This window comes from Candidatus Nitrososphaera sp. 86-2 (assembly GCF_056726185.1).
The window spans coordinates 2432698-2488485 of sequence record NZ_JBWZON010000001.1; the positions used below are offsets into that span (position 1 = coordinate 2432698).

Below are 55788 nucleotides of genomic sequence, written 5' to 3' on the forward strand. Positions count from 1 at the left end.
CAAGCGAGACGGACATCAGCCCCGCTTTTGCGCGCTGGTTCCTGTGCAGCTGCCTCTTTGTAACCTCTTTTTCCAGCTTTTTCTTGAGCGCCTGGGCGCGGTTTTTTATGTCGAGCAGGTACGCGTCGGCCTCGTACTTGCCAAGTCCGTAAAACCCCGGCTGCTCGCCGGCCCTCGCAAGCCGCACCGCTTCCCTCGCACGGGTCATGTCGTAGCGCAATTGCGCCAGCTTTATCTGCGTCTTTGATTCCGTGGTGCTTGCCCTGCGCTCGAATATCTCCAGTATCAGGCGCTCTCTGTCGATGACTTCTTTTTTGCACACGCTTGCAAGGTTGTAGGTCTGGCTCGGCTTGAGTACCTCGTCAAACACTATCACTTCGGGCTGGATTTCTTCGGCAATCGCTTTCACTTCTTCCGCTTTTCCCCGGCCGATGCCATAGCGCGATTTCGTAATATGCTTTTGCGTCACGATTTTTTCAACCTTGTAGCCGGCGGCGTCTGCAAGCGATATGGCCTCACTTATGGCCTCGTCGTAAGGGTATGTTATCAGTATTGCAGTCCTGTACGCGGCGGCCACCAACACCTTTCACTTTTCTTCTTTATCTGCCGCCGAAGCGCTTGTGTATAATTTGATTCCAAGGTGGCGCTCCAATTTCTTTGCAAAGATCTCGTCCGGCTTGAGCGCACCCGTCTCGAACCTCCTGAGGAGGTTGGCCTTTTCGTTCATCTGCATTCCAAGCTGCTCGTGCGTGATGCCCTTTTTCATCCTAGCCTCCCTGATGAGTCTCGGAAACTCGGGGTCGAGCACGAGGTCGTCTGCCATGCCGATTTTTGCCTGCCTCGGGGCAGAAGTGGAAGCGGCCTTTTTCTTTTTCGCCGCTGATGGCACCTGCGCGGGTGTGTATGGCTTGCCGTGCTTTGAACACGACATGCAAACCTTGAAAACGGTACCGTCGACTATGACCATCTTCCTCTCAGCGGCGGGCCTGCCGCACAGCTCGCAGTAGGACATTACCACCCGGCTAGATGCAGGCGGGCGAAATTAACCTTTCCTGATGGTCTGCTGCACCGTCATATTGAGCACGATTTCCGCAATGTCGCTTGCGCACTCTGACACGCGCCGGACGTTCTCGGTGATGAGTCTTACCCTGTATATCTCGCTTGCGTCTTTTGGTTTTGAGATCGACTTTATTATCGCTCTTTCCATCTCGTCGACTCTGCGCGCCTTTTCAATCGCCCTGTCAGCGGCTTCGTAGTCGCGCTTGAACATCGACAGGCACGCGTCGTCGAGGACCTCCAGCGCAAAACTGCACATCTCGTCTATCTTCTCGATGACTTCCTTGTTTGCCGGCTGGCGCATATCTATGATGTCCTTGGCGATTATGGCCGCGTGGTCGGCGACGCGCTCGACCGACTTGGCAATCAGCCTGTAGCCAAGGCAGTTGCGCGGCTCTTCAAGGCCGATTTCCTTGAGAAGGTGCTCGTTCTTGATGGCTATCTTTAGCTGCCTGACTATGTAAAAGCTGAACCTGTCAACTTCATCGTCAGATTTTACAACCTCCTCTGCAAGCTCGGCGTTGTTTTCACGGAGCGCCATCATCACGTCGCGGTACATTGACTTGGCAATCAAGAGCATCCGCTTGAACGCGGCGTCCACTGACAGGTCAAGCAAGTTGATTAGCACTTGGAGCGTAATGCCCGCAGCCGAGTCTGCTATTATCTCGGTCCCCATGAGTATTCGCCGGGCGATGTTCTTGATGACATCGCGCTGCTCCACCTGCAGCCTGCCGTCCTTTGGGACTATGTGTATGACGTTATAGCCAAGAAAGTAAAGCGCGATGAGCTTTCTTGCGATAAAGTAGGGGTTGTTGTCCTTTGTGACTTCTATCGTGGCGTCCCTCTGCTCTTTTGTGACGCGCTTTGACGCCGGGGCAATCTGCAATGTAGAGTTGCCCTGTCTCAATATGGTAACGTGGTCGCCCTGTTTGAGGCCAAGCTCCTGTATCCACTTTTTAGGAAGCGAGACAATGTACGACGAGCCGCCGGTGTACTGCAGTTTCCTTGTTTCTTCTCCGTGGCCGGCCTTGCCATTGCCATTTTCTATAATGCTCTCCATCGATTGTTGGTTTTTACTTGATTCTATATATGCCTACCCATTTTCTATATAGAACGAACAAGCTACAGTCAAGTGGCACTGTATTTATGGGGGATTTCTGCAAACCCAGTGCTTGAACCCGCTACCGCTCGACGCACGGGAAAAGGTCTGCCTGCACGTTGATGCCGTCTTTGGTGCCGGCGTGTCAGAGGCCCTGCCGGCCAATGACAACATGCAGTTTGAATACTCGCGAAAAACGGGCAGGATAAAGAACTTTTCAATCGATGGCGCTCTTGTCGCTACCCTGCGCACCGACGGCGGGCTTGCGCTCACCGTGGAAGGAGCGCGGTTTTTTGCCAAAAACAGCCCCGCTTTCCGGGAAAACTGCGTGGTTCCAGCCGCCGACGCTGTGCCGTTTGTGAGCGAGGGACGGTCGCTTTTCTGCCGCCACGTACAGTGGTGCGGCTCTAACGTGAAGACGGGCTCTGATGTCGCCGTCCTTGATGGGGATAACAGCGTGATTGCAGTCGGGATAGCCGTGCTCGGCGCCGGCCTGATGGGCAGGTTTTCAAAGGGTGTAGCAGTCAAAGTGCGGGAAGGAATAAAAGGTCGGACGGCATAGCAACTGTGACATGATGCGCGGCAACCGCGAAATGAGGCGCATGTTGGACAAGATGGGCCTCGACATGAAGGAGATGCCAAACGTCGAGGAAGTTATAATCAAGACCGACACTAAGGAATTCTACCTGGTCAAGCCGCAGATCATCGAGATGAAGGGCAAGGACAGCACCATCTTCCAGGTGGTCGCCACCGACATCGAGGAAAAGCAGCGCGACGTGCCGACTTTCAAGGAGGACGACATACTGCTTGTCATGCAGCAGGCAGGCGTGTCGAGGGAAAAGGCAGTCCAGGCGCTGACCGAATCAAAGGGCGACATGGCACAGGCGATCCTGACGCTCACGACCTGACAGCAGAGCCCCTCATACTTTTAAATAGCCCTGCCACGGCAATTCTTTCGTCTTGGGACACGATAAGGCCGCTGCTACCGTTACCGCTACTTCGCATTCCGCCGTAGAGTCCATCGTCGGCGCGCTGGCCGAGCTAGAAAGCGACATTGACAGCATGAACGCACGCGTGGACGAAATGAAAAAGCGCCTGCTTGCGCACTCTAACGAGGAGGTGGACAAATTGAAGCAGCAGATAATATCGATGGCAAACGAGGAGGCCAAAAGGATAGTAGAAGCGGCAAGGGCGGAAGCCGAGTCCGAGTCCACGCAGATAATGAAGGAGGCCGAGACGAGTCTGGCCGCGATAAAAAAGAATATCGACGCCTCGTTTGACAAGGCAGTCGAGAGCATCGTAAAGACGGTCCTAGGCCAGGAATCGAAACCCGCCAAGGCCGGCAAGAAGTAAAGCTTAAAAGCGATTTCCAATACAAGCTAGCTGTCGATGATGAAGCGCCCCTGACAAAGGAGCTTTTTCAACAACAGTACAAGGTGGCAGTGGCGACTATCCGTGGCCGGCCGTATTATGAAATCACGCGCGCGCTAAAGCAGATGGAGGTTAGGTACGATTCCATATCGCCGGAAGAAGCGGCAGACTCTGACTGCAAGGTAGTAATTACCACGCGCGACGAGGCGGGCATAATTTCGGGAAGAAAGGCAGTGATGCTCGACACCGAGCTTGCGAGATACCCTGCGATAGCCAAGGCAAAGATACTCCGGAGCATAGTGGGCTCGCACGCAGACGACCAGCTGACAATCGGCATCGACCCGGGCAACAGGATAGGCATCTCAATCATGTACCTACACGAAGAGATAGCAAGCATCGTCGAGTCGTCACCTGCAAGCGCCGTAGAGCAGATTTCCGCGGTGCTTGGAGGCGTCAGCTCACACAGAAAGGTGGTCAAGATAGGCGACGGCAACATGAGAATGGCACTTTCGATGGCGTGGGCTGTAAAGAAAAAGTTCCACGATGACGTCGAGGTGGAGATAGTGGACGAGCACGGCACGTCCCGCCCGCAGAACAACGAGGTGAACAGGCGCGGCATCCGCGACAGAGTGTCTGCAAGGACGATTGCGTTCCGGCCCGGCAGGCCGTACCGCTTGGCGACAAGATAGCATGTTACACTATTGCAAAGACCTTCTCGTTTCGTACATGCGCGTGCTACATGATATTCTATGTTCCAGTCTCTACAACTTCAAAGTTTGCGGTACCTGTCTTCCCATGATAAGTCACCACCACGTTGTACTGACCCGGAGAAAACTCCTTCAATGTCGTAAAGAAGCTGCCATCCGACGAGACTCCTGCCACGGTGTTGTACACTACCTTGCCTGAAGAATCCAGAACATCTACCTGCGCCACCGTGCCCGCAGCTCCGTCGTTCACCTTGCCGCTAACTCCGGGTGTTTCATTAGGCCCAAACGTATCGCTATCGATTGTTACGGTAAATTGACTGCTGCCACCGCTAAAACCTGCGCCCGTGTCACCATTTCCTTCATCATTTGCCGTTCCTGCCGCTTGGCAAATGTTTTCAATAGACATCGCAGGTCCTGGATTCTCTAGACATGGCGTGATTGATTCTACTGTGCCAGTTAGTGGCTGTCCTGCAAAATGATGGCCTGCCTTTGTGTCATCAAGTGTGATGGTGATCGTCCCGCCGTTATCACGAAAAGTTATCACAACGGGTACATTCTGCCATGATACCTTGCCATTAGTTCCAATGTCAATCATGCCACTGGTAAAGAAGTTATTATTAGAATCCAAAACACCCACGGTCGTTGGCTGATAGTTCAGTAATTCATGAGAGTGGGACTTGCCAAGATTGGTGTCAGAAGGTGTGGCGGCCATGGCTGCGTCAAATTGTACAACTTCGCCATTTCTTACTTGGATATTCCAACTACCCTCTAAATTATAACTTAGGGATTCTGTAATGTCTGTTCTTGTATTGATTGTTCCCTGCGCGTCAAAGTCTCGCCCCTCCTCTCCATTTGTTGCCGAGTCTGTAGCAGAGGCTTCGTCGTCGCCATTACTGCTACTCCCGACGCTTCCTCCTACAGCGACGCTTGTGAATTGGCCGCTGGCTGACCCTGCAAATGCAAGCGGTGTTGTTATGGTGCCAAGTGACGCGACGAGGGCTCCTACTATCAATAAGTAAAGTTGCTTCACAGACACAGACATTATGTAACGTATAGCGTTAAGGTAGTTTTAAAGCCTTGAGTAAATGTAGCATATAATGTACTTATCGTGAAAATTCAAGTTATAAAAAAAGCATGATTTTGCAAATTTTTGCCACTTATCTAACCGAAATTGTATTTTGCAGTTATGCGTGATGCGGCTTGCCTTGAGCAAACTAAAAAATCCAGTACATTTTGTATATCTATATACCTATAGGATACGAAGATAATGCAATTACCCATATTTTTATAGATTAATTGCCATAGTATGCGTCGACATTATATTTTTTTATTGCTGTCAAGATATCATATCGAAATGTCTTTTGTTGTTGACAGAAAAGATGGTAAACCGAGAAGAAATAATGATGCAGCATTACTGACTATTTTGATAGTTGCTGCATTGAGCATAGCTTTGGCGCCCGCGTTCGGCGCTGGCCTGATAACCAGAACAGCAGCTGCCGAACCTTCTACAGTGCACATTCCAAATCGCAGCTTCATCGTCCCAGACAAGGTTGCAATCAGCGGCGGTACTGCTGGTGGCGGTACCAATGACGACAATGCCCCGGCAGACAACAGTGCCGACGGCATGAATGACATGAACACCGACAATTCTTGGTGCTATAACCAGGGTACCGATGCCGATGGCAAACAGCTGACCAGCTGCTGGAATTCCCAACAGGAATGCCAAGATATGCAGATGGTAGACCAAGAAGCCACGGGTGAATGTTTTCAAAATCCAAATGCACAGCCTGACGAATCTACGCATAATTCATGGTGCTACGGTGTAGCAGGAGACCCTGAAGACCAGAGTTGCTGGAATTCTCAACAAGAATGCGAGCAAGCCCGTATGGGTGATGAGCAAGCGACAGAGTGCACCAAAGTTACCGGCCCTATGTAACAAGGCTGGTCGATAAAAGAAGAAAGGAGATCCGTCTCCTCCTTTTTTCTTTCAACCTTTCCTTATTTCATATATGATGGGCAAACGAAATGACACTATAGTTATTTTTTAGTAAAGGCGGATGTACACGCTTGTAATTTGAAATGCCCCAGTCTCTACCCGTATAGCGGGAGCCAATAATATATATGCAATTTTTGAATTAAATGTACAAACGAGATAGACGTTCTGGTATAACTGCTATTGAAATTATAAGCTAAAGCAATTAGCAGAAATTATATCAAATAATTACTAGGGTAGAAGGTGACGCCAGACTTTTTACTTGCCTGAAGCTTATTATCATACTATGTCTTTTTTCAACAAAAAAAAGAAATCTGTAAGTAGCAACAGCAGAGGTACTATCAGCCCAAGAAATGCAGCCATGCTCATTTTGGTGGTTGCTGCGTTAGGCTTGGCAATAGCACCCGCGATTGGCGGCATGGCAAGGTCGGCAGCGGCGGCAGAACCTCTAAACCCGCAGCAAAGCATCATTGCGCAAGATGCGGTAGGTAATATTGGTGGTGGCAACGAGCCAGGAGGGGACCAGGGCAACGATAACGGCGGTGGCGGCTGTCCCCCTGGTGCTCAATGCCTTATTCAGGGTAACGTTGGTGCTACCAAGCAATTCACACTTGACATAAATGCTCCTGGAAAGGTAAGTGGTTCAAATGCAAACGCATTCGTACACATTGAAGGAGTAGTGGACATCGATAGCAAGAAGGGCACTATCATTCGGGTACAAGAAGGCTCTGTGTCTGGAAATGCAGAAATCAAAGACAACAAAGGCAACACCGCTGCAACATATGATCTTTCCAATATCTCTCTCAAGGCCAGCGGCGCAAAACTGACTGTAAATGCAGATTTTACAGATCAGGATGGTGATAAAGGCAAGCTCGCTGCATCTTTGTTCACCGAGAACAAGATAAATGCCAATAGCGCCACAATCACCTTCAATGGCAACAGCAATCATCTATCCCTAAAATATAACCCTCCTGTGACTCAACAGTTCGTTGCAACAGGTAAAAACGTAGAGGGTGAGCTTGCTCTCACATGAAATAATGCGTGAGGAGTACCGAATCGGAAGAACTAGTCGCTCATCTTGATAGACGACGACAACGACGATGATCGAGAGTGGATGCAGAAACTTGCATGTGCATCAGAAGATGGGAGGAGGAAGGAGGAAATTGCCGAGAAGAGAGATTCAATTTCTCTTCTCCTCCATATCTTTGCGATCACCTCTTCCTTCCTCTCTTTTTTCAGTCTGTATTCCGCTCCAATATTTCATTTCGTGCACAGTTTTCCAGCTCGGTCAAAAAAGCATAACCAAGCAGGCAAAGAGCAGACGGCCAAATGGCAGCCGCACTTTACGTACGCAAGAAATGCCCATGTACCTGCCAAGACAATGCCGCGCTACATAGCGACGCGATCCCTGCATCGAATAAAAGACTGGCTTAACTTTGTTCTTGGAAAAATATCATATTCTGTCCTTGCAAAAGTTTATCGCGTCCAATTGTTTCCCAAATGATTAAAACCTGTACTGCATCGATCGTACAATGTCAACAACAACTGTAACGGAAGACAAGAAAAAGATGTTGACGTTCGCCCTTTTGGCCGTGGGTGTCGCGATGGTAGCATCAGTGATGGCAGCGCCGACTGCTGCATTTGCTGATGGCGGCGACCACTACGACCACCACGATGACGGACATCATCATCACCATCATCACGACGGAGATCATGACCATCATCACCACAAGCACCACAACAAGGACCATGATCACAACGACGACTATGACTGGTGAGACAGACAACACAAAAAGCATGAAGAGTGATAACTGAATTACCACTCTCTCTCTACTCCTTTTTCAGTTCATGACTACCACGTTTTCGGTTCTTCTAGCAACATGAATTTTTCCTGTCTGATTGATGAATTGAAATTTTAATTAATTATCTATCTATCTAGCCTAAAGCGCGGCCTTTTCTCCGGAAGCTTTTGTGCCTATGTCGTACGCCTCGTGGATGTCTTTGACGAAAATCTTGCCGTCGCTTGCCTCGCCAGTGCTGAGCCTTGACAGGATGTCATCGACAACCGGCTTTTGCATAGAGTCGGGGATGACTACGACCACCATCGTCCTGCTGCCGAATTCCGGGACATACCTTTTTCCCGTCTTGTACGTCTCAACGTGGATCTCTACCTCCTTCCTTTCGGCCTTGCCGCGTCCGGTGATCTGGACAAAATACATCCCTCCTACTTTGTGCTTGTGCAGTATCTCGTTCAGCGCGCCCAACTGCTCATGAGGGATAATTATGTCAAGCTCCTTCATGAAAAAAATCTCCAACCGTGGCTAGATAAGATTTGAAATAGGATGACGTGATATATACCAGTATACACGCGCATGCCGCAAAAATGCCAAGTTACCTTTCTCAGTGGAGAAGAAGTGACTAGCGAAGAGGCCTGCAAAATATCCTCCCTTGTTGAATATGCAAACAGGGCGATAAGCGCATACTTTGGGATAGTCACTTCGTTTGACGTGCTGATATGCCGCGGAAGCTGGGAGATGGAGGTCCAAGTGGCATCCAGGAGAAGACAGTCCGAACCCTTTGTCAATGATGCAAGGCTTGTAGGCCTCACGGATTACCGCCTGAAAGAGATAATTATCAGGTCCGACGCGGCCAAGTTCGGCCACTACCTGCACGAGCTCTTGCACGGGATAATCTCAAAGAACCACCCGCATCAATTGCGGGAGGGGCTTGCCTGGTACTTTACGCTGAGGCTCACCGACAAATGCCGGTACGCAAGGCCAGCATATCCTTCTTGGGTTGGGAAAGAGTACATACGCCCCACCGCGCATCTTGCCGAAATCGTGGGCGACGATTTCATGAAGGATCTGGCGCTGGGCCAAGCATCCATAGAACACGAGCTGCTCCCTTCCGACGTACGGGAGCTTTTCGGGCCGGAGGAGGCGTTTTATTCGAAAAGAAGGAGGCGGAACCAATTACGATGATGCCGTCTGTAAAATATTATAGAGGCTCTTGACAAGCAAAAAAGACTGAAAATTGTTTCGTCTAAAATTTTCTAGAAGAAAAGTAGTATTTTATTAAGCAATTCATCATAATGATCCGCAATTATGATGAAACCTAGAAAGCATAAGTAGCCCAGCAGCGATATTATTGGAGAAGTGGAATTTGTCGATTCCAGTGTAATCGAACAAATCGAGATGAAGATGATCCGCCCGTCGCAGTTTGCGCTTCGGGACAAATTTCAGAAAACCGATTCTGACTTTAGTATGCTGGTCGGCAGCATACGGGAGCACGGTCTCATCCAGCCCATATTGATAAGGCCCCTTGGAAACGTCTTTGAAATCGTGGCGGGGCACAGGAGGTTCCAGGCTTGCCGGACCCTGCGCTGGAGGTTCGTCCCTGCAAGGATAAGGGAGCTGTCCAACAAGCAGGCGTTTGAAATGCAGCTCACAGAAAACATTCAAAGAAAGTCAATGGACCCGATAGAGGAGGCGGAAGCGTTCCGCAGGTACATCGTCGATTTTGGCTGGGGCGGCGTCAGCGAGCTTGCCCGGAAAATAGGCAAGAGCGAGGAATATGTTTCGCACCACGTGCAGCTGCTAAAACTGCCTACAGACATTATACAAAAAATTTCCAATAACACCCTCAACGTGAGTCAGGGCATGGAACTGGCCCGGATTCCCGCGCAAACGCAGTCCAAGATAGCAAGCGCCGTCATCAGCAACAACCTGACGGTCAGGCAGATCCGTGAGCTAAAGACGACGCTGAGAAACGAAGAGGGATTCAATGATAATAATAACGATGATGAAATTGCTGACGGCAGCATCGCTTCCCATTCCCGTCATTCAAGAGCAGTCGTCGTGGTCCGAAAGGCATCGCTGACCCTCAAGATCGCGCTCAACAGGACTGACGATCTCATTAACGAGGTGCACACCACTATCGAGCCGGACAAGAGGGGCGAGATAATCAACTACTTGATGAATATGCGGCTGCAAATCCATTCGCTGATCGATGAAAACATCCGGTTCAAAAACAGCCTGAAAGACTGACTAATAATAATAATTTCTTTCATCATCAGGGAAGAGACGGCGGGTTCCACTCGCCAAGGAATTTTCGGTATTCCTTTTCAGTGAACGCAAGGGCGTGGACAGACGGGTCCTTTAGCGGGACGCAGTCGTATTCCTCGTACACCTGTATGATGTCTCCGAACACGTTCTTGAACACGTCGCCTTCTTCGTCCGCCATCTCTTCGGATGGAAACGCCTGGACGGATATCCAGTCGTACCCTCCCCTTGTCTTGCTCGCAAACAACACGAACGGCGCGTCTGCGAGGTATTTTTTCAAGCCCTCTATCCTCGTCGGAAGGTGCTGCGAATTTTTGAACGTGCCAAGCGCCACCCTTATCACGCGCCTTCCAATCTTTTTAGGATCGACCGATACCGTGTATCCGGTTATCACTCCCTCATGCTCTAACTTTTTGATCCTGGATTCTATCTTTGACTCGCTTAGCTTGTGGCCGTGACTTTTCAAGCGGTCGGATATCTCTGCAGCGTCCTGCCTTGAATTCTTGCAGAGCTCTGAAAGGATAAGCCGGTCGATGCTATCCAACGACAACAGCATCTATTGGCTCGCTGTCCTTGAATAATTTTTACAGGGCTCCTCCCGGGCTGGCTTTTCCGTCTTCTTCTCCTTTGCGAAAATTGGGAGGGTGGCTGTGCGGCATTTTTTCCTTGATGACACCACCTCCTTCTTTGCTTTCTCTTCTTGCCTTTGTAACGTACGAATATCCAAACGAGGTGGCGATTATCCCGACTGCGAGCGCCGGACCAAGCCACTCTGGAATCATTTCCGTGCCTGCCAGAATCGAATACGATACCATCGCGGCAACCGACAGTGCCACGCCGCTCAGCGCGTACGACAGGTACCTGAAGCCCTTCGTGCTGAATATCCTAGAAAATGCGGATCGGAGTACAAAGCTGTCCAGCGTGTCGAGCGGGATCATCCCGACGGCAAACGCCCCTGCAAGCACCAGTGCCACCTGAATGCCAAGTGTCGCTGAAGCTACTGCCGACAGCGTGATTGCCGAGATTTGCGTCGCAGTGTCAAAACCGAGTCCAAAGACCATCCCTGTTATCAGCGCGGAGCCAAACGGCCCGAGCATCTCTGTCCTTGACAGAACCTTGCTTGCAAGGATGGCGGCGCCCGTCCTGCCCCACTTTTTCATCGCATAGATGTTGCTTGCGCCGATTGTTCCTATGCCTATTGCGCCGATTATCCCGCCCCAGAACGCAAGTGAGCTGGCGCCCGTGGCGCTTCCGATCACGTAGATTATGAAAATCATTTCCCCAAGCACAGAGATCATGTGGCCCGTGCTGAATCCGGTGCCCACCAGCCTTGCCCTCTTGCTGGCGTTGTGCAGCCGTACGAGGTTGTCTATTGCAGTGATGTGGTCAACTTCAAGCGCGTGCCTCATCCCGAGGACCACCATCGCTGGTATCGAGGTCAGGACAAACGTCCACCCGTCAGCCATCGGCGACGCTCCTTATTATTAGGGGTATTACGTAGACGTAAATCCGTAATACTCGTTTTCCCACGTGGTAGCAGTGGAATGCCATCTATAAAAGGTTGAAAATGCCATGCGCAAGCATATATTCTCGTACATTAGAAGCGCGATGCTGACATGCACAATATCTACAAAAGAGCAGGAATCGTTTTTGAGGAAGAACAATTTCTAATTAATAAATCGGCGTGGCTGACAAATTGTTAAACTGAACTTTCAGAAAGTTCCAGTGTAATGGCCATACCGACTTTTTCGACGGGCAACCCTGCTCTAGACTTTTTCTTTACCCTGTTCAACGGCATAGCCGAAGTTCCATTGTTCAGCTCTCCGATAACGGGCATACTCATCCTTGCAGGAGTGACGCTTGCATCGAGAAAAGCAGGCGGCATGATGGCGCTTTCCGGCATGATAGGCGCAGGCATCGCCATCCTTGCAGGCGCCGACTATGGCCTCGTGACGTTCGGACTGTTTGGCTACAACTCTATCCTCACGGGCATGGCGTTTTATTCCGGGCCCTTCGTCAAGGCAAACAAGTACACGTTCTTCATCTCTGTTTTTGGCGCGGCGATAACGGCGTTCACATGGATGGCCTTTGCGCACCTGATGGGAGACGTCTTCGTACAGGGCGGAAAAGGATACGCGATCCCCGGCTTTACCTCATCCTTTATCTTTACGACGTGGGCGCTGATGTATGCCACAAAGAGGTTCGGCCACGACATATGGCCTGCTCCTGCCCCTCCGCCCAAGGAAGATCTGATTTCTGGAAGCGGAAACGCGTTGGTACAAGAGTCTGCCTTCAAGTGGACGCCAAAGGAGTTCATCATCGCCACCTTGAAGGGCGTGTCCCAAGTCACGTTCGTGGAAAACTGGAAGACGGGGCTGTTCTGGGTCGTCGGCCTTACGCTTGCATTTGAGCTTGCCCCGTTTATCGCCGGCGTGCAGGATAGGCCCTGGTGGACGAACGCGTATACTACGCAGTGGGACCCGTTTTCGCCTCTGTACCTGGCCGGCCTGATGGCGCTGTTGGGGTCGGGGATAGGAGTTGCGATGGCCATACTCACGAAACTCCCGACTGCAGAGATCCGGCTGGGACTGCACGGGTTCAATCAGGTCCTTGTGATGATAGCCCTGACAAGCTTTGTGCCTCTCACGCCGGCGTCCTTTGCAATGGCGGTCTTTGCAACGATAGGCTGCTCGTTTCTGATGCCTGCACTGCAGAAGTTCTTTGGGGTGTGGGGGCTGCCTGCCCTGACCGGCCCGTTCGTGTTTACCGCGTGGGTGTTTCTGCTTGCCACGTCCGGCTTCCAGCACATTCCGGCAGGCATAGGGTGGTCAAGGCCGTAGCGGCATGATGGCCATTCCACCTATCTTGTCACGTCAGGTCGCATGTCCGGAGGATGAGCAGCAGAATTGACCCCGACCATGTTTCAAAAATTCCTTCAGGATTATACCGCAAGGATTCAGGACAAGTCTGATTCAGAGAAGGTCAGGCTGTACATCGACTGGTGCCACGAAAACAATGTCGAAGCAACTATCCTGAGATTAAGCTCCGAAAAAAAGGGCGGGTGGTCAAGGAACTATTCTCTCGACTTTACCACGAGCCGGGTCATCGTGACAAAAAAGAGCTTGGCCACAAATTTTGTGGACCTAGGATTCGTAGCCGGCCTCGCGCCTTATCCCTCTCTCCTGATTGCAGGCAAGGACCCAACGACAAAAATCAAGAAGCAGGCTTCTAGAACACCTGCCGAGATGGCAAACGATGAAAATGCATATTTCATCTGGTATTCTGACATCGACAGACTCGGTTTTCGAAAGGGGCTGGAAACAACGGTGACAAACATGTTCGGCCAGGCCATAGTTTCCAATTTCCTTTCGATATGGACCAAGGATGGAAACAGGCTTGACTTTACCCTGCCCGTAAGCAAGAACGGCATCTACCAGCAGATCCATTTCTGGCTGAGCGTGGCAGTTCCTCCAAACTGCCAGCCTGCCTGATCCTTCTCTCTCTTTTCACTAGCTTGCAGCGACAGAAATCAGTCTACGTAGACTAACATTAACTGAAAATGATCGCGCGTGACGAGGAAATCGACAAGAATTGTTATTGTAGTAGTTTATTTTTCTAAATTTAAAATAGTCAGATCAGCATTCAAGTCACGGAGGTATATCCTGCAGAAATGATGCTTGCACCGAGAGAAATGGAAAAGATGTGGATCTGGACGGCAGCGCAGATAGCCATGGGCCGCAAGGAGAGGGGGATAAAGCTGAACTATCCCGAGACGGTCGCCTTTATCGCAAACTATGTGGTGGAGGGCGCTAGAGAAGGAAAAAGCGTGGCCGACCTCATGCAGTCGGCAAGAACCGTGCTGAAAAAAGACGACGTCATGTCCGGCGTCCCGGAGCTCATACACACTGTCCAAGTGGAGGCAACGTTTCCAGACGGGACCAAGCTGGTCACCGTGCACGATCCAGTCCAATAATGATAGGTGAGATTAGAAAAATGGCCAAGAAAAAAGAAAAGGTTTTAAAAAAAAACAACAACAACAGCCCGCAAGGGGCGCTGAAAGAAGGAAGGAGGCCGGAAACAAGGCCATGATTCCCGGGGAATACATATTGTCGTCAGAGCCCGTGGTCTGCAACACCGACAGAAGGACCGTCAAATTGACCGTAAAGAACAAGGGGGACAGGCCGTGCCAGATAGGCTCGCACACGCACTTTTTCGAAGTTAACAGGGCGCTTGACTTTCCAAGGGAAAAGGCGTTTGGGTACAGGCTGAACATACCCGCCGGGACCTCTGTGAGGTTTGAGCCCGGAGACAGCAAGGACGTGGAACTGTGCGAGCTAGCCGGGGCGAGGATCTGCTACGGGTTCAACGGTCTGACCATGGGCAGCATGAATTCAAGCGTGGTAATGCGCAACGCGATAGAGAAAGCCAGGCAGCTTGGCTTTGGTGGAGCGTAGGTGATAAAAAAATATGGTTCTCAAACTAACCCGCAAGCAATACACCGACCTCTATGGTCCCACGACGGGCGACAAGGTCCGGCTAGGCGACACCGACTTGATGATAGAGGTTGAAAAGGACCTCATCTCGCACGGAGACGAGGTAGTCTTTGGTGGCGGCAAGACCATAAGGGACGGCCTTGCGCAGACGCCCGGAGTCACGAGCGCAAACGGCGCGCTTGACCTTGTCATTACAAACGCCGTCATTCTGGACCCTGTGCTTGGAATCGTGAAAGCGGACATTGGCATCAAGGACGGCAAGATTGCCGGTATAGGAAGCGCGGGAAACCCCTACACGATGGACAAAATCAGCCCGAACATGGTAGTCTCGGCGTGCACCGAAGCCACCGCAGGCGAGCACACCATCTGCACCGCTGGCCATTTTGACACCCACGTGCACAACATTGCGCCGCAGCAGTACATCGACGCCATAAGCGGCGGCGTCTGCAACATGATTGGAGGAGGGACGGGTCCCGCGGACGGGACCAACGCCACTACCTGCACTCCCGGCGTGTTCAACATGAGCAGGATGTTGGAGGCGATAGAGGACACCCCGATGAACTGGGGGTTCCTGGGCAAGGGAAACGACTCGCACCCGTCGCTTGCAACGCAGCTGGAACAGATAGATGCGGGAGCCTGTGGCCTGAAGGATCACGAGGATTGGGGAACTACTGCCGCAGTGCTGGACGCGTCCCTCAAGGCGTGCGACGCCACGGACACGCAGCTTGCCATACACACCGACTCTATCAACGAGTGCGCTTATGTCGAGGACACGATTAACGCCATAGACGGCCGGACGCTCCACACCTACCACACGGAAGGCGCCGGAGGCGGTCACGCGCCGGACATCATGAAGATAGCCGGAGAGCATTTTGCACTGCCGTCGTCTACCAACCCGACAAGGCCGTACACCAAGAACACCGTCGACGAGCACCTTGACATGCTCATGTTCTGCCACCACCTGAACCCTGCAGTCGCAGAGGACGTCGCGTTTGCAGAATCCAGGATACGCGCAGAGACCATCGCGGCCGAGGACGTCCTGCACGACGAAGGCGTGCTCAGCATGTATTCTTCGGACAGCCAGGCGATGGGAAGGATAGGCGAGGTGGTCATACGCGCGTGGCAGACTGCGGACAAGATGAAGAAGATGAAGGGCAGGCTTCCGCAGGAGACAGGCGACAACGACAACTTTAGGGCCAAGCGCTACATCGCCAAGACGACCATCAACCCGGCGATCACGCACGGCATATCAGAGTACCTGGGCTCCATCGAAGTGGGCAAGTATGCCGACATTGTAATGTACCCGATGGCATTCTTTCCCGCAAAGCCAAAGATGGTCTTGAAGGGAGGGTTCATCGCGTGGTCGATAATGGGCGACACGAACGCATCGCTTCCGACGCCAGAGCCAGTGTACTATCGGCCGATGTTTGGCGCCATGGGAAAAGCCGTCCACAAGACCAGCTACACATTCACTTCAAAGCGCGCGATTGAGCTAGGAGTCCCGCAAAAGCTGGGGCTTGAAAAAACCTGCCTGCCGGTAAAGAACTGCAGGCATATCAGCAAGAAGGACATGATGTGGAACGACGCCACGCCAAAAATCGACATAGACCCGGAAACGTACGAGGTAAAGCTGGACGGCAAGATAGCGACGGTGGACCCAGCGGCGGAGCTGAGCTTGGCGCAGAGGTACTTTATGGCCTGACAAAACCTGTGGCGCAGGACAATACTGCTATGGCCTGCCACAGAACAATATTCTTTTTTTATATTCCTGTCTCTGGTTGAAATATCTTTATCTTCGCCGGCATGATGCAATTAGTAGTACACAATATGTCGAACCCATTTTTTGGCGGAGTTTGGCGGCCGATGGCAGAGAACGTCGAATTCAACGCCCTCGAATCAAATTCTAACGCCGTGATGGCTGTCGCCGACACGGTCCGGACAACGCTTGGGCCCAAGGGGCTTGACAAGCTGCTGGTGGACCAGACTATGAACAGGCACGTCTCTAACGACGGGGTAACGATACTTCTCTCGCTAAAGGCCATCCATCCGGTGGCAAGGATGATAGTGGAAATAGCCGAGAGGCAGGAGCAGCTAGTGGGCGACGGGACGACGACTGCGGTGGTAATGTCTGCAGAGATGATAAAGGAGGGCAAGAGGCTGATAAAGGAGCTGGCCGTCCACCCAACCAAGGTCGTCGAGGGGATAGACAGCGGAGTAAGGCACGCGTGCAGCCTGCTGGAACAGGAGGCAAGGCAGATTGCAATTGACGACTCTGTCCTCGAACAGGTGGTGAGGACCTCCCTTGCGTCAAAGCTCGACGGCGAAAGGCTCGCCGGCCTTGTGCTATCCGCCCTGAGGGCGGTCGGGGAGAACGCAAGGTTCAACGGCGGCAAGTACGATTTCAACAAGTCGATAATGGTCATCCGCAAGACCAGCATGGAAGACCAAGTCATAAACGGAGTCGTTCTTGAAAGAGGGAGGATGGACCCGGAGCTTCCCCTGGAGGTAAGCAAGGCAAAGATAATGATAACCCGGCTCGACTTGAAGCCCGTAAAGGAGGCGTGGATGAAGGAGAACAACAAGTACCAGGAAATCCTCCTGATGGAAAACGACAGAATCAAAAAATCAAAGGAGGCGGTAGACGCCATGCTGTCCACAGGCGCAAACGTGATACTGATAGCGTCGCCGGAGGTTGACCCTGCCGTCGAAGACATGCTGGTCGCAAAGAGGGTCTTTGCTGCTAGAATTTCTAGCGAGGAAATCGAGCATCTGTGCCGGTACATCGGGGCAAAGCCGGTCCGCGTCATGGAAGACCTTGGCAGGCCGGACATACTCGGCTGCGCCGAGCGCGTCAGTGAAGACGAAGAAAATAATTTGATCCGCCTTGAAGGCGGGTCGGGGCGCAACATCGTCACGATGATAGTGTCAGGCACGACAAAAGAGACGTCCCTTGAGCGCTGGAGGGCCGCAATAGACGGCGTCAACGCGGCAGAGGCGGCGCTTAACACCGGGATCGTGCCAGGGGGAGGCGCGGCCGAACTGCACGTGATGGAGAAGGTAAAGGCGCTCCGGCTCAAGGGTCTGGAGCAGGTGGGCCTTGAAGTGGTGACAACTGCCCTTGAAAGTATAATGCGCCAGATACTCACCAACGCCGGCTTTAATGGGCTTGAAAAGGTGATGGCCGCAAAGGCGTCGCCCCCGGGGTACGGAATCGACATCAATTCCGGGGAGCCGGCCGACATGTGGAAGATGGGCGTGGTGGACCCGCTGATGGTAAAGACGACGGCGCTCCAGTCGGCAGGCGAGATCGCCAAATCCGTCCTCAGGATTGACAGGAACCTGGCAGCCGAAGACCTGAGCCAGCAGGCGTTCTCTGAATCAAAGAGGTAGTAGCCGGTTCAATGATAAGGCACTGCGTCGAAGAAAGCAATGTCGATGAAGAGATGCACGTGGTGGACTGCTCCAGGATAAGGCACGTGACTTTGAAAGCAGGCAGGATAGAGTCGATGTCAGGTTTGGTAGACCCTGCCTCCCACCTGAACCTCGACTATCCTGACCACAGGGCCACCACCTGCATCATAGCCGAGAAATTTGAAAATGGCGCGAAAGTCCGGATGGACGACGACGGGCTCTTGTTCGCATTCGTCCCAAGATCCGCCTTTGCGCACCTGGGCCATGTCGACTATACCCAGAGGCTCACAGACTTGATAAAGGCGGTAAAGCATAACCAAGAGACAGGCGGGCAAAAGAAGGACAGGGCGCAATGACATTGCTCACAATAGATTCGGTCGTGGGGAACATCTACCGTGACAAGGAATTGAGAAAAAGACACGAAGAAATGTCGTCGCGGTTGCTGTGCGAATCCATAAAGATACACAGGATGGAGTCTCAGCGCGTGAGGATGAGAAAGGCGACGGACAAGGGCACAGACATCGCCCTGACGCTTCCCTCCGGCACAAAGCTTCGGCACGGCGACGTCCTTTTGCTCACCGACGAAAAGATGGTCGTCCTTGAACTAGAGCCGGAGAACGTCATCTCTCTGGAGGTAAGGGATAACCTCCACAAGGACGATGTCGTGGAAATCCCTGCCCGGGTCGGGCACGCCATAGGGAACCTGCACAGGCCGCTGAAGCTGGAAGACCGCAAGATCTATTTTCCGATACAGTCGGAATCCGAGATCGAAATGTTTACGAAAATGTTTTCTCCACTCCGGGATCACTTGGAGATAAAGAGCATGAAGATGGTCTTTGAGCCAAACGAGGGGCTGGACGTGCATGAGCACTGACAATACTTCTTCAGACATGATAACTGATCTGAGTATGCTGCAGCTTGCGGACTCTTTCTTTCCCACCGGCATGTACACGATGTCCAGCGGGCTGGAAGCGATTTTTTACGGCGGCAGAAAAAACAACAAGATGAACGCGGCGGAACTTCGAGACCTGATAAAGGTTTTCCTCGAGCAGCAGATAGGTCCCGCCGACTGCACCGCGCTCGGCAATGCCTACGAACACGCGTCTGCGTCCAACCTTTCCCTTCTGCTTGAGGTAGACAACACAATAGTCGCGATGCGGCTCGTGCAGGAGATCCGCAGTGCCTCGATAAGGTCCGGCACGCAGCTGGTAAAATGCGTCCATTCGTTTATACAGGACAATAAAATGCTGGCAGACTATGCAGATGCGATAAAGGACGGCCGCGCGTCAGGGCCCTATCCCGTGGCCCTTGGAGTTGCCGCAAGCGCGCTTTCTATCCCAAAGCGCAAAGCAGGGATGATGATGCTCTACTCATTCTCTGTCAGCATAATTGCAGCCGCGCTCAGGCTTGGCATGCTGCAGCACCTCGACGGCCAGAGGATATTGGACGAATTAAAGCCGACCATTTCTAAAACTGTAGAGTCGTTCATCGACAGGCCGCTGGACGGCATATGGCAGTTTGCTCCGCAGATAGACATCATCCAGATCGAGCACGAAAGGATGAGCAGTAAAATGTTTATTACTTGAGTGCAAATTATTTACATGAGCGAAGGCAAATTGAGCAGATCAAGGATCCCTCGAATCGGAGTAGGGGGGCCCGTAGGCTCTGGCAAGACCATGCTGATAGAGAAGGTCGTGCCCATTTTGGCGGCCCGGGGCTACAAGGTTGGGATAATCTCAAATGACGTCGTTTCCAAAGAGGACGCGGACAGGATGCGCAGGAACCTGGCCCGGGACCAGCAGCTGATGGCAGAGGACTTGGTGATAGGTCTTGCAACGGGAGGGTGCCCGCACACCGCGGTGAGGGAGGACCCGTCGATGAACCTCTCTGTCGTCGAAGAGATGGAATCAAAACACAGCAGCTACCTGGATCTCATCATGATAGAAAGCGGGGGCGACAACATCACCACGACTTTCAGCCCCGCCCTTGCAGATTATTTCATCTACATCATAGACGTGTCGGGAGGAGATAAGTATCCCAGAAAGCGCGGCCTTGGGATAGAGACCTGCGACCTGCTAGTGATAAACAAGATAGACCTGGCTCCGCTCGTCGGCGCAGACCTGTCGATAATGGACAGAGACGCAAAGCTGGTCCGCGGTGACAAGCCCCACGCCTTTGTCAACTGCAAGACGAACGAAGGGGTAGCCAAGGTCGCAGAGCACATCATCAGAGATGTTTTGTTTGAATCCGCACCAAAAGCCATCGCTAGACGTTGAAAAGAAGCAACAGCCGGTAAAAGAAGACAAACAAGACGTCAACAAGCTGGAATACTACCTTCCGCCAAGCATCCCGCCGGAAGTAGCAGCGTACGAATCCAAAATCGAACAGCTTGGAGTCGGCAAGGCCGGCAAACTTGGAGCCCTTGTCCTAGGCCTTGAGGCAGACAGGCACACTGGCAGGACTTCGGTAAAAACGCAGTACTCCAAGGTTCCCTTGTACACGCAGCGGGCGCTGTACCTGGAAGAAGCCCTTCCCGGCATGGCGTACATGTACATCATCTCGCCTTCCGGAGGAATACTGCAGGGAGACAGGTACAGGATGGACATTACGCTTGAAAACAAGGCGCTTGCGCACCTGACAACCCAGGGCGCAACCCGGCTGTACAGGATGGAGAAAAATTTTGCGACGCAGGTCGTGAACATCAATGTCGGTGAGGGCTGCTACCTCGAATACGTCCCGGACCAGATAATCCCGTACAAGGATTCGCGCTTTTACCAGATGGCAAACCTGCGCGTCCACGAGACTGGAACTCTGGTGTATTCGGAAGCAGTCACCCCCGGCAGGGTCGCGCGGGGAGAAAAGTTCGACTATGACATCTGCTACTTAAAGGCAGTCGGGCGCGACCAGACCACGGACAAACTGCGCTTTTTCGATGTGGCCATCTTGGAGCCAAAGAAGCGGAGCATGAAGCCGTTTGGCATGTTGGAAAACTATGACACCTTTGGGACCGTCTACATCCTGACGGAGAAGAAACACGTCGCCGAGCTCTGCGAAAAAATCAATGACAGCCTGAAGGGCGTACCTGGAGTCCTTGGAGGGGCCACGATTCTCTCAAACAACAGCGGCGTCATGGTGAGGCTGCTTGGAAACACGTTTGGCGAAGTCAAGGTGGCGATTTTTGAGGTCGTGCGAACCGTCCGGAGCATCGTGCTACATGCTCCTTTTTCCGGCATCAGAAAAGGGTGATTATGTTGCTACCGCTGCCCTAATCTTTTGATGTCGCTTCTCTGCTACCATCTACCTGTTACCCAGAATTCTGTTGTTCTGACGGCGTGCCCTTGCTGGTCCCTGTGCATGTCCGCCTCCAGCTTTGTGTCAAAGACGCCGTCGCAATCCTCGCACCAGGCAGCAAGTCTCTTTGCGTGCTTGTCAAACGCGTTCATTCTACACCTGTTTCAAAGACTACTTTATCGATGATAAACGTTTGGCGCGACGGACCTCGGTACGTGGATGGCAAAAAAATTTTATGCAAACATTTTTTTTCAGTGGAGATAGGACTCACCGCTTTTCATTATCTGCCTTGCCTCTGCAAGCGAAATCATCTCTTTTGCTATCATTACCTGCAAAAGCGTGCTGACGACGTTTTCCATGTTGTGCGGCAGCCGCGGGTCCGTGAACGAGGAAACTGCCGGAAGCCCCTGCTCCGCGCCGGGCTGGGGAGCTTGTTGTCTTTCCTTGGCTTTAGCTGCCATGTGTCTTGTCATGTCTGCAAGATCTATATAAACAGGGCTTCTTTTTCAGTAAATTACTAAACAAGAAAAATGTAATCCAGAAATATCAAGTGTAGATTACGGATTTACACCAATTTGCACAATATTTTCTCTCTACGCCTGCTCGGGAGTAGGAAAAAGCGCATCTGAAAGAACACTTGGAGATAAATATATGGCAGACGGCAACCAATCCAAATATGTCAGATTTTGGCAGGTCCGTCATGATCTGGAAGGTAGAGTAGTTTCCCATGGTGGCAAAAAGGATGTGGTGCCTGACGATCAGGATAAAAAAGAACGACGAGCTGAAAGGCAAAAGGCTCTACAACGCAATTTTGGATTACATGATGGAGGCAGGCATTTCGGGAGCCACCGTTGTCAATGCCGTCGATGGCTTTGGAAGGAGGGGCAAGTCCACCCTGCGCATCGAAGGCATCTCCATCAACTACCCGCTTGTGATAGAAGTCGTGGAGGAGCCAGACAAGCTGCTCCCGCTGCTTCCAGACATCAAGCGCATGGTAGACGACAACGGCATAATGACGTACCAAGAAGTATCGATGTTGTGAACAAAGGAGCTCCTTGAACGAACTTGGCACTTTGACACGACAAATTAGATGAACAAGGCCGCCGCTTTTGACGCAAAAAGCCAGCTAAATTATAATATATTCATCAGTGCCAATCGAAAACGATGAAGATTAATTCTGAGGATTTTGTTGTAGCAGCTGGGAAAAAAGTAAAACTGAAGAACTGGCCGACTAATGTAAAGCCCCTATACGGATCAACCGCGGAGTACAAAAAGATACTTGATGATCACATCGAAAAACTGAGTTCGCAACAAAATCTGCTTTTTGCGTCGAACCGTAACTCTTTGTTAATGATCTTTCAGGGAATGGATGCGGCAGGCAAAGACAGTGCCATCAAGCACGTGATGTCCGGCGTTAATCCTCTAGGCTGCCAGGTGTTTAGCTTCAAGCATCCTACGTCAACAGAACTCAAACATGACTTTCTGTGGAGAAGCTGCCTCTCCCTGCCTGAACGGGGACGGATTGGCATCTTTAACCGTTCTTATTATGAAGAGGTGCTTGCCGCTCGTATCCACCCGGAAATCCTTCGCAGCGAAGGGCTGGAGAAAGAAGAGTTAGCTGATGGAAAAAAGTTCTGGAAACAAAGGTACAATTCTATTGTGAATCTGGAGAAGCATTTGCATTATAATGGGACAAGAATAATCAAATTCTTTCTCCACCTTTCAAAGGAGGAACAGCGAAAGCGTTTCCTCCAGCGTATTGACGATCCAAAGAAGAACTGGAAATTCAGCCAGGCAGATGTTGAGGAGAGAAAGTTTTGGCGTGGCTACATGAAGGCTTATGAGGACTGTCTCCATGCAACAAGCACCGCCCACGCCCCCTGGTATGTTGTTCCTGCCGATGACAAGGAAAACACCCGGCTTATCATTTCCCAGATAGTTCTGGATACCCTGAAGGGACTTGACATGAGCTACCCGAAACTAGATTCCAAACATCTTGCTGAATTGCAATCCGCCCGCAAACTGCTTGCCAAAAAATGAAAACAAAAAAGGACATCCATTTCTGAATCATAGGTGTGACACTGCTAGATCGCCCTCCCGCCGGTCAAGGCATGAAAAATGCGGTCACCGGGATTCGAACCCGGGTATCGGGCTTGGGAAGCCCGAGTCATAACCACTAGACCATGACCGCTCCGTTGTAAACAACCGCGTTAGCTTCGATATTAAAATCTTTGATTATTATGAGCAAAGGACTTGCCAAGCTCGGGATTGCAGGTTCAAATCTACACTTTGCGCAATCAAATTTCGGCCCTTGCTATTTGGTTGCCGAGATCTTGCTGCGAATGGTGGTCAGTGTATCTCGTCTATAGGGAGACAAATTGGGTCTCGTGACTCATTAATAGATGGTGTCGAAGATTGTCCCCTGTGGTTATCGGTAGAAAAACTTGTGAACGAAATAAAACCAGATACTCGCTGAGGCAAGAAGGAAGTGGACACCTTCTGCAGAAACTCTTGCATCACTTTACATTAAAAGAGTTGAGGATACATTGCCTGAAACTGCATTTTAAATGCTAAAAAAACTAAATAATAGTTTTACTGTATATATTTAATGTCACATACGTACGAAATTAGACAGCACTTGTACCGTAAAAACGCGATACCTTCTTACTGTCATCTGTGCTCAAAGCCAGCGACCAAGGAGGTACTGTTTGAAACACCGGAATTCACAATTATGCAGAGATACTGTGATGAATGTGTACCAAAGGCGGAATTTGATACGCATCTAAAGAATAGCGATTATTTCCAAGAAGAAGTAGCGTGCTGAAAGGCAAAAGACCTGAAAAGGCATCACTGCCAGTCGGCGCATTGTGAAACATGCAAAAAAGACGCCGCTGTAGAAGTGCTGATCCATAGAGGAGATATCGACATGGCAGAGTTGCATAGGTTTTGTGATGGACGCCTCTGTTACATTCGGAATATGCAAGCTAAAAGGGATTAGGAATGAGATCTAGGGGATTTCTGCCATACTAGGTCTTCTTGGTCTGGAGAAACAAACGGCGCAGGGTTCCCTGCCTATCGGTTTGCATTTGGGTTCAAGCCACCTATCACACTGAGTACAATAGTTGGCGTCGTACCTGTGGGAGTATTTTATGCCTTTCCTGCCGTGCTTATGGCAACGTTTCATGGTCCTCTACGTCTCTACTCTGATTAACTTCGTTGCCCGCATATAGCTGTAGAGGGCGTTCTAATATGAAAAATCCATGCTCATCAAAGCAAACGTAGCATTCGTGTGTCTCGATAAGCTCTTGCAGACGTGGACAGCATACCTTATCAGTTTGCTCCATGATTACGCAGGGCGGCGATAGGAACTACTTCAGAAAAAGATCAAAATAATAGAATAAATGAGTTAAGGGTACATTGCAATGATTTTGATTTCTCTATGGCAAATTACTCGCTTGTACTCCTGTTGCTTTTATTTTATTGTGCGGCACTTGGATCCATGCTAACTCCATATGAAACAACGCCGATAGAGGATGTCAATGAAATAGAGACAACATCTACATCGCAGTATTGCTCTAGTTGTCCTTCAGTGGCAACTCACGTTGCATTTTATGAGGTGTGGGGCAGTACCATATTTCGGACTTATTGCGAGCACTGTCTGCCCAATCCAAAATCGCCGTGATTGAGAATAAAAACTGCTTTCGAGAGCAACACTGCAGTTGCCTCGGCCTAAACATCAGGCTATTTTACGGGATCGGGGTTTCCATAACTCGTTAAAGTTATTCACTTGAAACTATTACTAATCCCTTATAGTGTGCCAACATGCCCAGCCGGGAAAAGCCACAGAAAACCCGGCGGGGCCCGCAGGTCGGGGTCAATTTGACACTTGGTAAATCATCTTATTTACTGGTTTTGCAAAAAGGGATTTTCTGGCAAGAAAAACTCTAGGTGTTGCTATCATTCCCATGTTGAGCGACTTTGGACTCGGAACGGACAAGTCAAGCAAGGGCGCGACTTTTACTCGGTCCCTCAACCGCTGACAATTTTTGTGACCCAATAAATTAACAATGCTCCTCATCAAATGGTTTTGACAGGTGCTCCATTCGTGCGCCCCTTCACCAACACTAACCATGTACCTACCATGCTAGAGTTGGGTGCCAACATTTCATCCTGATTGGCATCTAGAATTACACGGGTGTATAAAAGGCTGATATCTGTAACTGTTCCCTTTTGCCCAAATACCGTTATGCTATTCCCTATCCTAAACGGCCTTGTAATAGCCAGATACAGTCTTGCGATGACGTTCCCAATTAAATTTGAAGAAGCAAAACCAATAACAAGCCCTGAGATAGTGCTAATGGATGCAGCTATTATGGGATTCTGCGACAGATATGAAATTACGAATGCAATCACTATTATGGCACCGACTGTTCGGACCAAACTCTTGATCGAGTTGGCAGTAGGCGCACAATGGGTAAGAACTAGCCTGTAAGAAATTGTGCTGAAAACTAGGATGATAAAGTAGCCGACGACAATGACTTCTGCAACTTGTAGATAAATCAGGTAGTCTTTCGGAACCAAAGGTTGCAGGATATATGTAGTAAGCATAAGAACCGCAGCAAGAATAATTCCAAGAACCAATGTCCACTTTATGGCGGACTTTCTCGCCTGAGTTCCTGTTATCGCTCTAGAATTCTCTGAATTATTCATGCTGGGAGTATTTTCTGGAGAATCTTCTAAAACAATTTCTAATTTAGAGTTCGACACCTAGTTGTATGCCCTCACACCCTTGTGGTCCAGTACTATGTTCTTGTGGCTTCTTATCATCCGGCAACTGACTCTCACATCTTCTGGACAATTGTTCCAGCAAGCGATCCCACAACTGCATAGGTCGAATTTCACTTTGCCGTCATTCTTCTTATGGTCTGTATCAGCAGCAATGCGCCATCATGACCAAAATATGCCCCTGGAGTATTTTCTCAATTTCATCTTGGGCTCTGCCAGCTCTTTGGGTCATAGACAATAACAATGAGATAGTTTTTGTAATCCGATAACTTGACAATGCCAAAATGATGATGCAACTTTGGACATGCAGGATGCTTAAGTATCATTTCCTCATTATAGTCTTCGATGCCTTCTCCATCAGATGATAAAAGACAAAGGGTAGCTGTCATCACGGGCAGCTCAAGCGGTATCGGCCTTGAAACAGCATTGATGCTGGCCAGAAACGGCTTTGTTGTTTACGCGACGATGCGTGATCTCGCCAAGGCCAGCAACCTTCAAACAATTGCAGGGAAGGAACACCTTGACATCCGTACAATGCAGCTTGACGTAACAGAGGACTCCTCTGTCAAGAATGCAACAAGTTCCATAGTCTCCGGTGCCGGCAGGATTGACGTTCTAGTAAATAATGCGGGTTATGGGCTGGTCGGGCCTTTTGAGGACCTAGCCATCGAGGAAATAAAGACGCAATTTGAGACCAATTTTTATGGAGTCATAAGGGTTACACAGGCTGCGCTGCCACAGATGAGAAAGCAGATGTCAGGCAGAATAATTAACATGAGCTCCGGTGCTGGGAGATTTGGATATCCTAGCGGGGCTGCGTACGTCAGCTCAAAATTTGCACTTGAAGGATTGAGCGAGTGCTTATCCCATGAGCTAGATCAATTTGGAATCAAAGTAATATTGGTGGAACCAGGCTTCATCAAAACTAATTTTGGCAACAACGCTGCAATGGCCAAGCAAGCATCCGACCCTCGCTCTCCCTATGCCAAAATGATGCAAGAAAGGCAGTCTACGTTTACCGAGCTTGCAAGCCATGCTGCACCTGCAACGCTTGTGGCCGAGAAGGTCTTGGAAGCAGCTACCACAGACAATCCAAAACTCCGTTATTTGGCAGGAAGTGATGTGGAGCAATGGGTTGCTGCAAAGAGGCGCATGTCAGATGAGGAATTCTTTGCAATGATAAAAAGAGTATAGACAAGCCGCTGACACTGTTAAAGGAAGAATCATTCCGAGTCAATACGTGTAGGCAGAATATGTGCTGCTTCTGGAGGCTCATCAGGATTTTCCAAACCTCGTTTGAAAATGAACGGGTTTGCCGCAGCAGGGATAGGTGTCTCTTGACCGTCGCAAAGAAGTCTAGGAATTGGTTTGCTACAGTCAATTGTCATATCTGAAACCTACGACTTGATCGCAGGGCAAGAAGGCTATAGGTATGAATTGAGCATTAGAAGAGATCCTTGAATCTATTTTTCAGGAGAAACTACTATAATGAAGGGTGATTGTGAAACCTGATTCTTGTTCATAAAAAGAAATTAAGCACGCGATTTAATTTGCAAATCGACATTCGTGGAACATGGCAATGCATAGGAATGTGCGTGCACGGACAGTAGATCAGATGAACAATGTGATTACAACGGATTGTGAGTTAATTGAGCAGGACCAATTTACGGGCCAGGTGATAAGAAGAGAAAAACACCAAATTCTGGCTGACCGTCATCAATCATCCGTTGTCACTATTAACAAAATTAGCGTCTTGAGTGCCATGTGACTAACGTCAGCACATATTCGTTTTCCGAATAGCTCTGTTAACTCTGCAGTCAGTACAATAATGATGAGACAATTTTTGTGACTCGATAAAATTAACAGTGCCGTCTCTGCTATGACAAGGAGATGGCAAGGGAACAGCTTTCAAAGATCACAAGATGCTAGTGGCGGCAGCAGCAAACGACAAGGACTTCTCTATGCGCTCTTATTCATGCTGGAAGAGGACAAGTAAGAGAAAGGCGCCAGAAATATCGTTATCTATGCACCTTATAGAACTACCGTGATAAATCGCTAAATTAATCCCAATTTTATCTAATGCTACAATGACTGCAATGGTTACTTCTTCTTACGAACAAACACGAACCGAGATACAAAAAACATTTGGAAGCATTCCGGGGTTCATGGCTGCAGTGCCGCAAGACGTTCTTGTACAGATGTGGCCAATCATGAAACACTACATGATGGGCGAATCAAAGATTCCTCCAAAATACAGAGAAATGATTAGCTTGGCAGTTGGGGCCACATTGAAGTGTCCTTACTGTGAAACCTTCCACAGAGCTTCAGCGAAAATGAGCGGTGCGACAGAAGAAGAGTTGGCAGAAGTAGGCGTGTTGGTCGGACAGGTAACATTCTGGAGTTCGATCCTTCACACCTTAAACTACGACATGAACACGTTCATGAAAGAGTTCAGTGCGATGGGAGAATACTTGTCAAAGCAGTCTCGACAGACTGTATAAGCAATGGCCTCTGTTTTTTTGGCTGATGCTTTTGTTTTTTTTTGGAACTACAAGACAAGCATCGGGAAGGGCTGGAGTGCCAAATTTGCACTGCCAGCTACCTTCCAGCACCGAGGGATTAAGGATTTTGGCTAACTAGGTTTGCTGAGTAGTAGTCTAAAAGAGGTTTGATCAACGCTCGGAAACAAAAAGACCCTGCAAACTCCAACGCCGTCGCGGTGCCGCAGCCATTCCAACAATCGAAACCTTTAAAGCAACAACAACCATTGCAATGCGTGACGTACGTCTCTATTCTTCACTAACGAAAAGATTTGTGACGGTTTAGGCGAACGGAGTGAAAAATCAAAATGGAAACAAAAACAGCTACAACTATTATAAAAAATGAAAAAAATATGGGAAGAAGGATATCAAGGCATGTGCAATTTACGCTTTGCGGCTCTTGTTTTTGGTGCGCATCGTATCTGGATGGAAGAGGGTTGGAAAAATGCCCCTCCTGTGAGAGCGACAAGGTTGAATCAATGCCAGTCGCAGGCAATGAAATGTTTACGTTTGACTATGGCACTCTGCGCGGCGTGACTGTGCATTTTGTTCCATCAAAATCACTTGCCTAGGAGTATATCTATTCTATATCCAGAGTCATTCTAGACGATTGTTGTAGGAGGACCTCTCCATTCACCAATCGGTCAATAGTCGTAACATCATCATTATTTCTATTACAATCATCTATCTCTCGATGCAGACGGATTATCACTGAAATTTGCTTGTTCATTCTGGCCAGAAAGCCCGCAAGGGCAAGTAAGGCTGGTTTTCTCTATCTTTCCAAATCATATCGAGAAATCGGAGGTCAGAGGGGTTCTGGTGCTTTTACAAGGCCTTTGCCCGCAAACCCAGCCCATTTCTGATCCCGTGTGAGCAAATCATTTACGACTTGCTTTCAGTATCTGTATGATTTCTGAAATTAAACGTGTTGTGGTACAACCTTCGAACACCGTAGAACCAAGTTAATCGAGCGTTTTATAGCTCGGTAGCGATGAATAGACTGCTGCAACAAAGACAATTCCCACGGGTCCTGTCTTCTGGTATTCATGACAGGGGACAGGGCCATTAAACAATCGAGTTCATCAAACGTTTGATATACATCAAAAAAAGGAGGGGCAGCATATTGCTGCGAAGGTCACTGTCCAAGCGAGGTCTCCAACGAATCGAGCTGTTGCCGTTATACCGGATCCGTCTTTTGCGCTAATGGTATAGCCATCTGGCATTTTACATTAGTTGGATGTGCTCTGCTAACCTTCGGGTCATATACAATAATGATGAGATAATTTTTGTGACCGCTACATATTAGCAATGCCACTAAAATGTTATCTCTGTTTTTACACTGGTTACTGTGCAGCAGCAATGCTACTATTGCCTTCATACCTGAACGCTATGAGGGCGCCGGGGTTCTTTATGGCGGTGACCGGTTCATTTGCATTGCTGTTCATCGATTGCACGGGACCTTCAGAGTCTGTAATTACATAGATTGTCCTTCCGTCCGGGCTAAACGCCAAGTCGCGGTAGCGGTTCTCTGAATGGAACAGTGCCTTGGGCTCCTCTATGATGCCTGTTCCGTCTTCATTCAACCTTATCTGGAATATTACATTGTATTTTTGTAATTTTGGAGGTCATTTTGACAAGACAAGGCAAAAGAGGCATATCGAACGGGTCTATGAAGAGGCCGAAATGGCGTCTGACGATAATAATTGTTACATAAAGAAGCCGCTGGAACAAAGTAAATAGGTTAGTCTCGGAGTAGCGATAAATGCCAAAAGCTCTTGAAAAATGCCAAGAAAATCTTTGTTATTGGCCTGATGGCCCTTCTTGTTCTTTCGGTGACCCTTAGCGCCCTTACATTTTACTCCAGAGCGCCACCAATGCCTTCAGTGCAGACATTTTCTGACCTGAATTCACAGCTTAACACTCTGGTCTCTGGATGCATCCAGTCCTTGCCTAACGGCACACAAGAATGCGACACTCATCTAAATGAAGTTGTCAGTAAGCTATGTCAGCAGAGCAATGATTCCTTGGATGCTTGCAATGATGGAAAGGTGCAGCAATATTATCAGAAGAGACACAACAGCTGATATTCTCGATGGCGCCGTTAGCTAGTCATCGGATGGCCAATTTTGAGATGTCGAGCTTCTTTGCCTAGGGATTGCTGCCGTGCATGTATATATGCCATTATGATGTTCCGTTTTCAGGGTACTGGATCGTGATTCCTCTCTTTAGCTCTTTACATCCTTCTCATATTGCTTGAGCAGCTTGCGAATCTTGGGTTCAATGACAAACCTGCAATATTGCGCATCCTGATGGTTTTCATAGTATTTCTTGTGATAATCTTCTGCGATGTAAAAGTTCTTGAAAGGCGTTATCTCTGTTACGATTGGGTCATTATAGATGCCCTCTTCTTCAAGCTCTCTTTTTGAATTCTCTGCAATCTCTCTTTGTCTGTCATCATGGTAAAATATTGCCGATCTGTACTGCGTGCCTACATCGGCTCCTTGCCTGTTCAGGGTAGTTGGGTCGTGGGTATGCCAGAAAACGTCAAGCAGTTTTTCAAAAGAGATGACCGCCGGATCAAATTCTATTTGAGCAGCTTCCGCGTGACCCGTCCTTCCCGTGCATACATCATCGTACGATGGATCTTCTATCTTTCCTCCTGAATACCCGGGAACGACGGATTTTACTCCCTTTAGCCTGCTGAATACTGCCTCGGAGCACCAGAAGCAGCCGTTGGCAAGCGTAGCAATTTCAGTTGTAGTAGTAGTCATCGTCATACTCTATCTCCTTCTTTCTTATCATCATAAACGTCACAATAAATGTTCAGCAGGGGTAAAACGTATCAATAGTGTGAATTAATATACATACACTCTGCCGCGTGTAACTGTTTAAGATTATGATGCGGCAAGAAATCCCAGTATATGGACCAAGGAGAACCCGGTGTAGATTATGATGAACCTAATCTTAACCCGCTCATATGTGACATCTGCAAGCAGAGATTCGATAGCCTAGACAAGCTTGGCGAGCATCAAAAGATTGAACACGATATGTGATCGAGAATCCACAAAAATAGAGAGCGATACCGCTCTGAACTGAACAGCAAGTCTTTGCGACATACAGCTCAAGCGTCAGCAACCAGAATACTTGGAAACTTTTGGCCCCGCTGGATACTTGGTTTCACGCTACCTGATGTCATGCTAACTCATTTAGATTAATTTCTGCCAATACTATACATGAGTAGCAACCAAGATGAAAGTCAGAAAAGCGATAATAACATACAACAGATGTCGTCTCAGTGGGCAGAGATAATTGGGCAGCTCTTTGACAGGCTTACCGGCAAAGGAGCCTCGGTAACATACACCTTTGATAACCTGGTGATTGATATGCCAAAAGCACATGGCCCAAGTGGGCAGGAATTGGGGAGTGCCCGCTGGACGGTAAATGGCAGATTAGTCATAACTGCCGAGACACACAGGCTAGATCAGGAGGAAGGAATGCAAAGGCTGACCTCGACTAGTTCAGGCGCATAATCCTATGCTTGATGATAAAGAGCATCTGCACATCGATGAGCGAGACGCTATAGCCGAGTGGTTGGCATTGGCACTATATGCCGCAAAAGCAGGCGCCATAGCAGTCGATTTTGGAGACGAACCTGCAGTGAAAATAACAGCCAAAAATGGAGAGGTATCGGTGGATCTCTTGCGGCCTACTATTTTCAAAGTTCAACAAGACGAAACCGGCCTATTTGACAAGCTAAAAACTGCCTCGGAGTTTGGGAAAAAGTTATCTGAAAACGGTGTGACTCTGTCTATCTTGAGGAGAAATAAAGAGGCAATACGGCTAGGAAAAGGAGCTCATCCATCATTTTCACGATTGATTACCAAGAGTGATGATATTCAGATGACCAGTACGTCAGAACTTGTAAAGCTAAAACGAGATTTGAAGACGGATTAAACCATTTGCGCGTGCGCGCGTATATTTGCTCAAAAGCCTCATGAGGCTCTATATCCGTATGCCCCATCCCTACAAGGCCGAACACTATGACTTGGAACCATAATATTATGTCCGCTTCAACGATTAGCTACCCCTTCTCTAACCCTTCATGAAAAAAAGGAAGGACGGGATGGGTAATAGGAGAATGATGTTGGCGCAAATGGTGTCTTTGGCAGTGCTATAATTTCGACAGAGGCTGTTGCTGATTTGCCGTGGGTGTCTTTGGCAGTAATATTGTAGCTTCCACCCTTTGCGTCACGAGGGGTTGTTATTGTTGTGTTAAAGGCGCCAGACTTGTCTGAATTGGCAGTTGTAGTAGCTGATGAACTGTTGCCAAAGGTCACGGTGATAGTGTCATTTGCGCTAAATCCAGAGCCCTTTATCACCACAATGTCTCCTGCATTTACGGAATTCGGCGCCACAGTAATGGTTGATGGCAATGGATTGCCAATAGCCTTCTTGAGAGAAGATGTGGCGTTTGAAAGGGCGCCACCAATTATGCCGCCTGCTGCCGAAGTTGCATTACCAAGAGCATTGCCTGCAGAGGCCGTCGCGTTTCCCGCTTCCTTGGCGGCATTCTGCGCCGAGCTAGTCGCATTGCGTGTAGCCTCCGACGACGTCGCATTCTGCTGGGACGCGCTACCTGATGTCTGGTTTGCGTTTTGGCCTTGTTGTCCTGCCGCAGTTGCGCTACCTACCGCAAGCGCCTGCGTCAAAAGCGAACCGACTATTGCAAGACCTGCAACAAACATTACAGTTACAAGTACCGGACGGTGATTCTTACTTCTTTTTTCAGAGTGCATATTTTTCTTCATCGAATCTTCGTCGCAAAAATATTAATGAGTCACGACTTTTCGACACAAGCATGTGGCTCCTATATGCTATTATCGCGCTGTCTAAATGCAAAAGTGAAGGAAGAAAAGCAGGTAGTAGTCAATGGTGCATATTCTATGCCAGAAACGAAGTTCCAGTTTTCGTACAAGCTGCTGCAGACAACTATGATTTAGCGATAAAACGGCCTAATTGGCTGATAACCCAGATTTGATGCGATTTTTCTTACATCGCGTATTGCTACTCTTTAGGCGGTTCGCCTTCTGACCTGCAGCCAGAATCATCTGTTGCACGAAACGTTATCTGACAAACCATAATTTGTTGATAACAACTTAATAAAACAACATTTATTTGCAAAGTTGATTACAGACGATATGTTCTAATCTTGGTAAATGTGTTTGTGAATTGCAGTGACGAGAGGAGAAAACAAGTTATCCAAGCTAGACAAGCGGATTCTAAATATTCTGCTTGGCTCAAATGACAGCTATTCTACTTCAAAGTCGATTGGAATAAAACTTGACGTTCCTGCGACCACTATACAGCGTCGCCGAAAACGACTGGAAAAAGAAGAATTGAGACCTTGTCATGAAATGGACCTTGAAAAATACAAACTTCATAGGGTAGAATTCCTAATTGCAACTAGTGGCGGGCAGACACTGAGCGTTGCAAAGAGGTTGCTGAAACTAAAGGAAGTCACATACGCCGCCATTAGCATCGGTCAGCCCACTATTGACTTGAGGATAGAAGCCATTTTGAAGGACAATGAAGATATCCTGAGAGTATTGGAGATGATAAAAGCCACGGCAGGTGTAAGAGACGCGGTGTGGACCGAGATCGTCCAGGTAGTGCAAAGGAATGCCGCCGTTCCTGAGCATATAATCAATGAACTTTGAGCAAGTCAACCCCCTGCAAAAAGAGCTATAAATCTTGATTTTGTAATGTTTGGCGGCCACTATTGTATTTTGAAAATATAGGCGGCTTGCTCTCCTATATTCTTGTTATCCATCTTTTGCATCTCTCATCGACGCCGCCGTCTTAGCCAAAAGCAATACGCTCGACAAGCGTTCAAAGTGGTATATGTTGTGTCGGTATCGGCGGCCTTTTCCTCTCTCTCTGCTTTCTAATTAGTGATCTATGCCTGCAATGACTTTGCCGCTGCTACTACTAATGTTGCGGTCGCCAATTATTTTTTCCAGTCTTGGATTAGTTCTTTTTGAATAAATTTCCTCGGACCATACAACTTTTTCAACTCTATCTTGATGCTTTGCCCACGATATCAAGTCAAGTACCTGTAGGCCATTCCTAAAGACAAAAGTGCCAATAATGTCCGAGTTTCCAAGGTGCACACCGACAGAGAATATGCCCTCGCGAGCAAGCAGCTTGTCAACCGTATCAGATATGTTATTGTCATCTACATAGACATGCAAAAAGCCTTTCTTTATGCCGAGTTTTGGATAGCCCAGTTCAAAGGTAGGTTTATGAAATCGCTTTTGAACAAGTAACCTTGCTCTCCTCTGGATGGTGCTGACAGGCTTGTTTAGAAGTTTCGCGCTTTCGCGAGATGTGTGACCTGACAACAGAAGGTCCATTAGCTCTAGGTCAGTCTTGTCCGGGTGGCGCTGGGTTGATGAGTATCTTCTTTTAGAATTGTTGCCATTTTCGTCCATGTCATAATGCGTGTCGACCTCATTACCGTCTGTCGACCTGCCATTTACCATGATATAATTGCCTTCCAAAGCATGACATTAAACGCTTGTGGAGAGATGGTGCAAAGTAAACAGCAAACTAACACTATATGCAATTATTGCGAAATATTGCATTTTTATCTGTTGATTTGTTCCATAATAACTACTTCTGCGTTACCTACTTGTACGCATTTATCATCATTAGAATATCGACTCGAATTTACTATCTACAAAACGTGTAACCTTGTCATCTTGCGTGCAACTCTTTAATTTTTTGACAGACAATAAAAGCCATAATGCGATTGAATTCGTTCACGACAAGTAATGATGGTGGTGCAAGATAAGAAAATGACATCGAGCAAAGAAGAAAATGGCAATGAAACAGGTGCAAGCTCGCTTCCGTTGAAAAGGGTTACGTGGCAGTCAGAAAATTGCTTATCCTGTAAATGGTTCTATCCGTCAGATCCATTGAACGCCGATATATTGTCAAGCGGCAAGTGCATTCACCCTTCGCTTCAGAAATTCAAGTTGATAGTATCTGGAAGAGATTGGTGTAACCTGTTTGCAGAAATATCGCAGGAACAGATCGATCAGATGCAAGAAAAGGCACTGGGAGCCGAAGAAAAATAATAACAATAACAGCCGCCGAAAAAGCGGCAGCAACAATGACAAAAATGAAATCGGCATTTTTGCTTCTTATATGATGTAGAATTCATTATTGTTATCGTTAAAGCCTACATTTGCAGACGGATTCTGAGGAGTGAGAGTGAACGTAAGGGCGTTGGAGGGTATGATTGGAATCACGGTTCCGTTCGCGCTGCAGGATGAAAGGAATATTGAAACTGTCTCCATAGGTGTGAAAATTGCATCCTGATTGTAGAGCACCGGGACTGCATTTAACGGGGCAAAGACCTGTATATTGTTTACCGAGGCGTATTGTGCAAGGCCGAAACTGAATTGCGGAGTTGTCATTCCATTATAGAGGTTAAATGCGTCAGGTTCTTCACCTCCTGAGGGGGCGCCGGTGAACATGCCGCTGGCAAACGTGTACAGCCATCCTATCTGCACCGCGGATGTCGTTTGCGAATTCATCTTGATGGCTGCGCCCGATTGCAGTACCGTTGTGCTGGCATACATGTAGTAGTTCTCTATCCAGCTCACGTTGTTGCTTTCAAGAGGCTGGAATGCCAGCCAGGCTACGGGGCAACAATAATCGTCATAACTGGATACGTTGGCACCGACAAATTGGTTGACGCTCTTGACAAAGGTTACACTTTGATTGGCGCCGTAAATCTTGTCCAGGTCGTTCTCATCGATAGTTATGTCAACGCTATATTGCATCGCGTTATTCATCTCCCTGCAAGTCAAACAATATTTTTGTATCGTTCGCAAGGTGATAATCTACCTTATTGTTGCTGTAATCTTATCATATTGCTGCGGCCTATCTTGGTAAAGCCTGAAGAGCATCTCTGTCTGCCTCTCCTTCTCCGCAGTGCTCTTTAAAATGAGTCTTGTCTAATGCATACAAAAAGAAAAGAGCTCCCGGATGGCCGGGAAGCCTATGCAGATCAGATTGGGATGGTGGCCTGATTTGCAAGAGATAGTATTTTTACCTAACGCCTTGACGCCTTTTTGGTGCTCTTGAGGCGCATCGCCAAGTCGCGGCCAGAAGATGCCTGTGCTGACTCTAGATAGAATGTGTTGTTGCTGTCATTGAATCCCACGTTTGCAACGGGGTTCTGGCTGGTCAGCTGGACTGTCAATGCATTGCTGGCTACCTGGGAGATGACAACACCGTTGTTGTCGTACGAAGAGAGGAAGATTGAAATTGTTTCTATTGGCGTGAATGTCGCATCTTCATTGTAGAGTACTGGCATTGCATTCAGCGGAGCGAATGTCTGTGTGTTGTTTATCGAGGCATATTGTGCCAAGCCGAAAGCGTAGTTGTAGTTTGACATCTGGTTTGCGAGGTTGAACGTATCCGCTCCCCCTCCTTGGGCGCCGGTGAACATGCCGCTGGCAAACGTGTACAGCCATCCCGTCTGGACCGGCGCGCCCGTCTGCGACGTCATCTGGATAGTAGCCCCTGACTGCAGTACCGTTGTGCTGGCATACATGTAGTAGTTCTCTATCCAGCTCACGTTGTTGCTTTCAAGAGGCTGGAATGCCAGCCATGCGATGGGAAGGTTGCCCGATTCGACCGGATTGCTGATTACGCTCTTTACAAAAGTTACCTTTTGGCCTGCTGCGTAGATTTTCTGAAGACCTGCGTCATCTATGTCAATGTTGATTTGGTATTGCATACCGTGCGTCCAATATAAGATAATAATATAAAAAAATGCTCGTAGCTAAAACTATGTAACTACAATCACCTTTACTAAGCACCAAATATGTATGATATGATGTAACGCCTACATTTGTAACCGTTCTATCTCTGCAGTAGATTGACCGACTTCCGGATGGATGTATGTTGGCGAATCGTTGTCAGAAGCATCGTCGCTAGTTCAAGCCATAGGCTGAGGGGCAGGATGGAAGCTTCTCTTCATTCGCTTGCGCACGATCTTGGTTAGAAATCTCTCGGAGATAGTTAGAGAAAAAAAATATTTCGACGTCGAAAGTCGTTAGAGACGGTAGCATGGTTGTTAGTTGATATGCAGATGAGCGCAAAAAATCCTCGATGCAACAACAATAATGATGAGGCCCCTGGATTGTTGTTGACATTCCTTTGCCACCACTCATGCCCTAGCAAACATCCCTGCAGCAGTTCTGCTGCTAGAATTGGTAGACTACGGGCAAGTGATCCGACATCTGGAGATTTACGACAGTGCCTATCCGTGCAGCCGCTCCAACCTCCGCCAAGTAGTCGTATTTTTGCTGAGGGTTAGTTGCAGGATATGTGTTGCCGTTTGGCGGACAAACCTGCCAGGGTCCTGCGGGAAAGGCGCCATCCGGCGCCCGGTTATAGTCGCCTGCTGCAAGCCAGTTTCCAACTCCTGTGCCGTTTATTGCATTAAGCAGACCTGCCACATCCGGACCGCCGGGGCTTATTGCATGGATTGTAAAGCAATAGATGCCATAGTTGGCACCTATGACAGGCCGCCACACCGGAGGCGCGGCGGGATAAAGCAAGGCAGGATTGGCTGGAAGAACCCTGCTGACTATAGCCAGATTGCATCGATTGCCGTTGGGATCCGCGGGGTAGAAGAGTATGTAGCCGAACGGCCTAGTTGTCGTTCCGCCCCAGGAATATAGTACAAGACCTGGTATGCCGCCAAAATTATTCTGAAGGAGATTGGCAGAGGCCGGGACGCTTCCGCACTCCTGCAAGCAAAACACGTCGACATTCAGCTGTACCATCATATTCATGACGCCCTCATTCCATTTGTTTTCTTGACTGTGGCTGCTGCCTTGCATATTCCAAGTGCCAACTATCATGAATTTTCTCTATAGGATTGTAAGATAAAAAATGACTGATAAGCGCAATATTTCCTACGACATCCTTGGCAAACATCACAGCCGTTGATATCTTTTTGAGTCGTCCTTGTCTGTCAAGTTTCGATCATGCCAATTGACTATTTTGTGCCGTTTCGCAGAATAGTTTCGATGTCGAAATATTCTGATGATGCCCTGCCTTCATAGGGTAAAAAGTGCATTGCATACTTTCAAAAAGTCCCCGACGGACAATGTGACTTTATTTCATGATGTATCTATAGAGCCTCGTCCTGCGCAAGTTCCTTTTTTCTTTTAGAAGGATGTCTATCATCGCATGTAATGTTGCCCTCTGCTGCAACAGCAGTTCATAGACAAGCCAATTCTCTTCGACATCTTTTAGCACGTCGTCCACGTTATTCATGCAAATCCTGAATGCAACTATCGTTCTATCAAACGCCTTGTAATACTGGACCGTGAGGTGGTCGTACCCCTTTTCAGTTACCTGGCTCACCTTCTGTCTGATGTCATCATATCCACATTCTTGCTGTTCCTGTGGCTGTGAATATTCGCAATTGTTACTACCAGCTGCGGCGGCCGTGTCATTGACCAGTACGGTATCTACAATGCCGCTACCGTTGCCTGTAGTAATAAACGCCTCTTCTTTCTTTTTTAGCTCCTCTACAAGCAATCGTGCCTTTTTGATGGTCAATCGCCTTGTCGCGATCATGTTCGCAAGCTCTGACTGCTTTTCTTTGTTCTTTACAGCCAGCAGCTCCTCTGCCGCCGAAGCGAAAATCTCGTTATTTGCAAGCCTGTCTCTGACGTCGGTCGGAAGATCGAGAAGCGATATGCGCTTGGATATGTAAGCGCTGCTTTTTCCTATTCTTATCGCCAGCTCGGCCACGCTACCCCATCCCTTTTCTTCAACGTATCTCCTGAAACTCGCAGCCTCTTCTAGGGCCGTCATGGTTTTTCTCTGGACGTTTTCTATGAGGGACATTTCAAACATCGCCTTGTCGTCAAGGTCTAGCACATAACATGGGATCTTTCTCCATCCAAGGGCCTTACATGCAGTGAACCTGCGGTTCCCTGCAACTATTTCATAAAAGCCGTCCTTCAGCCTGACTATTACTGGCTGAAGCAGGCCTGCCTCTTTGATGGATCTGGCAAGTTCGTTGATTTCTCTGTCGTCGTGCGGCCGCAGCAGCAGTGTGGAGAATTTGATGCTTGATGCCTTGACATACTGAATCAAGCCTCTCTGTTCTTCAGTATCGCCAAGTGCTTCTGTGGCAGCAGACTCTTCTGCCACTTCATCAGTCTCTGATCCAAAGATTCTTGCCTTTTTTTCGTTCAACTATATCCCAACATAGTGAAACTGAGATGCTGTTGCAAAAGCTCGGAATATTGTATTTAAGAATGCTCGTAAAGGGTAATTATCATAGTTTTAATCCTGAATAATAATTTCACTGGAGAAGATGGAATTTTATTGAATAGCAGATATGTGTCTAGTTAAGGAAAATATGAAAATTTTTCAAGGAAACTCATAATAAGCATAATTAAATGGCAGAAAGCCTGGCAACGAGAGAAGCGTCATTATCTTTTTTTACGCTGTTAATTCTTGGCGGATTTATCGTCGCTCGAAAATCCTTTTCAAAGGCACTCTTTGGCTGTATCTGCAAGAACTTCTTGGGCTATTGGTGCACCCTGAATCTTGGCTACTAGGCCGCTGATTCCGGGATAATTTGCATCAATTACTACACGCTGGGCACCTGAAGGTGGAGAAAGGGAAATCCTTTCAGCCGGATTGATGGTCCTGACGGTCTCTTCGTTAATCAGGTGTTCTTTCTCTACGATCTTGTAAAAGAATAGGCTCGGCTCGCCGTTTCCTTTCTCATCCGGGTAAACGAGGCCAACTCCGTCTATCTGGTTCTTATGCTCTTGGATGAAACTGGAAACAAGCTCTGATCCTCCATCATATCTGATTGCCTTGATTAAATCTGACCTAAGAGAGTCAGAAACATCATCATTATTATCGTCTAACTGGACATGCTGTTCACATCTTACCGTGCTCATGTATTTTGCCTGTACGTCAGCAAGTGGCTTCCTTCCAGAATTTTCCAGTGTTACTTTTGAAGTTATTATTGTACCTTTGTTTACGCCGTAGAACCCTTTATCACTATCAGAAGTCGACTCCACCTTGATCCCGTAATCCTTCTGCGAATATGATGAAAATAATGACGATGGAAGATAGACAACAACTGCAAACACAATAAAGAGTAATACGGCACCTACCAGTGCAGACAAAAGATGCAGTCGTTGCATAACTGAGGTGATTATGCGAGATATGAAAAGCGCTATTTTAGATTTTGCAAAACATTTTTTGCGCAGGCAAAAAGGATGGCAGGAGTTTAGAGATGTCGCAAGCTTGTAGACGATGTAAATATGATCGAGGAGCTGTTGATTCATATTCTGCCAGCACATTTTTTAGACGAGCTTTCAGTCGGCGAATAGCAATAGTACCTCAAAGGCTACCCTCCCTCTCCCTATGGTGCTTTCCAACTTTTAACCGTCGTACCATAGACAATCTCCAGCCGACCTCTCTGCCGGGATCGGCCACGGCTGTCATATATGCCCAATCACAGAAGAGAAAAATATCCCTTCATTACGGTGGGCACACACGCACATGCACACGCGCTCTGAGAGAGCCTACAAAGGTGGGTGGTCAAGGGCGCGTGTGCGTGCGTTACCCTTCACTTGTAAAGTGCCTTGCAAAAATGTATGAGTGAGGAGAATATCATCCGTCTTTGGTACGTGCGCTAGCAAGTAGAAATGCGTGTATAGATATATACATCGTTGACAGGGATGAGAAAACTGATCCGCCCTTGAGAAAATCAAACAGGTCTGACGGACAAGAGACCGGTGTTGGCGTATATATGCTCAAGTTTCTGAAAAAGGTGTGATGACCACATGAAATCCGAAAATCCTCTGATAAACCAGATTCTTTACGCCTACAAACCTATTTGGTCTCTGAATCATGCCTCTTCTCTGATGGGGTGGGACTTTGAGACTTACATGCCCCGGGGCGGCACTGAGGAAAGAGGCGTGGCAGATTCCCAGCTTCACCTGTTGCACAAGGAGCTTTTGCTAAAGAAAGATTTTGTTGATATTGTAGAGTCGGGCAAGAAACAGGATGGGCTCAACGACGCAGAAAAGGGCATCATACGAGTGCTTGACAGGGTCATAACCAAGCAGACAAAGATACCGAAGGAATTGACTGAAGCAGAGTCTCTGGAAAGAATAAGGGGCAACATGGTCTGGAGACAGGCGAGAGAAAAATCCGATTTCAAAATGTACGAGCCCCACCTAAAGAAGATGGTGGAAATAAAGAAGCAGATCGCTGAAAGGATAGGCTATGAAAAGCACCCCTATGACGCGCTTTTGGATACATTTGAAGAAGAGCTCACCGTAGCTGACTTGGATAGGGTATTTGGCGTGCTGACTCCGAATATTCGGACTATATTGAAAAAGCTCATAGATTCCGATAGCCCGTTTTGCAAGGAGAATGACAACAAGCTTGGAGGGTCAGCGTATGACGTCCATCAAGTCAACGAGCTCAACCGCGAAATCTTGACTCTCCTGCAATACGACATGGAACGCTTTAGAATGGACGTATCCACCCACCCTTTTACTCAATCTATGGGACTCAATGACGTCAGGATAACTACCCGGTACGAAGGGACTGATTTCAAACGGTCAATTTCCAGCACCATCCACGAAGCCGGCCATGCGTTGTACGACCTGCAGTGCGATCAGTCCTTGTCTGTCACCCCCGTCGAAGGCGGGTCTTCACTTGCGCTTCATGAATCCCAGTCAAGGTTCTGGGAGAATATCGTAGGCAGAAGCAAGTCCTTTGTTCAATTGATAGCTCCTCTTGTTAGAAACAAATTAAGTTTCGCAAGCCAAGCCACCGATGACGAGCTGTACCGTTACTTCAATAATGTCAAGCCCAGTTACATACGAGTCGACGCCGACGAAGTGACCTACAATCTCCATATAGCAATAAGGTACGAGATAGAGAAGAAGTTAATTGGAGGGGGCGGGGAGCTGACCGTCTCTGAAATCCCTGAATTCTGGAACGATAGGATGGAGCAGCTGCTTGGAGTAAGACCCGCCGAGGATTCGCAAGGCGCTCTTCAGGACACTCATTGGAGCAGTGGCCTCTTTGGCTATTTCCCTACCTACACTTTAGGAAACCTGGTTTCAGCGATGATTGCTTCAAAGATGCGCAAAGACCTGAAGGATTACGATGAAAACATCAGGGAAGGGGATTTCCAGCCTATCAAAGAATGGTTGAGATTAAAAATACATCAATACGGATCGGTGTATGCACCAAAGGTGCTTCTAAAGGATACTTTCAATGAAGGCTATAATCCAGATTACTTTGTAAAGTACATAGAGGACAAATATCTGGGGTCCTGAACCACCAATTTATCCGTCATCAAAAAAATGAGGTCACTGTACATTCTCAATTCGTGATTTTCCAGGCTGCAACCACCTTTTTATTGATGTTAGAACATGGCATCTTTGCCAAGATGGACAGTAAAGAAAGGGCAAATGATGAAGAGGAAGTTAAAAAGCTCATATCGTTAGGTGTGGATGCAGAATTTGCCAGAATGCTTCCTCTTTCTGCCCGAAAACAGATCCTACATGGCATTTTGGGGCTTTCACATAACAGCCAAACACGAAAAGCACGTAGCTAGCTAGTAGTTTTTCTTTATGCCCTCTCCACCGCAGATTCACTTACTCAGAGTTCTGAGTTTTTCCGGAAGGGTGAGTCTCAAAGGGTTCTTTTACAATTTCGTTCATCAGTAAAACTCCTGCATCTTGAAACAGACTCTCAAATGAGCCCTGAAGCCTAGTAAGGTCTACTTCGTTGTTTGTTATCACGCCATTACTTTCAAGCACCTTGACTATGCTATCTGTAGTAGTCGTTCCGAGGATTCGTGCAAGTCGGCGATGAAATTCCTTCAGAGGCATCATACTGTTGTTATTGCTGTTGCGTATGACCACCATTTACTGCTGCACCTTCTTCCCCTCGTCGTCTTGTTGCCAAACTGCTTGGAGATAAAGAATTCCCTTTAACAACTCCTTGGCCTGATTAGTATCGAGTTTTTCGACAAACTTTTGATCGACGCCCAACTCCATCAGTTTGGCATAATCCCTTAGAACCGCTCGGACGTCGGGGTTTTTCATAGTGATAATTAAGCCTGCATAGATTTAAATCTATCTTTAAATGAAACAGTCAACTCTGTGTCACAGGCAATAATCGGTAATTGTCGTAGAAGCTAGGCTCGAAAAAAGTCGTAATTTGCTGTTATAGGTTTGTTGACTTATCTCGCCCTGAACATTGTTGCAACAATAATTCAGCCAACAAACTGTAACAATATCGCGGCTCTATTCTTTTCTACTATCTTGTTCCTTGTATATTCATCCGTATGCATTTTTTTCCATGCTGAAAACTGACCACAAAAACTGGTTTCAAAACTCTTTATTTTATGATACGTGTACTCACAAAACATAATGTCTGGAAACAAGAAATCAACCGCTGCTGATGCCGAAGCTGCTCCGTCCGGGACAAGGAATGAGATCATTGCAGGTCTGAATGAAGATCTCGCAAGGGAATACAAAGCAATTATCCAGTATGTAGTCTTTAGTTCCACCCTAAAAGGAGCAGAGTACGGAGACATCGCAGAGCAACTAAAAACTCATGCCTCGCAGGAGCTCGCTCACGCTCTTGAAGTGGCAAGACAGATCGACTATCTGGGCGGGAACCCTACCGTAGAGAGCAAAAAAGCGGAATTTTCTGATGATTCGAAAAAGATGCTGGAGATAGACCTTCGAGCCGAACAAGAAACTATCAAGAACTATCGAGAAAGGATTATCCAGGCAGAGCGCGCCGGCGAATTCGCCCTTTCAGAAAAACTAAGGGGCATTATCGCGCAGGAGCAGGATCATGAAATAGACCTTAAAGATGCACTTGGGTTGAGGTGACAACAGACACACGCACGCAATCAATCTAGATTCGTAACGTATTTTTTGCAATGCGTGAAAAACAATCCCCTACCTTTTACCTAAAGCATCGACTTTCAGTTTGTCTTTAAATAGATTTTGATTATAATACAAGTTTCTTATCATATTTTATATGACATATGCTTTATTAATATCAGAAATGTGATATGTATGCTTGTCCAAGCCAGATATCATAAAGAAGAGTAAATATGTGATCAGAGGATCAAATCCCCGCGTCTTTATCGCAATAATCCTGGCTTCCGTTCTTGTGGTTTCAGGGTTAGCTCACGCATCATTTGCCGAAGTTCGTGTGCCAGGTGGCAATGATAAAAACACATATTCTAATTTGCAGTTTGGGATAGAGAAAATAGAGCTTCCTAATGGTTGGACAAGAACAATACAGGAAGCAAACAGTACGGCTGGCACAACAGATGAAGTGACTATTACTTTAAGGCTTGAAAACGCAACGGCATCATCATCTGGCACGGGTACACCAAACCCCTTCTCGTTATTCTCTTCTCCTGCTAGTGGCAATAATAATAGTAGCGGTATTGGCAACGAGGGCAACAACACCAACAATGGCAGTTCCAACCCGTTTTCTCCAACTATTACAATAAAATTGCAAAAAGGTGATGCGTTGAAAAGACAGCTAGCTGCAGAACGAAATCAGACAACAGCAGGACAGCAAGAGCGGGAAATGGACTTGTTCACTCAAAACCCCTATTGTAAACCTGTGAATTCTGCCAGTGATAATGGCACTGTTGCCAGTAGTAGTAATAACACTGCGACGACGATGACGATGATAAACGGCCATAGCTTTACAAAGACAGAACAAGAATGCGACGTAGCTCCGATACTCAAATTATTCTTTGGATCTTTCTTTGCAAATCTTGCTAATAGCACTATTAACCAGAACAACAGCAACGGCAGCGCTCTTGCCGGCAATGCGACCAATAACGGTTCAGGCAATGCCAATGCAACTGGTACCAACAATAATGCAGATGCTGCCAAACTTGCCGAGGCGCTAGATTCAATACACAACATAATAACAACTGAAAAGAGATACGTCTACACTTCGCCTTCTTCTAATCTTAGAGTGGAGATATCATATTCTGCGCTTACTTTCTTATCCGTCCAAGACTTTGAGATAAAAGCCAAACATTACCAAAGATATCTGCCTGTCTTTGAAAACATGGTGCATAGTATAGAGATTCAGCAGCAAATAGAATAAAATGGGGCGGTGTTGCTGCCTACCCCCATCGGTTGGCAGATCGCCTGAAATGTTTTGGCCGATGATAAGGGTCTCGCTGTTTGCTGCTAATAACTACTGCCTACTGGACGCTTTTCTGATTCCAGCCGCGTGATCTAGGAAGGTTATGGTAAAAAATTCCGGCATAATATACACAGTTGACCCTTTCATAAATATATCCTGCCTGTGCCCTGACAACCGATGCCGCCGTGTCTGTGCGCAGGAACAGAACGGCGAAAATAACCAGAGAAGAAAAAACATTGACCGTAGGAGACACCGATGAAAACACCGCGGACGACCGCATGAAGCGATCCTCGCCATCGTTTCTGCAGCCGCCGGCCTTCCGTAAGTGGCTCATCCTTGTCCTTGTTGCGGCAGCAGCGGTGGTAATCGTATCAATTCCTGTACTTCTAATGGGGGTATCTCAAAAGCCAAATCCTGCTCTGCCCGTTTCCCCTTCCTCTACTCCCGTCGCCAACACTACCATCACTACTACAACAACGAGAAACTCTTCTTCTTCGCCGTTAAAAGACCGATTTGGGATCACCGAACTATATCCAACAATCGCTAGTGGGATGGAATGGTCTTCAAGCTGGGACAACGGACATACTAGGACAATAGGAAACGCGATAGACCCTGACGACAAGTGGTTCGATACTGCACATGGCGAAGGAAGTTACTCCATCGACGGCAAGGGCACGCTGACTGCGTCAGGCGACTATGTTAGAATGTACGTGCACGATCCCGCCGAAGAGCGCGAATGGTCAGAAAACTTGGAGATAACTTTGTACGTCAAGAGGATAGACGAGACGCAGATAGTGGATTATTCCGGCCTCCAGGTGTTTGCGCGCACAAACCATGGCACTAATGCCGATGAAAACGTGAACCTCTGCGATGACCGTGGTTATGGCGGCCTGATGAATATCGACGGCGACTGGTCGTTTGAAAAAGAGATTGCCCATCACCTAGACAACGGCTATGTGGATGTGGCGGCCCAAAGACCATCCGGAGACCTTCCAAAGAACACGTGGGTAGGCTTCAAGTACGTCCTGCGCAACGTAGATGACAACACCAATGTAAAGCTGGAACTGTACCGCGACACTACCGGCGGCGTAAACGGCGGCAACTGGCAAAAGGTGACAGAGTTTATGGACAACGGCAAGAACTTTGGAGTTGGCAATGAACCATGCAAGTCCTTTGTAAATCCCGCACTTCAGCTCATACATTCATTCGTCAATGCCAGCAGCGAGACAGGCAAGCCAATGCTTTCAGTGTACGTAAGGCATGAATTCGGTACTATGGCATACTCTAACTTTACAATCAGAGAGATCAGTCCGCTTTCATGATTTTACGCCGTCGTCTTTGTTTCAAGGGAGCAAAAAAACAATAGGCGCGTATGTGTGTACGCGTGAGAGAAAAACACTCTAAGTTCCTTCTACACTATCTCTCAAGAGGCTGGAATCATGGCTCTTTATTATTTGTCGGTAGATCGTCATTGTAAGCGAGAGAAATAGCAATGATGATCGAGGGTGAGAGTAAAAAAGATAATAACAATGGCAACAGCGTTGCCATAGAAAAAAGAAGATGCACAGGGGTAATAATGTCTGCAGCCGTGTTCTTCTCTCTGGCGGCCCTTTTGATCTTTGCTACCGTTCAGTCATCGCCACATGAGGCATCTGCTACTGCAGCAGGGGAACAGGCAGCCAAGATGATTAATAATAACAATGTTGCCATTACTGCAAAGCAACATCGGCAATATCAACAACAGTACTGGCAGGATTTCTTGAAACTGGAAAAGGAATCCTGGCATTACAACTATGACCAAGTGGAAAAGCAAAACGTCAAGGCATATCAAAAGTGGTACTGCGCAGACTTGCGCTCGCAAGGCTACAAGGACTTTACCCATGCCTGCGATCGATCATCTTATCCCAAGGATGCAATGTGGCAGCACGAGCAGCTTAGGGACGAGATGCTCTGGAACAAGGCCAATCACCAGCCGCATCATGAGATAAAAAAGACAGACGAACAGCTAAAGTATCTGCAGAAACGGACAGAGCTGAGAGACAGCATGGCTCAACACAGCAAGGCCGGCGACATGATTTGGCGCCATTATCTGTCACTGGAAAAACAAGCTTGGCATTACGACTATGCCAAGACTGAGCAGCAAAATCTCCAGACATTCCACAAGTGGTGGAACCGAGGAGGGGCAGTAGATGAAGGACCTGAAAAAGCGCGCAAGATGTGGTTTTCGGAACAATATGGACACGAAATACTCTGGGACAAGACTGCTGCTAACAACAAGGGTGCTTCTGACAATGGAAGCAACAAGGGCCACATGCAATCATGGTTTGAAGAAGCGTACCGTCAACATAAAGCAGAGATAGCGGGAAACAAGTGCGTAAATCCGTGGGAAAGGACCCCAAGTAATGCGGCGCCTCTGTGGTCTGCGTGTTTGGATGCAAAAGGCCCTTCCACACGTCAAGCGCCTATGTAAGGTGCAAAACTGGAAAAGAGTTTTTGGTGGAGGCGGCAGGACAAGGCGACATTTGCTGTTTTTCAAAAATGTGTGTGTACTCTCTGCAGTTTTATCCTCTTCGCATAAAAGAAGCGGCTCAACCTCGGCAACGCCTCGTCAAGTGCAGCGAGTCTTTACTTTATGCGGCCTAAGAAGAACCTGATAAAAAGTTCCGGTATTGTGTTTACAATTGACATGTTTGTAGATATATCGTTCTGCCTGTACACTCTGATAACCGGGCCGTTACGCGCACACACATGTGTAATACAACAAAGCATGAACCGAAAGACTGAAGGAGATAAAAAAGTTGACTATAGGAGACGCCAATGAAAGCGGCAGCAAGGGCAACCGCATAAAGCGATCCTTACTATCGTTGCTGCAGTCGCAAAAAACCCGCAGGCGGCTCATCTTTGTCATTATTGCCGCGATAGTGCTGACGCTAACTCTGGTACTGACGGCCGGCATTTTTAAAAATTTGCCCTCAACCATGCCCCCAACAGCTGATCTGTTGTCGCCAAAAGACAGGTTTGGCATTAACAGGCTGTACCCGACTGCTCCCGAGGGAATCGAATGGTCGGCAAAATGGGACGACGGACAGGCGCGGACACTCGGCAACGAGGTCGATCCTGCGGACGCCTGGTTTGACACGACGGACGGCGACGGGATGTACACGATAGACGGCAAGGGCACACTGACTGCGTCCGGCGATGTCGTCAGGATGTACGTGCGTGACCCCGCCAAGGAGCGCGAGTGGTCGGAGAATCTAGAGATAACTCTGTACTTCAAGAGGCTGGACGAGACGCAAATAGTCAGCTATTCCGGCCTGCAGGTGTTTGCGCGCACAAACCACGGCATGGTTGGCAATGAAAACATCAATTACTGTGACGACCGTGGTTATGGCGGCCTGGTGGGCATCAACGGTTCGTGGGCGCTTGAAAAGGAATCGGCGCATCACCTGGACAACGGCTATACCGACGTGGCAAGGCAAAGGCCGTCGGGGGCGCTTCCCGAGGACACTTGGATAGGCTTCAAGTACGTCCTTCGCAACATGGACGGAGGAACGAAGGTAAAGCTGGAGCTGTACCGCGACACGACCGGCGGCGTAAACGGAGGCAACTGGCAAAAGGTGACAGAGTTTGTCGATGACGGCAACAATTTCGGTGTCGGCCGCGGCGAATGTCGGCCAAGCGTAGATGCGGGGCTTCCGCTCATACACTCGTTCATAAACGACAGCAGCGAGACGAAAAAGCCCATGCTTTCCGTCTACGCAAGGCACGAGTACGGGACGATGGAATACTCTAACTTTAGCATAAGAGAGATAGGTCCCCTCCCGTGACTGCATCAGGGGCGTGCGCCATCATCATTATCTGGCTTGAGCTCCACAATCAAGCCGCCGTCCCACCGGTACTTGGAGTCCATCAACCCTGCGACCTCCCTTGCCAGCCCAGGTTCCTCCTCATGCCTGATGGCCCTTGCGGTCCCCTCGAATTTCCTGCCGCCTACGCTAAAGGAAACCCTGGAATTGTGCGCGATGTTCTGGACCCAGTGGGAACGCTCTTTGTGCTCTGACATTATGTAATACCTGCCGCCGTGCTCGACAAACCATATTTCTATCTGGTGCCTCCTGCCCGTTTTCCATCCGCTGGTAGCCAGATACAAGAATTGCGGCTGGTTATCTGCTGCGGACGCCATATACCTAATGACTTTGCATATACACGTACGTCTTTTTCCGTTTTTCGACGGATGTGCTGTAACGGCTACTCAGGAGTGCGACTCGCAGCCGCCTTCTGAATCGGGGTCACTCTGCTGAGCCTGTTCGCAGTCGGAGCGGCTGCCAAAGCACACGTCGACGGTGCGAGTCTTGCCGTTGAGCGGGTTGGTGACGGTGACGCTGTAGCAATACTGACCTCGTCCGTTGTCATTGTTGTTATTATCGTCTTTGTTGTCCTGCTGATGTCTGTTTCTTTCATCATTGCTTCCAGAGTCCTGTCCTCCCTTGCCATCGCCACTGCCACCACCGCTGCCGCCATGATCGCTACTATCACTACCGCCACCGCTATTGCTACCGCTATCGCCACTGCCACCCCCTTTATCGCCACCGCTGCCGCTTCCCGGGTCCTGCACCTGTATCTGAAGTAACGGTATCTGCACCTGCACTTGCTTGCTGCCAGCCTCTACCGCGTATGCTGCCTGAACGTTCAACATGTACCCAACCGCCACTGCCGTCGTTCCGAGCAATATCACAGACATTAATGCAACAGCAGCCAACCTTGCTGAAGTATCGTTCCTCACGTCGTCAAATATCGGATTTTACTATTAAAGTAGAGTGCAAATTCCCGCTATATCTATGCTATATTGGAGGGTATGAGAATGTCTTTAGCTTACGGTGATCCGGACATAAAGGCCAATGCCATGACTGGCCGTCCGGGTCCGCACATCATGTATATGTATATGCCTGAGGACTTTAAAGCAAAAACTGCTCCACCGGGCCTGGAAAAAACACATACCCTGGCCGCCTTTTCTCGCCTGCATATCGCCGTGGATGGTAGTAGCGTCTACCTGCCATGCCAGTACAGAATTACTATATGTGATTGCCATATAGCGTACGATGGTAACTATGTTATAAGCAATAGTTACTGCCTGTAATAGTGCGGGACAAAAAAATGTTCAGGCAAGGTCTGCACAAACTGGCACGGGTCCAAAAAAACACCGTACGATTCTCTACGGCGGCTGCTCTTGCAGCCATGTTAGTTCTGTCGTTCGTGTCTCTCGTCAGTTATCCAAAACCAGCTTTTGCGGCCACCTGCAACTGCGTGGTCTTTAGGCTTGACGACGTACAGGATTACTGGATAAACAGCGTCCAGGCCGCAGTCATGGACAAGTTCATCAACAAAAACGCAAAACTCACCTTGGGAGAGATAATGAACTTTTTCGGAAACGACCCGCTTGTGGTAGACAAGACGCGGCAGGGCCCCGGGCTCTTTGAGTATGCCCTGCACGGCTGGAACCACGACGACTATACGACCTTTTCTCAGAGCAAGCAGCAGTCAGAGCTGCAAAAGGCAAACGACAAGATGCAGACCCTGTACGGGAAAAAGTCGAGCATCTTCATCACCCCCTACAACGTGTTCAACTCCGACACCCTGGTCGCAATGCAAAACCTCGGCTTGAAGATAATTAGCGCAGACACGTTTGCAAGCTACTATGAAGATAACCCCTCGACTCCATTTGCGCCCACCGCCGACAGCCGCGGGATCTATCACGCTCCTGAAACGACGGCGTTTAGCGAATGGACCAACAACCAGCATTTCCAGCTGACATCCAGCCAGATCCTTTCAGAGATTGATTCTAGCATAGCGGACAGGGGCTGGGCGGTAGTGACCTTACACCCGCAGGATTTCAGCAAATATGATGGAGATACCGCTCTGAACTCGGTGGACTCGACATCCATAGCGCGCATAGACTCTGTCCTCAACGGCGTCAATTCGCGGGGATATGCGATCAAGTCCTTTAGCGAGCTCACCGGAACAGTTTCGTCTCCCCCCGATACTACACCGCCCGTGGTGACTGCCATGCCCGCCGGCGGCTCTTACTCGTCCGCGCAGTCTGTCGTGCTGGCCGCAAACGAGCCGGCCACCATATACTACACCACAAACGGCAGCACGCCGACAACGTCAAGCCCCATCTACTCCTCGCCGATCTCCATCACTGCCACCACCACCCTGAAGTTCTTTGCAAGAGACACAGCAGGCAATTCCAGCCCGGTCAAAACAGAGACCTACCTCATCAGCCCGGGCACTTTTCCTGTGACCCGAATGTCGGACACGACTGCGACCTACGGCCTCAGCCTGTACTCTGCCACCCAGTCGCACGTTGAATTCGTGTCACCGACGTCGCAGCTGATAGGCAAGACCATAAACGAAATAACGCTGAAACTGAGAAAGACCGGCGCCCCGACAGGAACGGTTCAGGTCGGCATCTTTAACTCGGATCTGACGGTGAAAAAGCTGTTTGGGACAAAAGACGCCACGACCATCACTTCAACGTACGCCGACTATGCCTTCTCGTTGCCCAGCGAGCTGTACACCATACAGGCCGGCGACAGAATTGGTATCAAATACACGGGCGGCAACTCTAACAACTATGCGGCAGTGATGCTTGACCGCGATGCTGCCGACCCATTTGACGGCGCAAACACGTACCGCCAGCAGTACAACACCTCGTGGCTCAGCTACACGAGCGACGACATGTACATGATGTTGAGACAGACACATGGGTAGGGAGAGAGCTAATCAAGCAGTAGCAGCCACGCCCCAAAATAGTTCTCTTATCGTTGCAAGACGTACTGCCGTGTATATGCCGCAGCGACCCTATGATGGGCCGTTCTTTTCCCAATTATGCACAAGCGTGCTCAAATTATGCATTTATGCACACTCGAAAAAAACAGTCTTGTGCACAGTCTTTCGACCGATTTTTATATTCGTAAAGCGATCAAAATATCGTGCGCAAGGATGAGCAGCCGCAACAAATGCTCAAGTCCATTTCGGTTCTTGTGCCGCTTGAAAGGGTGGAGGCAAGCCTCTCCGAGATAGGCTTTCTTTTGCAGAATTCTGCGACTGTCGTAGCTGACGGCAAGTTCTGGAAGCGCCTGCTGTACGTCCGGGGCGAGGAGACGATAAGCGTCTCTGAGGAAATCGGCGACGCGTACCCAAAGGACCCTATCATCACAATCTGCGGCTCTAAAAGCACGATAACGCACGTCGTCAAGGGCGTGGGCGGATAGTGCCACTATACGAGTGCAACGAGCACCAGTTCGTGGAAAACCTGCGGCGCCTGCTTGAGGCCGGGGAAAAATTCGTGGTAAACCGTCGGACGACGATGCACGACGACGCCAGGTACGGGCCGGCGACGCTCCCTGAGGAAGAGTTTGCCCGGTACGAGACTCTGTGTACTAGAAAGGCGGTCAACTCGACCGTCTATGCAAAGGTGCCCTTTATCGACGCGTACCACGGCGGCCGGATGCACGATGCTGAAGAAAACGTGCACTCGTCAACCGCGCTGATGTTTCCCAGGATGTCGATACCGTATTACCGAATAGAGTATTCCGTGAACGTGTGGGGCGGCACCTACTTTTTCGCGTTTGACGCGCTGTTCGACCCTGAGATAGTGATTGAAAAGAGGAGCGGAAGGAGGCTCGGCAAGGGCGCGCTGGTGCATGTCCTGCGGTACAGCCCGCCCAAAGAGCAGGTGCTTGCGATAAACCTGCCAAAAGGTGTGGTGGTGCTAGACGTCAAGCACATGGTGCGCGTCATCGACCACACGTCGAATTTCTAGTGCGATTTCAGCCACGCAAAAAAGGCCCCTAGCGAACTGGCAAAGGGGAGCTCCTTGGCGTTTTTCGCGTTGTAGCCGAGCAGTATCATCCTCGACTCTAGCCTTTCTTGCAGCGACGGCGGCAGCTGGTATTTTTTCAACGGGCCGAAAATCTCGAAATAAAACTCCTGCCTGTAAAACGCGACGTGCTGCGCAAAGCAGTCTGATAATATGGTCGGGTCACCGGCCACGCGCTCGTTTACCTCTTCCTGCTTCAGCCCACGTGTGTCGACTGCAATCTGCAGCATGCGCTTTGTATAGTTTTCACGTGTGAATGCGGAATCTAGCCTGCCTGGCATTGACGCGTACATGCGTATGTCTTTTGCGGCCTGCTCCACCGTCCTTTTTGCAAGGTCCCTTGCCTCCGCTACTTCAGAGTCGCCGTACACGCCGTGGTCCTTGCCGAATATGAAAAACGCGCCGACTGTCTCTTCTCGCTTTATGTACGGGAAATCGGCCTGCCCTGCGATAAAGCGCGTTATCCTTGCCGGGATGTCGGCTGGCATAAAGAGGCCCATGTACGAGTCAGAGAGGACGGGCAACTACAGCGAGAATAACGCGCGTGGCGTGATTTAATCTTAAAGAAAATGAAAAGAAAGAAAGAAAGGAAAAAGAAGGAAAGGCTAGTGCGCGTGCGGCGGAGCCTGAGAGCTCTTTGACAGCGCTTCGTTGAAGGTGCCTGCAGCCTTTTCGTGGAATTCCAGGTTGCTCTGGTCTACCTTTACTGCCTGAGGCGGGCACACTGAAACGCACGCCATGCACCAGATGCAGTCGTGCTCCCTTATCGGGTCTGCCTTGTCAGTGTAGTCCTTGCGCTCTTCCTTCACCGAGCTTCCTGTCCCTGCAAAGGTCTGTGTGATAGCATCTTTTGCCGGGATGTCTTGCTCTGTCCTGTACCACTGGTACACCTGGACCGGGCAAGCCTCTATGCAGGCGCCGTCTGCGACGCAAGAGTCCCAGTCTATGGCGACCATTGTGCCACTCACGCCCAGCGGGACCAGCTCCTCGCCGTGCGACTCGTAGGCGTGCTTGACCTCCTCGTTCTCGGCGGCCTCGGCTACCTTGCCTGGGCCCCAGAAGAAGTGGAAGTGCTCGCCGTCAGAGTGGTTAATCCTTCCAATCACTTGATGATTCCGCGGAAAGTCTGGATCTATCGGCATTTTTACTCTGCAAGAGTGAGGGTTTCAAATATTATATAAACTGTTTGCGGGTACAGACCCTAGTTCGCAGCTCCGATCCATAGTCAAAAAAATCCTCTGTACGAAGGGTAGTGTACAAAAACATCTTGCTGCTACTACTACTTTTCAAACAGCACCAAAAGCTGCCTGTCCTCCAGTTTTGCCTTGGCTAGCTTCATGCCGGCGGTTGCCAGAGGCAGGGGCACGATGTTGACGATCTTGCCTGCGGCAGTCCTGACGCTCACCGTGAGCGAGTCGCCGTACCGCTCGATTGTAAAGTCGTCCTTCTCTGAAAAGGGCACCTGCACTGTCATGCGTATCATGGCATCTTGCTTTTCAAACACGTACGGCTGGCCCCTGTAGAACACCCGTGCGGGGTCCTCGCCACCGAACAGCAAGTCGCCGTGCCTTTCTAGCATCTCTATCCCCCGGAGTTCCGTCGCGTACAGCTGCACCTCCTTTACCGGCAGCGGATAAAAGTTGGCCTTGGCCTCCTCGACCTTGCCGTGCTGGAAGCTGGCCCACTTTTCGTAATACGCGTCGGAAGAGCTGGCCATTATCTTGTTGATTATCGCCATGTCCACATTTATCCCGTACAGGCTTGCCGACATCAGGGCGCGCTTGGCGTTTTCGATGCTGAACGTGTCCGGGTTTGC

The 55788-nt window shown here is 48.9% G+C and carries 66 protein-coding genes and 1 tRNA gene (2 of these 67 cut by a window edge); 40 read left to right on the forward strand and 27 right to left on the reverse strand.

Annotated features, from left to right (window positions below):
• The 3 genes in view from hflX to ACYOR7_RS14285 are tightly spaced (at most 30 nt apart) and all read right to left on the reverse strand, a layout consistent with a single transcriptional unit that may run on beyond the window.
• A protein-coding gene (gene hflX, locus ACYOR7_RS14275) for a GTPase HflX (RefSeq protein WP_479914379.1) crosses the window boundary here: on the reverse strand, positions 1 to 583 show its 5' portion. The gene continues 557 nt to the left of window position 1, outside the view; only the first 583 of its 1140 coding nucleotides appear in the window; it begins with the start codon at positions 581 to 583; its stop codon lies beyond the left edge, outside the window.
• 3 nt (positions 584 to 586) lie between these two features.
• Positions 587 to 1012, reverse strand: coding sequence for a multiprotein bridging factor aMBF1 (locus ACYOR7_RS14280; protein WP_294808125.1), 426 nt, complete (start codon positions 1010 to 1012; stop codon positions 587 to 589).
• A 30-nt stretch (positions 1013 to 1042) separates the two neighbouring features.
• Positions 1043 to 2116 (reverse strand): PhoU domain-containing protein, encoded by a 1074-nt coding sequence (locus ACYOR7_RS14285; protein ID WP_479914380.1) that lies wholly within the window; start codon positions 2114 to 2116, stop codon positions 1043 to 1045.
• A gap of 112 nt (positions 2117 to 2228) precedes the next feature.
• Here ACYOR7_RS14285 and ACYOR7_RS14290 point away from each other — a divergent pair, with 112 nt between their 5' ends.
• The 4 genes from ACYOR7_RS14290 (at position 2229) to ACYOR7_RS14305 (ending at position 4215) form a co-directional block, all read left to right on the forward strand.
• The gene (locus tag ACYOR7_RS14290; RefSeq protein ID WP_479914381.1) at positions 2229 to 2717 is read left to right on the forward strand and encodes a PUA domain-containing protein; all 489 of its coding nucleotides are present in this window, start codon (positions 2229 to 2231) and stop codon (positions 2715 to 2717) included.
• 10 nt (positions 2718 to 2727) lie between these two features.
• Positions 2728 to 3063, forward strand: a complete 336-nt coding sequence (locus ACYOR7_RS14295; protein WP_294808117.1) for a nascent polypeptide-associated complex protein — start codon at positions 2728 to 2730, stop codon at positions 3061 to 3063.
• 52 nt (positions 3064 to 3115) lie between these two features.
• Entirely contained in the window at positions 3116 to 3508 is a 393-nt protein-coding gene (locus tag ACYOR7_RS14300) for a hypothetical protein (RefSeq protein WP_479914382.1), read from the forward strand.
• Positions 3509 to 3597: 89 nt separating this feature from the next.
• Entirely contained in the window at positions 3598 to 4215 is a 618-nt protein-coding gene (locus tag ACYOR7_RS14305) for a hypothetical protein (RefSeq protein WP_479914383.1), read from the forward strand.
• A gap of 58 nt (positions 4216 to 4273) precedes the next feature.
• Here ACYOR7_RS14305 and ACYOR7_RS14310 read toward each other — a convergent pair whose 3' ends face one another.
• Complete coding sequence (locus ACYOR7_RS14310) at positions 4274 to 5275, reverse strand: hypothetical protein (protein WP_479914384.1); 1002 nt, start codon at positions 5273 to 5275, stop codon at positions 4274 to 4276.
• A gap of 312 nt (positions 5276 to 5587) precedes the next feature.
• Here ACYOR7_RS14310 and ACYOR7_RS14315 point away from each other — a divergent pair, with 312 nt between their 5' ends.
• The 4 genes from ACYOR7_RS14315 to ACYOR7_RS14330 all read left to right on the forward strand — a co-directional run bounded on the left by ACYOR7_RS14315 (position 5588) and on the right by ACYOR7_RS14330 (position 8004).
• Positions 5588 to 6169, forward strand: a complete 582-nt coding sequence (locus ACYOR7_RS14315; RefSeq protein ID WP_479914385.1) for a hypothetical protein — start codon at positions 5588 to 5590, stop codon at positions 6167 to 6169.
• Positions 6170 to 6512: 343 nt separating this feature from the next.
• Positions 6513 to 7259 carry a hypothetical protein gene (locus tag ACYOR7_RS14320; RefSeq protein ID WP_479914386.1) on the forward strand — a complete coding sequence of 249 codons (747 nt, stop codon included), beginning with the start codon at positions 6513 to 6515 and terminating at the stop codon, positions 7257 to 7259.
• A gap of 45 nt (positions 7260 to 7304) precedes the next feature.
• The gene (locus tag ACYOR7_RS14325; RefSeq protein ID WP_479914387.1) at positions 7305 to 7730 is read left to right on the forward strand and encodes a hypothetical protein; all 426 of its coding nucleotides are present in this window, start codon (positions 7305 to 7307) and stop codon (positions 7728 to 7730) included.
• Positions 7731 to 7758: 28 nt separating this feature from the next.
• On the forward strand, positions 7759 to 8004 hold the full coding sequence (locus ACYOR7_RS14330) for a hypothetical protein (protein WP_479914388.1): 246 nt from the start codon (positions 7759 to 7761) through the stop codon (positions 8002 to 8004).
• Positions 8005 to 8166: 162 nt separating this feature from the next.
• Here the strand turns inward: ACYOR7_RS14330 and ACYOR7_RS14335 are convergent, their stop codons facing one another.
• Positions 8167 to 8526, reverse strand: coding sequence for a P-II family nitrogen regulator (locus ACYOR7_RS14335; protein WP_479914389.1), 360 nt, complete (start codon positions 8524 to 8526; stop codon positions 8167 to 8169).
• Between the two features lie 114 nt (positions 8527 to 8640).
• Here ACYOR7_RS14335 and ACYOR7_RS14340 point away from each other — a divergent pair, with 114 nt between their 5' ends.
• Together ACYOR7_RS14340 and ACYOR7_RS14345 are read left to right on the forward strand one after the other, a co-directional pair.
• On the forward strand, positions 8641 to 9207 hold the full coding sequence (locus tag ACYOR7_RS14340) for a hypothetical protein (RefSeq protein WP_479914390.1): 567 nt from the start codon (positions 8641 to 8643) through the stop codon (positions 9205 to 9207).
• Positions 9208 to 9381: 174 nt separating this feature from the next.
• Positions 9382 to 10272: a ParB/RepB/Spo0J family partition protein gene (locus ACYOR7_RS14345; RefSeq protein ID WP_294808183.1), complete on the forward strand. Its 891-nt coding sequence runs from the start codon at positions 9382 to 9384 to the stop codon at positions 10270 to 10272.
• Between the two features lie 25 nt (positions 10273 to 10297).
• Here the strand turns inward: ACYOR7_RS14345 and ACYOR7_RS14350 are convergent, their stop codons facing one another.
• Both ACYOR7_RS14350 and ACYOR7_RS14355 read right to left on the reverse strand, forming a co-directional pair.
• A complete protein-coding gene (locus ACYOR7_RS14350) occupies positions 10298 to 10837 on the reverse strand; it encodes an Lrp/AsnC family transcriptional regulator (protein WP_479914391.1) in 540 nt (179 codons plus the stop codon).
• Between the two features lie 34 nt (positions 10838 to 10871).
• Entirely contained in the window at positions 10872 to 11753 is an 882-nt protein-coding gene (locus tag ACYOR7_RS14355; RefSeq protein WP_479914392.1) for a HoxN/HupN/NixA family nickel/cobalt transporter, read from the reverse strand.
• A gap of 264 nt (positions 11754 to 12017) precedes the next feature.
• Between ACYOR7_RS14355 and ACYOR7_RS14360 the strand changes: the two genes are divergently transcribed.
• The 11 genes from ACYOR7_RS14360 (at position 12018) to ACYOR7_RS14410 (ending at position 21437) form a co-directional block, all read left to right on the forward strand.
• Positions 12018 to 13127: an urea transporter gene (locus ACYOR7_RS14360; RefSeq protein WP_479914393.1), complete on the forward strand. Its 1110-nt coding sequence runs from the start codon at positions 12018 to 12020 to the stop codon at positions 13125 to 13127.
• A 66-nt stretch (positions 13128 to 13193) separates the two neighbouring features.
• Entirely contained in the window at positions 13194 to 13778 is a 585-nt protein-coding gene (locus ACYOR7_RS14365; protein WP_479914394.1) for a hypothetical protein, read from the forward strand.
• Between the two features lie 179 nt (positions 13779 to 13957).
• A complete protein-coding gene (locus ACYOR7_RS14370; protein ID WP_294806208.1) occupies positions 13958 to 14260 on the forward strand; it encodes an urease subunit gamma in 303 nt (100 codons plus the stop codon).
• Between the two features lie 112 nt (positions 14261 to 14372).
• A complete protein-coding gene (locus tag ACYOR7_RS14375) occupies positions 14373 to 14741 on the forward strand; it encodes an urease subunit beta (RefSeq protein ID WP_294806210.1) in 369 nt (122 codons plus the stop codon).
• Positions 14742 to 14754: 13 nt separating this feature from the next.
• Positions 14755 to 16482, forward strand: coding sequence for an urease subunit alpha (ureC, locus tag ACYOR7_RS14380; protein WP_294806213.1), 1728 nt, complete (start codon positions 14755 to 14757; stop codon positions 16480 to 16482).
• Between the two features lie 125 nt (positions 16483 to 16607).
• Complete coding sequence (locus ACYOR7_RS14385; protein ID WP_479914395.1) at positions 16608 to 18170, forward strand: TCP-1/cpn60 chaperonin family protein; 1563 nt, start codon at positions 16608 to 16610, stop codon at positions 18168 to 18170.
• An 11-nt stretch (positions 18171 to 18181) separates the two neighbouring features.
• Complete coding sequence (locus ACYOR7_RS14390) at positions 18182 to 18547, forward strand: hypothetical protein (RefSeq protein WP_294806217.1); 366 nt, start codon at positions 18182 to 18184, stop codon at positions 18545 to 18547.
• The gene (locus ACYOR7_RS14395) at positions 18544 to 19065 is read left to right on the forward strand and encodes an urease accessory protein UreE (protein WP_479914396.1); all 522 of its coding nucleotides are present in this window, start codon (positions 18544 to 18546) and stop codon (positions 19063 to 19065) included. The genes ACYOR7_RS14390 and ACYOR7_RS14395 overlap by 4 nt, the downstream gene beginning before the upstream one ends.
• Positions 19055 to 19777, forward strand: a complete 723-nt coding sequence (locus ACYOR7_RS14400) for an urease accessory protein UreF (RefSeq protein WP_294806223.1) — start codon at positions 19055 to 19057, stop codon at positions 19775 to 19777. The genes ACYOR7_RS14395 and ACYOR7_RS14400 overlap by 11 nt, the downstream gene beginning before the upstream one ends.
• A gap of 15 nt (positions 19778 to 19792) precedes the next feature.
• Positions 19793 to 20467, forward strand: a complete 675-nt coding sequence (gene ureG, locus ACYOR7_RS14405) for an urease accessory protein UreG (RefSeq protein ID WP_366137703.1) — start codon at positions 19793 to 19795, stop codon at positions 20465 to 20467.
• Positions 20424 to 21437, forward strand: coding sequence for an urease accessory protein UreD (locus ACYOR7_RS14410; RefSeq protein WP_479914397.1), 1014 nt, complete (start codon positions 20424 to 20426; stop codon positions 21435 to 21437). The genes ureG and ACYOR7_RS14410 overlap by 44 nt, the downstream gene beginning before the upstream one ends.
• 44 nt (positions 21438 to 21481) lie before the next feature.
• Here ACYOR7_RS14410 and ACYOR7_RS14415 read toward each other — a convergent pair whose 3' ends face one another.
• The gene (locus ACYOR7_RS14415) at positions 21482 to 21634 is read right to left on the reverse strand and encodes a hypothetical protein (RefSeq protein ID WP_294806231.1); all 153 of its coding nucleotides are present in this window, start codon (positions 21632 to 21634) and stop codon (positions 21482 to 21484) included.
• A gap of 99 nt (positions 21635 to 21733) precedes the next feature.
• Positions 21734 to 21943 (reverse strand): hypothetical protein, encoded by a 210-nt coding sequence (locus ACYOR7_RS14420; RefSeq protein WP_294806233.1) that lies wholly within the window; start codon positions 21941 to 21943, stop codon positions 21734 to 21736.
• A gap of 266 nt (positions 21944 to 22209) precedes the next feature.
• On the opposite strand from ACYOR7_RS14420, the gene ACYOR7_RS14425 reads away from it, so the two are divergent.
• Positions 22210 to 22524 (forward strand): DUF190 domain-containing protein, encoded by a 315-nt coding sequence (locus tag ACYOR7_RS14425; protein ID WP_294806236.1) that lies wholly within the window; start codon positions 22210 to 22212, stop codon positions 22522 to 22524.
• 122 nt (positions 22525 to 22646) lie between these two features.
• Complete coding sequence (locus ACYOR7_RS14430; RefSeq protein ID WP_479914398.1) at positions 22647 to 23522, forward strand: ADP-polyphosphate phosphotransferase; 876 nt, start codon at positions 22647 to 22649, stop codon at positions 23520 to 23522.
• A 79-nt stretch (positions 23523 to 23601) separates the two neighbouring features.
• Here the strand turns inward: ACYOR7_RS14430 and ACYOR7_RS14435 are convergent.
• A tRNA-Gly gene (locus ACYOR7_RS14435) sits at positions 23602 to 23673 on the reverse strand.
• A gap of 1886 nt (positions 23674 to 25559) precedes the next feature.
• The gene (locus tag ACYOR7_RS14440; protein WP_294806241.1) at positions 25560 to 26249 is read right to left on the reverse strand and encodes a mechanosensitive ion channel domain-containing protein; all 690 of its coding nucleotides are present in this window, start codon (positions 26247 to 26249) and stop codon (positions 25560 to 25562) included.
• 363 nt (positions 26250 to 26612) lie between these two features.
• Here ACYOR7_RS14440 and ACYOR7_RS14445 point away from each other — a divergent pair, with 363 nt between their 5' ends.
• The 3 genes from ACYOR7_RS14445 (at position 26613) to ACYOR7_RS14455 (ending at position 29379) form a co-directional block, all read left to right on the forward strand.
• Positions 26613 to 27461, forward strand: a complete 849-nt coding sequence (locus tag ACYOR7_RS14445; protein WP_294806242.1) for an SDR family oxidoreductase — start codon at positions 26613 to 26615, stop codon at positions 27459 to 27461.
• Between the two features lie 893 nt (positions 27462 to 28354).
• Positions 28355 to 28768: a carboxymuconolactone decarboxylase family protein gene (locus ACYOR7_RS14450; RefSeq protein WP_479914399.1), complete on the forward strand. Its 414-nt coding sequence runs from the start codon at positions 28355 to 28357 to the stop codon at positions 28766 to 28768.
• Between the two features lie 347 nt (positions 28769 to 29115).
• A complete protein-coding gene (locus tag ACYOR7_RS14455; RefSeq protein WP_479914400.1) occupies positions 29116 to 29379 on the forward strand; it encodes a hypothetical protein in 264 nt (87 codons plus the stop codon).
• Between the two features lie 771 nt (positions 29380 to 30150).
• Here ACYOR7_RS14455 and ACYOR7_RS14460 read toward each other — a convergent pair.
• Both ACYOR7_RS14460 and msrA read right to left on the reverse strand, forming a co-directional pair.
• Positions 30151 to 30390 carry a hypothetical protein gene (locus tag ACYOR7_RS14460; protein ID WP_479914401.1) on the reverse strand — a complete coding sequence of 80 codons (240 nt, stop codon included), beginning with the start codon at positions 30388 to 30390 and terminating at the stop codon, positions 30151 to 30153.
• Between the two features lie 642 nt (positions 30391 to 31032).
• Entirely contained in the window at positions 31033 to 31578 is a 546-nt protein-coding gene (gene msrA, locus ACYOR7_RS14465; protein ID WP_479914402.1) for a peptide-methionine (S)-S-oxide reductase MsrA, read from the reverse strand.
• A 462-nt stretch (positions 31579 to 32040) separates the two neighbouring features.
• Between msrA and ACYOR7_RS14470 the strand changes: the two genes are divergently transcribed.
• Positions 32041 to 32337 carry a hypothetical protein gene (locus ACYOR7_RS14470; protein WP_479914403.1) on the forward strand — a complete coding sequence of 99 codons (297 nt, stop codon included), beginning with the start codon at positions 32041 to 32043 and terminating at the stop codon, positions 32335 to 32337.
• 4 nt (positions 32338 to 32341) lie between these two features.
• The gene (locus ACYOR7_RS14475) at positions 32342 to 32761 is read left to right on the forward strand and encodes a hypothetical protein (protein ID WP_479914404.1); all 420 of its coding nucleotides are present in this window, start codon (positions 32342 to 32344) and stop codon (positions 32759 to 32761) included.
• Between the two features lie 146 nt (positions 32762 to 32907).
• Here the strand turns inward: ACYOR7_RS14475 and ACYOR7_RS14480 are convergent, their stop codons facing one another.
• Entirely contained in the window at positions 32908 to 33552 is a 645-nt protein-coding gene (locus ACYOR7_RS14480) for an IPT/TIG domain-containing protein (RefSeq protein ID WP_479914405.1), read from the reverse strand.
• A 489-nt stretch (positions 33553 to 34041) separates the two neighbouring features.
• Here ACYOR7_RS14480 and ACYOR7_RS14485 point away from each other — a divergent pair, with 489 nt between their 5' ends.
• Positions 34042 to 34524: a winged helix-turn-helix transcriptional regulator gene (locus tag ACYOR7_RS14485; protein ID WP_479914406.1), complete on the forward strand. Its 483-nt coding sequence runs from the start codon at positions 34042 to 34044 to the stop codon at positions 34522 to 34524.
• Between the two features lie 231 nt (positions 34525 to 34755).
• Here the strand turns inward: ACYOR7_RS14485 and ACYOR7_RS14490 are convergent, their stop codons facing one another.
• Complete coding sequence (locus ACYOR7_RS14490) at positions 34756 to 35349, reverse strand: hypothetical protein (protein WP_479914407.1); 594 nt, start codon at positions 35347 to 35349, stop codon at positions 34756 to 34758.
• Positions 35350 to 35664: 315 nt separating this feature from the next.
• On the opposite strand from ACYOR7_RS14490, the gene ACYOR7_RS14495 reads away from it, so the two are divergent.
• A complete protein-coding gene (locus ACYOR7_RS14495) occupies positions 35665 to 35946 on the forward strand; it encodes a hypothetical protein (protein ID WP_479914408.1) in 282 nt (93 codons plus the stop codon).
• Between the two features lie 66 nt (positions 35947 to 36012).
• Here the strand turns inward: ACYOR7_RS14495 and ACYOR7_RS14500 are convergent, their stop codons facing one another.
• The 5 genes from ACYOR7_RS14500 to ACYOR7_RS14520 form a co-directional block, all read right to left on the reverse strand.
• The gene (locus tag ACYOR7_RS14500; protein ID WP_479914409.1) at positions 36013 to 36657 is read right to left on the reverse strand and encodes a hypothetical protein; all 645 of its coding nucleotides are present in this window, start codon (positions 36655 to 36657) and stop codon (positions 36013 to 36015) included.
• Between the two features lie 272 nt (positions 36658 to 36929).
• Positions 36930 to 37619, reverse strand: a complete 690-nt coding sequence (locus ACYOR7_RS14505) for a hypothetical protein (protein WP_479914410.1) — start codon at positions 37617 to 37619, stop codon at positions 36930 to 36932.
• A 469-nt stretch (positions 37620 to 38088) separates the two neighbouring features.
• On the reverse strand, positions 38089 to 38751 hold the full coding sequence (locus tag ACYOR7_RS14510; protein ID WP_479914411.1) for an endonuclease/exonuclease/phosphatase family protein: 663 nt from the start codon (positions 38749 to 38751) through the stop codon (positions 38089 to 38091).
• A gap of 256 nt (positions 38752 to 39007) precedes the next feature.
• The gene (locus ACYOR7_RS14515) at positions 39008 to 40102 is read right to left on the reverse strand and encodes a ParB/RepB/Spo0J family partition protein (RefSeq protein ID WP_479914412.1); all 1095 of its coding nucleotides are present in this window, start codon (positions 40100 to 40102) and stop codon (positions 39008 to 39010) included.
• Between the two features lie 296 nt (positions 40103 to 40398).
• Entirely contained in the window at positions 40399 to 41214 is an 816-nt protein-coding gene (locus ACYOR7_RS14520; RefSeq protein WP_479914413.1) for a hypothetical protein, read from the reverse strand.
• A gap of 501 nt (positions 41215 to 41715) precedes the next feature.
• On the opposite strand from ACYOR7_RS14520, the gene ACYOR7_RS14525 reads away from it, so the two are divergent.
• Positions 41716 to 43227 carry a carboxypeptidase M32 gene (locus ACYOR7_RS14525; RefSeq protein WP_479914414.1) on the forward strand — a complete coding sequence of 504 codons (1512 nt, stop codon included), beginning with the start codon at positions 41716 to 41718 and terminating at the stop codon, positions 43225 to 43227.
• A 53-nt stretch (positions 43228 to 43280) separates the two neighbouring features.
• A complete protein-coding gene (locus ACYOR7_RS14530; protein WP_479914415.1) occupies positions 43281 to 43508 on the forward strand; it encodes a hypothetical protein in 228 nt (75 codons plus the stop codon).
• A gap of 40 nt (positions 43509 to 43548) precedes the next feature.
• Here the strand turns inward: ACYOR7_RS14530 and ACYOR7_RS14535 are convergent, their stop codons facing one another.
• Positions 43549 to 43821 carry a hypothetical protein gene (locus ACYOR7_RS14535; protein ID WP_479914416.1) on the reverse strand — a complete coding sequence of 91 codons (273 nt, stop codon included), beginning with the start codon at positions 43819 to 43821 and terminating at the stop codon, positions 43549 to 43551.
• Positions 43822 to 44001 carry a hypothetical protein gene (locus ACYOR7_RS14540; protein ID WP_479914417.1) on the reverse strand — a complete coding sequence of 60 codons (180 nt, stop codon included), beginning with the start codon at positions 43999 to 44001 and terminating at the stop codon, positions 43822 to 43824.
• A gap of 327 nt (positions 44002 to 44328) precedes the next feature.
• Here ACYOR7_RS14540 and ACYOR7_RS14545 point away from each other — a divergent pair, with 327 nt between their 5' ends.
• From ACYOR7_RS14545 to ACYOR7_RS14565, 5 genes are all read left to right on the forward strand, one after another.
• On the forward strand, positions 44329 to 44799 hold the full coding sequence (locus ACYOR7_RS14545) for a ferritin-like domain-containing protein (protein ID WP_479914418.1): 471 nt from the start codon (positions 44329 to 44331) through the stop codon (positions 44797 to 44799).
• A gap of 193 nt (positions 44800 to 44992) precedes the next feature.
• Positions 44993 to 46048 carry a hypothetical protein gene (locus ACYOR7_RS14550; protein ID WP_479914419.1) on the forward strand — a complete coding sequence of 352 codons (1056 nt, stop codon included), beginning with the start codon at positions 44993 to 44995 and terminating at the stop codon, positions 46046 to 46048.
• A gap of 278 nt (positions 46049 to 46326) precedes the next feature.
• On the forward strand, positions 46327 to 47412 hold the full coding sequence (locus tag ACYOR7_RS14555) for a hypothetical protein (protein WP_479914420.1): 1086 nt from the start codon (positions 46327 to 46329) through the stop codon (positions 47410 to 47412).
• A 170-nt stretch (positions 47413 to 47582) separates the two neighbouring features.
• Positions 47583 to 48560 carry a hypothetical protein gene (locus tag ACYOR7_RS14560; RefSeq protein ID WP_479914421.1) on the forward strand — a complete coding sequence of 326 codons (978 nt, stop codon included), beginning with the start codon at positions 47583 to 47585 and terminating at the stop codon, positions 48558 to 48560.
• A gap of 328 nt (positions 48561 to 48888) precedes the next feature.
• Positions 48889 to 49917 carry a hypothetical protein gene (locus ACYOR7_RS14565; RefSeq protein ID WP_479914422.1) on the forward strand — a complete coding sequence of 343 codons (1029 nt, stop codon included), beginning with the start codon at positions 48889 to 48891 and terminating at the stop codon, positions 49915 to 49917.
• A 5-nt stretch (positions 49918 to 49922) separates the two neighbouring features.
• Here ACYOR7_RS14565 and ACYOR7_RS14570 read toward each other — a convergent pair whose 3' ends face one another.
• Both ACYOR7_RS14570 and ACYOR7_RS14575 read right to left on the reverse strand, forming a co-directional pair.
• Complete coding sequence (locus tag ACYOR7_RS14570; protein WP_294807000.1) at positions 49923 to 50273, reverse strand: nitroreductase/quinone reductase family protein; 351 nt, start codon at positions 50271 to 50273, stop codon at positions 49923 to 49925.
• Between the two features lie 69 nt (positions 50274 to 50342).
• On the reverse strand, positions 50343 to 50873 hold the full coding sequence (locus ACYOR7_RS14575; protein WP_479914423.1) for a hypothetical protein: 531 nt from the start codon (positions 50871 to 50873) through the stop codon (positions 50343 to 50345).
• 452 nt (positions 50874 to 51325) lie between these two features.
• On the opposite strand from ACYOR7_RS14575, the gene ACYOR7_RS14580 reads away from it, so the two are divergent.
• From ACYOR7_RS14580 to ACYOR7_RS14590, 3 genes are all read left to right on the forward strand, one after another.
• Positions 51326 to 52861, forward strand: coding sequence for a chitobiase/beta-hexosaminidase C-terminal domain-containing protein (locus ACYOR7_RS14580; protein ID WP_479914424.1), 1536 nt, complete (start codon positions 51326 to 51328; stop codon positions 52859 to 52861).
• Positions 52862 to 53082: 221 nt separating this feature from the next.
• Complete coding sequence (locus ACYOR7_RS14585) at positions 53083 to 53364, forward strand: hypothetical protein (RefSeq protein WP_479914425.1); 282 nt, start codon at positions 53083 to 53085, stop codon at positions 53362 to 53364.
• Positions 53364 to 53915, forward strand: coding sequence for a hypothetical protein (locus ACYOR7_RS14590; RefSeq protein WP_294806990.1), 552 nt, complete (start codon positions 53364 to 53366; stop codon positions 53913 to 53915). Before ACYOR7_RS14585 ends, ACYOR7_RS14590 begins: the two co-directional genes overlap by 1 nt.
• Here the strand turns inward: ACYOR7_RS14590 and ACYOR7_RS14595 are convergent.
• From ACYOR7_RS14595 to ACYOR7_RS14605, 3 genes are all read right to left on the reverse strand, one after another.
• Complete coding sequence (locus ACYOR7_RS14595; RefSeq protein WP_479914426.1) at positions 53912 to 54496, reverse strand: hypothetical protein; 585 nt, start codon at positions 54494 to 54496, stop codon at positions 53912 to 53914. The genes ACYOR7_RS14590 and ACYOR7_RS14595 overlap by 4 nt on opposite strands.
• An 81-nt stretch (positions 54497 to 54577) precedes the next feature.
• Complete coding sequence (locus ACYOR7_RS14600; protein ID WP_294806985.1) at positions 54578 to 55114, reverse strand: 4Fe-4S dicluster domain-containing protein; 537 nt, start codon at positions 55112 to 55114, stop codon at positions 54578 to 54580.
• Between the two features lie 137 nt (positions 55115 to 55251).
• On the reverse strand, positions 55252 to 55788 hold the 3' end of the coding sequence (locus ACYOR7_RS14605) for an ArsA family ATPase (protein WP_479914427.1). The gene runs 636 nt beyond the window's last position; the window shows 537 of its 1173 coding nt (coding positions 637-1173); its start codon lies beyond the right edge, outside the window; its stop codon occupies positions 55252 to 55254.

Bases quoted from the DNA above. Each gene is read 5' to 3' on its own strand.
- ACYOR7_RS14355 (WP_479914392.1), bottom strand. From the start codon at position 11,753: ATGGCTGACGGGTGGACGTTTGTCCTGACCTCGATACCAGCGATGGTG.
- ACYOR7_RS14545 (WP_479914418.1), top strand. From the start codon at position 44,329: ATGTCTGGAAACAAGAAATCAACCGCTGCTGATGCCGAAGCTGCTCCG.
- ACYOR7_RS14390 (WP_294806217.1), top strand. From the start codon at position 18,182: ATGATAAGGCACTGCGTCGAAGAAAGCAATGTCGATGAAGAGATGCAC.
- ACYOR7_RS14455 (WP_479914400.1), top strand. From the start codon at position 29,116: ATGGAAACAAAAACAGCTACAACTATTATAAAAAATGAAAAAAATATG.
- ACYOR7_RS14385 (WP_479914395.1), top strand. From the start codon at position 16,608: ATGTCGAACCCATTTTTTGGCGGAGTTTGGCGGCCGATGGCAGAGAAC.
- ACYOR7_RS14335 (WP_479914389.1), bottom strand. From the start codon at position 8,526: ATGAAGGAGCTTGACATAATTATCCCTCATGAGCAGTTGGGCGCGCTG.
- ACYOR7_RS14280 (WP_294808125.1), bottom strand. From the start codon at position 1,012: ATGTCCTACTGCGAGCTGTGCGGCAGGCCCGCCGCTGAGAGGAAGATG.
- ACYOR7_RS14310 (WP_479914384.1), bottom strand. From the start codon at position 5,275: ATGTCTGTGTCTGTGAAGCAACTTTACTTATTGATAGTAGGAGCCCTC.
- ACYOR7_RS14360 (WP_479914393.1), top strand. From the start codon at position 12,018: ATGGCCATACCGACTTTTTCGACGGGCAACCCTGCTCTAGACTTTTTC.
- ACYOR7_RS14520 (WP_479914413.1), bottom strand. From the start codon at position 41,214: ATGAATCAACAGCTCCTCGATCATATTTACATCGTCTACAAGCTTGCG.
- ACYOR7_RS14395 (WP_479914396.1), top strand. From the start codon at position 18,544: ATGACATTGCTCACAATAGATTCGGTCGTGGGGAACATCTACCGTGAC.
- ACYOR7_RS14495 (WP_479914408.1), top strand. From the start codon at position 35,665: ATGACATCGAGCAAAGAAGAAAATGGCAATGAAACAGGTGCAAGCTCG.
- ACYOR7_RS14295 (WP_294808117.1), top strand. From the start codon at position 2,728: ATGATGCGCGGCAACCGCGAAATGAGGCGCATGTTGGACAAGATGGGC.
- ACYOR7_RS14285 (WP_479914380.1), bottom strand. From the start codon at position 2,116: ATGGAGAGCATTATAGAAAATGGCAATGGCAAGGCCGGCCACGGAGAA.
- ACYOR7_RS14430 (WP_479914398.1), top strand. From the start codon at position 22,647: ATGAAGATTAATTCTGAGGATTTTGTTGTAGCAGCTGGGAAAAAAGTA.
- ACYOR7_RS14445 (WP_294806242.1), top strand. From the start codon at position 26,613: ATGCCTTCTCCATCAGATGATAAAAGACAAAGGGTAGCTGTCATCACG.
- ureC (WP_294806213.1), top strand. From the start codon at position 14,755: ATGGTTCTCAAACTAACCCGCAAGCAATACACCGACCTCTATGGTCCC.
- ACYOR7_RS14370 (WP_294806208.1), top strand. From the start codon at position 13,958: ATGATGCTTGCACCGAGAGAAATGGAAAAGATGTGGATCTGGACGGCA.
- ACYOR7_RS14600 (WP_294806985.1), bottom strand. From the start codon at position 55,114: ATGCCGATAGATCCAGACTTTCCGCGGAATCATCAAGTGATTGGAAGG.
- ACYOR7_RS14560 (WP_479914421.1), top strand. From the start codon at position 47,583: ATGATGATCGAGGGTGAGAGTAAAAAAGATAATAACAATGGCAACAGC.
- ACYOR7_RS14540 (WP_479914417.1), bottom strand. From the start codon at position 44,001: ATGAAAAACCCCGACGTCCGAGCGGTTCTAAGGGATTATGCCAAACTG.
- ACYOR7_RS14570 (WP_294807000.1), bottom strand. From the start codon at position 50,273: ATGGCGTCCGCAGCAGATAACCAGCCGCAATTCTTGTATCTGGCTACC.
- ACYOR7_RS14475 (WP_479914404.1), top strand. From the start codon at position 32,342: ATGCTTGATGATAAAGAGCATCTGCACATCGATGAGCGAGACGCTATA.
- ACYOR7_RS14470 (WP_479914403.1), top strand. From the start codon at position 32,041: ATGAGTAGCAACCAAGATGAAAGTCAGAAAAGCGATAATAACATACAA.
- ACYOR7_RS14510 (WP_479914411.1), bottom strand. From the start codon at position 38,751: ATGATAGTTGGCACTTGGAATATGCAAGGCAGCAGCCACAGTCAAGAA.
- ACYOR7_RS14415 (WP_294806231.1), bottom strand. From the start codon at position 21,634: ATGAACGCGTTTGACAAGCACGCAAAGAGACTTGCTGCCTGGTGCGAG.
- ACYOR7_RS14420 (WP_294806233.1), bottom strand. From the start codon at position 21,943: ATGGCAGCTAAAGCCAAGGAAAGACAACAAGCTCCCCAGCCCGGCGCG.
- ACYOR7_RS14480 (WP_479914405.1), bottom strand. From the start codon at position 33,552: ATGTTTGTTGCAGGTCTTGCAATAGTCGGTTCGCTTTTGACGCAGGCG.
- ACYOR7_RS14320 (WP_479914386.1), top strand. From the start codon at position 6,513: ATGTCTTTTTTCAACAAAAAAAAGAAATCTGTAAGTAGCAACAGCAGA.
- ACYOR7_RS14410 (WP_479914397.1), top strand. From the start codon at position 20,424: ATGTTTTGTTTGAATCCGCACCAAAAGCCATCGCTAGACGTTGAAAAG.
- ACYOR7_RS14425 (WP_294806236.1), top strand. From the start codon at position 22,210: ATGGTGGCAAAAAGGATGTGGTGCCTGACGATCAGGATAAAAAAGAAC.
- ACYOR7_RS14330 (WP_479914388.1), top strand. From the start codon at position 7,759: ATGTCAACAACAACTGTAACGGAAGACAAGAAAAAGATGTTGACGTTC.
- ACYOR7_RS14525 (WP_479914414.1), top strand. From the start codon at position 41,716: ATGAAATCCGAAAATCCTCTGATAAACCAGATTCTTTACGCCTACAAA.
- ureG (WP_366137703.1), top strand. From the start codon at position 19,793: ATGAGCGAAGGCAAATTGAGCAGATCAAGGATCCCTCGAATCGGAGTA.
- ACYOR7_RS14580 (WP_479914424.1), top strand. From the start codon at position 51,326: ATGTTAGTTCTGTCGTTCGTGTCTCTCGTCAGTTATCCAAAACCAGCT.
- ACYOR7_RS14535 (WP_479914416.1), bottom strand. From the start codon at position 43,821: ATGGTGGTCATACGCAACAGCAATAACAACAGTATGATGCCTCTGAAG.
- ACYOR7_RS14450 (WP_479914399.1), top strand. From the start codon at position 28,355: ATGACTGCAATGGTTACTTCTTCTTACGAACAAACACGAACCGAGATA.
- ACYOR7_RS14500 (WP_479914409.1), bottom strand. From the start codon at position 36,657: ATGCAATATAGCGTTGACATAACTATCGATGAGAACGACCTGGACAAG.
- ACYOR7_RS14490 (WP_479914407.1), bottom strand. From the start codon at position 35,349: ATGGTAAATGGCAGGTCGACAGACGGTAATGAGGTCGACACGCATTAT.
- ACYOR7_RS14375 (WP_294806210.1), top strand. From the start codon at position 14,373: ATGATTCCCGGGGAATACATATTGTCGTCAGAGCCCGTGGTCTGCAAC.
- ACYOR7_RS14505 (WP_479914410.1), bottom strand. From the start codon at position 37,619: ATGCAATACCAAATCAACATTGACATAGATGACGCAGGTCTTCAGAAA.
- ACYOR7_RS14315 (WP_479914385.1), top strand. From the start codon at position 5,588: ATGTCTTTTGTTGTTGACAGAAAAGATGGTAAACCGAGAAGAAATAAT.
- msrA (WP_479914402.1), bottom strand. From the start codon at position 31,578: ATGACTACTACTACAACTGAAATTGCTACGCTTGCCAACGGCTGCTTC.
- ACYOR7_RS14400 (WP_294806223.1), top strand. From the start codon at position 19,055: ATGAGCACTGACAATACTTCTTCAGACATGATAACTGATCTGAGTATG.